The organism is Mangrovibacterium sp., from assembly GCF_059905295.1.
The window spans coordinates 1-46939 of record NZ_JBZQJF010000139.1 but is presented as its reverse complement, the minus strand read 5'-3'; the positions used below and the strand labels follow the sequence as shown (position 1 = coordinate 46939).

Below are 46939 nucleotides of genomic sequence, written 5' to 3'. Positions count from 1 at the left end.
TGACAATCCGCATAGTGGTGCCGACGAAAACGGACTTGTTCAGTTGATGTCGGCAGTGGGCGACGGATACGACTACGGAACGGTTGCGTCCAACCTGAAAGCAACCTTGTATGCTCACGGTAACAGTTTGTTTTCAGTAACTATCGAAGTGCTTGATGGAAGTACAACTGCAATATCGCCTGTAGTCTGGGTCGTTCATACCGACGGGAAAATGCCAATTTTTACTGAAGGAATGGCCGATTACAGCGATGGCCTTGAAGCCCTGGCCGAAACCGGTAATGCCGGCCCTTTGAGTGAATACCTGGCAATGAACAGTGGTTATGTTTCTCCGGTAGCACCGGTACTTTGGGTGCTGCACGATAAAAAAGACTACCCGATTTTTAAGGAAGATACCCCGGACTATGGTGAAGGACTGGAGACTTTGGCCGAAACAGGTAATCCGGAGCCGCTTTATAATTCACTGATGGCTGCCGGCTATGAAACAGGCTTCCAGCTAATGCGTACCGATGGCACCAGTGGACCTTTATTCCCGGGGCAGAAGTACCAATTTACCATCGACGGACATGTTGGACAAAGCCTGAGCATTGCTTCCATGTTGGGAGCTTCCAACGATATTTTCTTTTCAACCGGCGACGAAGGGATTAAGCTCGATTACGGTGATGCAGAGAAAGATTTAACGCATTTTATTGAGCTTTATGATGCCGGCACCGAGGTGAATGAATATCCCGGGGCACAAACATCGGCCAACACAGAGGAAAACGGAACGGTAAGTATACTCAACGACGATTTGCCATGGCCAACAGCAGACCAGGTTATTAAGGTAACTATTCACAAAAACTAGCTTGCATGCCAAGTGCTTGAACTCCCTGTCGCTTGCGGGTAGCAGGGAGTTTTTCTTCACCTTTGCCGGCTTTGTATTCGTTAAAAAGGATTATTTTGTTGATAATAATTTTTTCGCTGTTGCGTTAATCTGTTTTAACTTTGGATTGTTATAAAAAGCAAATACTAAAAAAACAAAAACAATTATGAAAACAACGAGACTAAAACTATCAACTGTCCTGTTATTATGCGCTGCGTTAATATTTTCCTCTTGCTCATCGTCGCAATGGGCAGCACAAAACAATAAAACCAAAGGCGGAATCTTAGGTGGTACCGGAGGTGCTGCTGTTGGTGCAGGACTTGGAGCTATTTTAGCTAAGAAATCAGGTAAAGGTGCGGTCATTGGCGCTGCTATTGGTGGTGCTGTAGGTACCGGAGCCGGTATTTTGGTTGGTAAAAAGATGGATAAACAGCAAGCCGAACTGGAAAAGATTGAAGGAGCACAGGTTGAAGGCGTGACCGACTCAAACAACCTGCAGGCGATTAAAGTAACTTTCGATAGTGGTATCCTTTTTTCAACCGGTAAAGCCGATTTGAGTGCCGCCTCGAAAGAGTCGTTGCTGAAGTTCGCTACTTCGCTGAGATCGAACCCCGATACCGATGTGAAGATATACGGCCATACGGATAACACGGGTTCGCGCGAAGTGAATCAGAAATTGTCTGAACAAAGGGCCGAGTCGGTTGACAAATATTTAATAGACAATGGTGTGGCTGCAAGCCGTATGACTACCGAAGGAAAAGCTTACGATGAGCCTGTTGCCAGTAACGAAACTGCCGAGGGACGTGCTCAAAACCGTCGTGTTGAAATTTACATCACAGCAAACGAAACGATGATTCAGCAAGCCGAAGCCGGTACGCTGAAATAAAAAGATAATAGAATCTAACTGAAAGAGCTGCTTCAACTCATGTTGAGGTGGCTTTTTTTAGTTTTAAGTTTCAGATTTCAAGAGGTGTTTACCTTGGTAAGGTGGAACACGAATGGGGTTGAAGGCTTATTGTTGACTTGGCCTTGGTTAGGGATCCTATTTTTCCAAAAGATCGGATCCCTAAAGGCATGCTTACCTTCGCTCACTGCCCCTCGCTTGTGGCTTGCTTCTTTTTTCGTTTTCCCTGGCGGCGTTTCACATTGCGGTTATTTTCGGCAATAGCTACCGCAACAACTCGGGCAAAATTACCATATAAGGGCTCGTCGACCAGGTACATGGCTCTCAGGAAAACAAGCAAGTGGCTATTTAGGTATTGAATCAGGCGGTTACGAAGCAGCGATGCGCTGGGCGTTTTTTTCTCTTCAATACGGGTCATGGTGAAAGTGGCCTGTGCCTTTATAAAAGCCTGTTCCTGTTCATCCAAGAGGACAATCAGCTCGCTGCAACCCGACAACCGGTTGATGGCTGCTTGCAGGTCGGGTTTGTGCAAATCCTGCAGGAGTGAGCTAACCAGTGAACTCTCAATATCGTAGCTTTCGCGCGTAATGGCCGGTCCGTAGTTCCTCAAAATTTTATTCACTTGCCGTGCTGCTTGCTTTATCTCATCGGCATAATGGTACTGTTGCCCGTTTGTAAAATGAAAAAGCGCTTTCAGGGCCTTATCGCGGGAGGCATCGGCTTGCTTTAAGTCCGATTTGGTTTTGATGCGCTTAATGGCTCGCACCAATTCTTGTTGCATTTGGCTTAGCTCGCCGATTAGGGCCGGGAGATAGGGAACTTCAGCTAAGCCGGCATTGTGGTAATGGTCAACGATTTCCGTGGCAAGGCTGCTCACTTCAGAGCTTGAGCTATTAATGTGGACTTTTTTGAGTGGCTGCATAACTGTTTAATTGTGTTGTTCCGGATTGGTCTGGCTTGCTTTAACGCTGTGTTTTCCCCGGAAATAAGACAAGTTAAGCCCTTTTGTAGCGTTGATCTCCTTCCATGAAGCTGTTTTTCAACATTTAAGATGAAATAATAAACTAGTTCTAGTTGTTTTAATATTTTATTAATTCATAAAAGAATGGATATAGCTGTTTTTATGCTTTATGAAATAATAAATATCTGAATCAGTCTAATTTGATAAATATGAATTCATAAAATAGTGAACAGGATTAAATTGATTATTTAAGAATAAATAAATTGGTGAAAATGATTTTGGTTGGCCGGTTAATACGGATTAAAACCAAAAAATCCGCTTCTCAAGTTGAAAAGCGGATTTCGAATAGTTTATAAATTTGGCTTATTTGCTTAACTCAACAAAATACTGGTAGAATTTCGGAATGGTTTTAATGCCGTTGAAGAATTGCTCCAGCGGATAGTTCTCGTTGGGCGAGTGAATAGCATCCGACCCCAAACCGAAGCCCATGAGTACCGATTTAATTCCCAGTACTTGTTCAAAGGTCGAAATGATGGGGATACTTCCTCCGCTGCGAACAGGAACCGGACGTTTGCCATAAGTATCCATGTACGCTTTTTCGGCAGCCTGGTAGGCCGGAATGTCGATCGGGCACACGTAAGCTTGTCCGCCGTGCAACGATGTCACTTCAACTTTAACCGTTTTAGGAGCAATGGCCTCGAAGTGCTCTTTAAACAGGATCGCGATTTTCTCGTGGTCCTGGTTGGGCACCAAACGACTGCTAATCTTAGCGTATGCTTTCGAGGGGATCACCGTTTTAGCGCCTTCGCCCATATAGCCACCCCAGATTCCACACACATCAAACGACGGGCGAATACCGGTGCGTTCGTTGGTGGTAAAGCCGGTTTCACCTTCAATTTCTTCCAGTTCCAAGGCCTTTTTATAATCTTCCAGGTCAAAGGGTGCACGGCCTAACAGTTCGCGCTCTTCAGCCGACACTTCTTCTACATCGTCGTAAAAACCAGGGATGGTTACCCGCCCATTTTCGTCGGTCATTTGTGTAATCAGCTTGGTCAGCACATTAATGGGGTTGGCAACAGCACCACCGTACATACCCGAGTGCAGGTCGCGATTTGGGCCGGTTACTTCAACTTGCCAGTAGGCCAGACCGCGTAGTCCGGTGGTAATCGATGGAATGTCGGGGGCAATCATGCCGGTATCCGATACTAAAATCACATCGGCTTTCAGCATCTCTTTGTTGGCCTCGCACCAGGCACCCAGGTTGGGCGACCCGATTTCTTCTTCACCTTCAATCATGAATTTTACGTTGCACGGAAGGCAATCGTTGGCCACCATATATTCAAAGGCTTTGGCTTGCATAAAGGTCTGGCCTTTATCGTCATCGGCACCACGGGCGTAGATTTTACCATCGCGGATTTCCGGTTCGAAGGGAGGAGTCTTCCATAACTCCAACGGCTCAACAGGCATCACATCCATATGACCGTAAACCAGTACCGTTGGTTTGGTCGGGTCCATTATCTTTTCGCCGTAAGTTACCGGGTTGCCGGCAGTCTCGTACACATCAGCACGGTCAGCCCCGGCTTTCAGTAAAGTTTCTTTCCAGTATTCAGCAGCTTTATACATGTCGGGTTTATGCACCGAAATTGAACTGATTGATGGAATTCGAATCAGTCCGAACAGTTCATCTAAGAATCTTTCTTTGTTCTCTTCGATGTATTGTTCAATGTTCTTCATTCAAGAAATTTTTGGGTTATTAAAACTGATTAAAAATAAGCTTTTCAGCGCGAACGAGCCACGACATTTGAAAGCTTTTCCACCTTGAATTACTTGATATATGTCAGTGTTTAAGCCTGTTTTGCGAATTCGAAGGGCTGAGCGCGGTCAACCAGTTTCAAACTTAGTTCGGCAATATTGGTTAATACCCGCAATTGTTGAATGGGAATGGATGAGCCACCATTGTTTTGTTTTTCGCGAAGGTCGTTTACCAAAGCCTGAAGTTCTTGTTTCTTTTCGGTCAGTTCAGCAGGCATGGGCACCCTGGCTTCTTGTAAAATTGAGAGAATAAACCTGGCTGGTTCCAGCAATTCACTGGTATTTTTCTCGCCTAATTCGCGATGCGATCCCAAGGCTGAAAGATACGACAGCAAGGCATGGTTCAGGTAAGTGAGGGTGAACGACTGCTCCCGCAAGTGCTGATGTTTACGTGGTTCGAGCTGCATATCCTGCCAGGCCAGCACCAGGGCATTGTCGGCGCGATGTGCCTGACGACGGGCCACACGATAATCGAAATCGTCGCCTGTACTGTTCTCCGTATATTCGTTGATGATGGCCTCGAAGTATAAGGCATTTTTCTCGAAAGCTGTGTTCAGCAAATTCGGCAGACGCTTGTGCTGCCAGTCGGGCCACAAGAGGCGAACTGAAATAATCGCCAGCACCGAACCAATGATGGTGTCGATTAGTCGGGGGACCATGGCTGCCACTCCCTGGTGCGAGGCCAGGTTGAACACGCACAATACGAAGGTGGTGATGAAGATGACTGCTGTGGAATACCGACGACGAAGCCAGCTGAAGAAAAAGAAGGATGAAGCCAGCAAAAATAACAGCTGTCCGGCAGCGGTTGGTAGTATTTGAATCAGCAGTACCCCGAATACTACTCCGGTAATGGTTCCCAAAACCCGTTGGAATAATCGGCGGCGTGTTTCACTGTAGCTGGGCTGACAAACAAACAAGCTGGTTAGTACAATCCATTCGCCTTTCTGCATGTGTAAGCTTTCCGAAATAGCAAAGCCAATCATAAAACAGATGCTTAACCGAATGGCATGGCGCATTCGCGGATGATGAAAGCTCAGTTGTTCTTTCAGGCGTTGCCACATCGTACGGGTGTCCTTGGCCAGTTTTGGGGTAATTGTGCGTTGCTTTTCGTCGGCCAGTCGTTGCAGTGAAATGTTGGAACGGGTCAGGTTGTGAATCAACAGGCTCAGTGGATGGTTTGCATCCTGTTTGTATAAGATTTGCTTGTCGTGCAAGGCTTTTATACTCCAGTTTAAGGCAATCGGGTGGCGGTAGGGTACACCGGTTAGCAGGGCATAAGAAAACTGGCGAATAGCATCCGACATCTGGTGCAGGATCTGGCCGATACCTTCCATCATCTCCTGGTTGTGCGGATCCTGGCTGAGCAGGTCGTAACGCTCGTGGCTCGATGCCGCACGTTCGTGCAAACTTTGAAGCAGCATAAAATATTGCAGGTACACGCGTAGAGGGGTGTCATCTTTCAGGGCATCGGCATAACTGCGCATCACCTCGCGACAACGGTCGAGTGAGCCAACCAGTTTCACGTTGAGCAAGGCTAATTTATTGCGAACTTCGCTTTGCACTTTTTCGTCGCTGGGGAAAAGATTGGCCTTTTCATCGAAGTAATCGGCCAGGGCATTAAAGCCCCGGGCCAGCTGTTCTTCCAGCAGTCGATAGGGGCGATAGTACATCAGTGCCAGCGAGAGAAGACCATAGAACAAAGAGCCGGCAGTCATTAATATGGCGGGCCAGTACCAGGCGGGGCTGATTTCGATGCTCAACATCGCATAAATACCGACCAAAATAGCTCCGAAAGTTACGCCTCGGTAACGTTCTCCCAAACCGCCAATCAGCAGGAATCCAATTGTTGATATGCCAAGACCTAAGCCCAGGAGAATAGGATAGGGGCGCAAAAGCCCCACAGCAAGACTCGAGATTCCGAAGCTGCCGACTTTCAGGATGAGTGATTTGATACGCCCTTTGGGGTGGTCATCTGTTTCGGACAGTGCACCGGCTAAAGCTCCCAGACCAAGGGTGATGCCGAAGAAGGGTTTGCCCATTGCGACAAAAGGAATAGCCAGTATGGCAATGGCCAGGGTTGCTTTGGCTGCCATCAGCCGGTCGGGGCGGCTCCAAAACTCGCGACGAAGTGGTTCGTACCAGCGGCGTTTTTCCAACCAGAGGTTTATTTGCTGTGTTAATGTCAAGATTGGTGATTTTCGGAGTTAATTTCTTACAAAAGTAGTAATTCCGTTTAACGGCGGTTATCACCGGCGCCAATGAGCTTGATTCGTTAACTTTTTCAAAATAAAAAAAGCACTTCCACCTCGGAAGTGCTTTTAACCCTAAATAAGATCAGTTGTTACACTGAATATTTTAACCATGAACTATTTTCCTGGTAATTATCAACGACCACCAATTGTGGTTTGTGATGGAATGTTCCCATCAATTGTTGAATTTCCTGCTGGAGCATGTCCAGTCCACCATCAATCAGATCTTTGCGGAACCCTTCGTCAGCCAGTTTGTGAACCATGTCCATTGAAATGACTCGGCCCATAATTTGTCCAAGTTCAACCAATTTGCGCTGTGGAAGTTGCATGTCGAGCTTAAAGTTGAACAAATCTTTTAACTGATCGGCTGATCGGCTGGTCAACGGATTTTCTTTCATGAACTGGAAGAGGTTCGACTCCTTCAGTTTCTTCATTTGTTTCACGATTCCCTCTGAAATCTGTGCATATAAAATATCATTCGAGCCCTCGAAAATCTGGAACGGACGGCTATCGGTAATACCACGTCCGGCAATGTGGCTGTTTCGGTATGCTTTCGCACCAACTAATTGTGTAACAGATTGTGCGGCCTGTTGCATCAGGTCGGTAACGACTGATTTAACGGCATTGGCTTCAATACCAATTCCGGTGAGGTCTTTATCAAGTCCTGCATTCTTGGCGCTGTTGGCACACATGGCCGAACAAACGGTGAAGGATGCTTGCAGTTTCGATAAACGCTCCTGAACCTGGTCGTAGCTAAACAGGCTTTTGCCACCAACCAGACGTTGTTTACAGTGGTTAATACCCTCGTCGAGCATACGATGAATGAACCCCATTCCCATTCCGGGGAACTGCATGCGGCTGCGATGAAGCAGGTCCAGCATCATTTTTACACCGGTTGTATGCGGGTTTAGTTTCTGTACTTTGGGGATGCTAACGTCGATATGGTTACGGCCGTAAGGAATTTGATAAAGCCCCAGGTTGTCGTAAAATTCTTCAACTTTAATTGATTGTCCGGGCTGGGTCACATCGCAAATGAAAAAGTCGAGGTCGCGTTTCAGGTCACCTTTTTCAGTTTTGCCACGTGCTGTCAGCAGCCAGAAATCGGCCCAGCCGGTTAGTCCGGCCCAATGTTTTTTGCCCGACAGGTTAAAATGGTCATCACTTTCGGTAAACGATGTTTGCATATTCAAGGCATCGCTACCATAATCCGGTTCAGTAATCATTAAGCCCCCCATTGTTCTGTTTTCGATGAAACGTTTGAATACAGGAGCTTTTGCTTCGTGCGAAGCATATTTGGCAACCGGTTGAAGGAACAGTGCCGAGTTAATCCCAAAAGTTAATGAAAGGGCCAACGATTCGTACGATGCTGTTTCCAACAGTGCCAGGTTTTCGCGCATAACTGCACCGCGGCCACCATATTCAGTTGGAATACCGATTGACAACGGATTTACATCCATGATTTCGCGCATAACAAAAGGAGGCATCCCTCTTTGTTGTGCATATTGGTTGACATCGCCACGCAGGTGAAATACCTGGTGCATTTTCTCTTTCAATCTTTTTAAGAGGTCCTGGATTGGTTCAAGTGTAGGCGTAGAAATATCCTTTTTAAGTGGAGATTTCGAAATTAATTCATTCATGCTTTCTTAATTCAAAATAAAAGATGGAAATATCTTTAACGGTAATGAAACACAAGCAAGGCAAGAATGTTTTGAGTTATTCGGTATTTAGAATGGCAGTAATTATGTGTTATAGTGCATTTTCCATCCTTGATGCAGGACTACGGATGTGCTGAAAGGAACCGGTTGCGGTAAGCTATTGGGTTGTGCATGGTAATCCGCTTAAAACAGCGATTGAAGTTTGAAAGGTTATTGAAGCCACTTTCAAAACCAATTTCCGAAACGGTCATTTTGTTTTCCTGGAGTAGTTTGCAGGCATAACCAACTCGCATTTCGTTGATGAAGCTGATGAATGACTTTCCTGTTTTTTCTTTGAAGTAGCGGCAAAATGCGGTCTTGTTCATGCCTATTTCCGAAGCGATTGTCTCCACTTTTAATTGTTGCCGGTAGTTCGAGTTTATCAGGTGCATGATACGGTCCATGCGATTACCGGTCCAGTTTTGTCGTTCGGGCTGGTAGCTTTTACTGGCTAATATGCGGTAATCTTTAGACCGGGCCAGCCCGTTTAGAATCGAAAGCAGGTTTAGTGTTCGGTCAAAGCCATCTTGCTTAAGTAACCGTCGGAGTAATTTGTCGAGCTGCTTCGACGTAGTAATCGGAAAGTGAACACCTCGTTTTGCCTGTTCCAGTAATTTGTTGATTGAGGCAAATTCGGGGTACTGCTCGAGCTGATGTTGGAAAAAGTCTGCCGGAAAGTGAATAACAATCGCATTGACTTTATAATTCGGATCATCTTTGAAAAAGACATCATCATTCTTCCAGAAATGGGGAAGGTTTGGTCCCAATAACACCAAATCACCGTCGGTGAAATCATCCGCATGGTCGGCAACAAAACGTTTTCCAAAACTTTTAATCACGTAAACAAGCTCATACTCCGTGTGAAAGTGCCATGGAAAGGTAAAATGAGGAAATTCATCCCATTTTACGTTGAAGGAATTAGTTCCTCTGAAACATACTTGTTCGTGCATGATTTTCATAGAATGTCAGCTTGTATTTTGCAAAAATAGTACATTTTTGCGCAAATATAATACGTCTCTAAAATCTCTATTTTTCGTACTTTTGATTGGAATAAAATGACTTAAGCTTTATGAATAATTTTAGTATTGAAGGACAAGTAGCTGTAATCACCGGAGGTACCGGTGTGTTGGGTGGTAGCATTGCCCAAAGTATGCTGGAGGCAGGTGCTCGCGTGGTTGTTTTAGGGCGCCAGGAAGAAAAGTTGAAAAAGATACTCGAAGCCAATAAAAATGAAAATTTGATTGGCTATCCTTGTGATGTACTGGATGAAGACCGTATTCGAGAGGTTCGCGATTTGGTGCTGGATAAATGGGGAGCCATCAATATCCTGATTAATGTCGCCGGTGGAAACCTGCCGGGTGCAACTTTGCGTGAAGATCAGAATATCTTCGATTTGAAAATTGACGATTATAAGAAGGTTACTGAATTGAACCTGGACGGAACGATTGTGCCAAGTCTGATTTTTGGCGAAGTTATTGCCAAAAGTGGAAAAGGAAGCATTATTAATATTTCGTCGATGGCCACTTACTCGGCTATTACCCGTGTGATGGGCTACTCGGTTGCTAAGACAGGTGTCAATATTTTCACACAATGGATGGCGATGGAAATGGCGATGAAATTTGGTGATAAAGTTCGCGTCAATGCTGTTGCTCCGGGATTTTTTATCGGTGATCAGAACCGTGCTGTGTTGATTAACCCGGATGGTTCGTATACTGAGCGCAGCAAAAAAGTATTGGCCAAAACACCCATGGGACGATTTGGCGATATCAGCGAGCTGAACGGGTTGGTGCAATTTCTTTGCTCGGATGCTGCCAGCTTCATTACAGGTACAATCATCCCTGTTGACGGAGGTTTTAGCTCGTTCTCCGGAGTATAGTTGACTGGTTTAATTACTGAACTGTTACCGGACTTTGGACTCATGAATGTTACATTTATGTACTTAGCTTCGCTAAATGTCCGAATTGCCGGAACTTGGAATTTGAAATATGAACCTTGGAATTTAAAATAAAGATGGGGCTTGAAAAGACATGGCGTTGGTTTGGCGCAAAAGATTCGGTGAGTTTAGCTGATCTGCGCCAGATGGGAATTGAAGGTGTGGTGACAGCATTGCATCATATCCCGAATGGAGAAGTGTGGCCGGTTGAGGAAATTCTGAAAGTTAAGAATGAAATTGAAAGTTACGGCATGCGTTGGAGTGTTGTTGAAAGTCTGCCGGTTTCGGAAGGCATTAAAACGCACAACGGAGATTACGATCGTTTGATTCGCAATTACCAGGAGTCAATTCGCAACCTGGGGAAATGCGGGATCGATCGCATATGTTACAACTTTATGCCGGTGCTGGATTGGGTGAGAACCGATCTTCATTTTAAGTTAGCAGATGGTGGCGAGGTGATGTTTTTTGATTTTCCCACATTTGTGGCTTTCGATGCTTTTATTTTGAAACGTCCCGGTGCGGAAAAAGACTACCCTGCCGATATTGTAGCGAAGGCTCGTGTGCTGGCCGAAAAGTTAACCGATGAAGAAAAGGAATTGCTGGCATACAATATTATAGTTGTTACGCAAGGTTTTATCGATGGGGTTATTGATGGTTCTGCACCGGATTATAAAAAGCTCTTCCTCGAATTTATCGATACTTATAAGGAGATTGATGCCGATCGGTTGCGCGAGCATTTACGTTTGTTTTTGGAAGATGTGATTCCCGTAGCCGAAGAGTATGGAGTGAAGCTTTGCATTCACCCGGATGATCCGCCCTTCCCGGTGTTGGGCTTACCTAGGATTGTGAGTACACAAGCCGATCTGGAATGGATTTGCCGGCAGGTTGATTCGATCGCAAACGGAATCACTTTTTGCACCGGCTCGCTTTCAGTGAATCGCTCAAACGACCTACCTGCTATTGTCAAGTCGGTTGGAGACCGGATTCATTTCACGCACCTGCGGAACAATGTGTTTTTGCCCGATGGTTGTTTTCACGAGTCGGGTCATATTTACGGCGATGTGGATTTATTTCCAATCATGAAAGCTTTACTGGAAGAGCAGAACCGGCGAGTTGCGGAAGGACGGGAAGATGTGACGATTCCGGTTCGTCCGGATCATGGTATCAAGATGCTCGACGATTACGGGAAGTCAGCTAATCCGGGCTATCCGTTGATCGGACGATTGAAAGGGCTGGCAGAACTTTGCGGTTTGGAAATGGGGATCGAGCGAATGCTAGAATAGCTAAGTCGCGACTTTTTTAATCAACAGTTTCACAAGGTGGCTGCAGCTTTCGTGTGCCTTATTCCACTGGCTGGCTCTGGGGCCGGCAACGTTGAGGGTGCGAACCCGGTAAGCTTCCAGAAAATCGCATAAGTTTTCAAATGTATTGTCAATGAAAAAGGGCGAAAGCTCAAAAATAAAAACCGGTTTCCCGATTTGTTTGGCATAGTTGGCGGTAAGTAATGTGCCGCCACTTAATTTTCCCTGGCTAATGATTAAGGTGGCATCCGATTCAACGATATTGCGTCGTGTACGGTCATCGTAATAAGGAGATTGTAATTCAATCAGCGGATACGACAGCGGAATTGGACCATCCTCGGCCGCGCGGCCAGCCGGGCACCAACCTCCGCAGGGGAAGTTTAGCTCCAGGCATGCATCCAGTGCACCTCGGTCTACGCCTGTTTGTCCTCCACTGATGATTTTCTCCAAGGTCATTTCAGGTTTCTTTGTTCCAAAAACTGTTTTGCTTGTTCTAAATCTTCCGGTGTGTCAATACCGATGCTTTCAAACTCGGTTACTGCTATTTTGATCTTGTACCCATTTTCGAGCCAACGCAGCTGTTCGAGTGATTCAGCAACTTCGAGTGAGGAAGGTTTTAGCTGAGTGAGTTGTGGCAAAATAGTCGCCCTGTATGCATACATTCCTAAGTGAGAGTAGAATGTGTGTGATTTAAGCCATTCGTTCTCCGCTTTTCCCCGGATGTGGGGGATGGTTGAACGGCTGAAGAGCAAGGCGTAATTGTCGTTATTGAAGACAACCTTCGGACGGTTGGGGTTGAAAAGAACTTCTTCATTTTCTATCAATTTTACCAAAGTTGCAATTTCCGTAATGGGATCGTTGAAGCATTGTTTCAAGGCTTCCAACTGCGCTTCGCAAACAAATGGCTCATCACCCTGGATATTAATAATGACATCGAAATCGGTTTGGCCTGCGATTAACGCGGCAGCTTCAGCGCAGCGATCTGTTCCGCTCGGATGATTGGGATCAGTCATGACATATTGTCCGCCAAATGATTTAACGGTTTCTGCAATTCGTTCGTCATCGGTAGCTACCCAAACGTGTTCAACGCTCTTTTTGGCGTTTTCATACACATGCTGGATAATTGGTTTATCACCTAATTTAGCCAGCGGTTTTCCCGGGAAACGGGTTGATTGGTAACGGGCCGGAATAATTGCAATGAATTTCATGTCTTTCAATTTCAATAAGATCAGTACTTTATTTTCGTCCGTTCAAGTTCGAAGGTTGAAAATGAATGATGCAAATGTACGAATTAAACTTCTTTCAATTTCAGCCATGGCTTTAAAAGCTGGAGACAGGAGGATTGACATTCGCTTAAATGTTGTTAATTTACATCAGAAACTGACAAAATTTCGGGGCACAGTTTTTGGCGGTGCTTCGCGGTTCTGCTTAAAATTATAACTTTGTTGAAATTAATCGGAAACTGAAAAATGGACGTTCAGGAAATTAAACAACGATTCGGAATTATTGGAAACTCTCCCGGCTTAAACCGGGCTATTGAAGTAGCTGTTCAGGTTGCTCCAACTGATTTGTCGGTATTAATTACCGGGGAGAGCGGTACGGGGAAGGAGAACTTTCCACAAATTATACATCAATTTTCAGCACGCAAACATGGTAAATATATTGCTGTGAACTGTGGTGCTATTCCTGAAGGTACTATTGATTCAGAGCTTTTCGGACACGAGAAAGGGGCTTTTACCGGTGCTTTGGCTGATCGGAAAGGGTATTTTGAAGAAGCAGACGGGGGAACCATCTTCATGGATGAGATCGGAGAGTTGCCTTTATCGACCCAAGTGCGTTTACTGCGTGTGCTCGAAGCCGGTGAATTCATGAAAGTCGGTTCGTCGAAAGTGTTGAAGACAAACGTTCGTGTTGTTGCTGCAACTAATGTCGATATCCCCGCTGCAATTGAGGGAGGAAAGTTTCGTGAAGACTTATATTATCGGTTAAATACAGTGCCAATTCGGGTATTGCCCTTGCGTGATCGTCGTGAGGATATTTTCTTGTTATTTCGCAAATTTGCACTTGATTTTGCTGAGCGCTATCGCATGCCGCCTGTTCGTTTGGACGAGGAGGCCCGTCATGTGCTGGAATCTTTTCACTGGCCGGGAAACGTTCGGCAATTAAAGAACATTACCGAGCAAATCTCGATTATCGAGCAGGAGCGCAATATTACCGGTGCTGCTATGCGTACCTATCTGCCCTTGGGAGGTGCGCCTCAATTGCCTGCTATTTATCAGCGGGAAGGAGGCAGCGAAAAGACCTTCAATTCGGAACGCGAGATTTTATACCAGGTTTTATTCGATATGAAAAAGGATATGAATGACCTGAAGAAGCTTGTTTTCGATTTAATGCACGATAAAGGATCGTCCTCGGAAGTACGGGCAGAACATGCACAAATTATTCAGAATTTGTATCAGAACGAAGCACCGACGTATGTTCCGGAGCCTACTGTGAATAAAACGGTGCATTACGATTCGCATGACGAACATGATGATATTCAGGATACAGAGGAGTTTGTTGAGGAATCGCTGTCGCTGGAAGACAAAGAGATTGAGTTGATTAAAAAAGCACTCGAAAAACATAAAGGAAAACGTAAATATGCCGCCCAGGAACTGGGTATTTCAGAACGGACATTGTACCGTAAAATCAAAGAGTATGATATTGAATAAAACAAAGTTCTTTAGCCTTCTATTTTTACTGGTACTGGCAGTCCCGGTTTTTCAGGGGTGTAAAGTTTCCTATTCTTTCACCGGAGCATCTATCGATCCGTCGGTGAAGACATTCACCGTTTATTACATGCCTAACCGGGCTCGTTTGGTGAATCCCAACTTAAGCCAGCAGTTAACAGAAGCTTTGCAGGATAAATTGACTCGTCAAACATCGTTGAACTTGCTGGATCAGGATGGAGATTTGGAGTTCCAGGGAACAATTACCGGTTACGATGTAAAACCGATGAACATTAAGCAAGGGGATACCGCAGCGCAAAACCGACTGACGGTGACTGTGAAGATGAAGTTTACGAATAACAAAAACCACGATGACGACTGGGAGAAGACTTTCTCTGCTTATTACGACTTTGATGCGACCAACCTGTTGAGCGATGTTGAAGACTCGATAATGGAGGAGATTCTGGATCAGTTAACCGACGATATTTTTAATGCATCAATTGCAAACTGGTAATGCAAACTTCCGAATTCCATCAATTTCTGAAAAATCCCCGGCTTTTGAACGAGGCTACCATACCTTTGTTTAAAGAGTTAGTGCAGGAATATCCGGCTTTTCAGTTAGCCTGGATTTTGCTGTTGAAAAATCTGAAGCAGACGAATTCACAAGAGTTTGATTTTTACCTGGCAAAAGGAGCCTTTTATATAACCGACAGGCGTAAGCTCTATCATTTTCTGATGACGGAGGATGCATTGGAGGAGAAGGAGATGGACGCTTTGGCAAGCGAATATGCATCGGTTGGTAGCTATCAACTGGAAGCCGAACCGGAATCTTCCGAATCTTTGTCGGACTTGGTAAAAACCTTAAGAAGAAAGGCCCCGGCCAAAGTCGAAACAGCGGATGAAAATAGCGAAAATCCAAAGGAACGAAGCGTGTCGCCGGAGTTTGTGACCGAGACACTTGCTAAAATTTATCTGCGGCAGGGAATGTATAAACAAGCCATATTAGCCTACGAAAAATTAAGTTTGAAATATCCGGAAAAAAATACTTACTTTGCCGGTCAAATTGAAGAAGTAAAAAAATTAATTCATTAATAATTAATAAGCCAAAATGTATACGCTGATCACTGTTTTATTATTTATCGCCTGTGTGCTTTTGATTTTAATCGTTTTAGTACAAAATTCACAAGGTGGCGGTTTGGCAAGTAATTTCCAATCAAGCAACCAAATTATGGGTGTGCGCAAAACAAACGATTTTTTAGAAAAAGCAACTTGGGTATTGGCCGGTGCTTTGTTGTTGTTATCCGTTTTTGGTAGTGCTTTCATTCCTCGCGGAACTGCACAAACAAACGAGTCAGCCATTAAAGACCAGGTAGAACAAGCTGTTGATCCGAATGCTGTACCAAACTTTCCTACAGCGACTCCGGCAGATGCAACAACTGCACAACCTGCTGATTCAGCTAAATAAGAAATAATCCGAATTCAGATATGAAGGCTTACTCTACGGAGTGAGCCTTTTTTCGTGCGCTTAAGTTTCAACTTTCAGATTCCAACTTCGGGAATTACAGCCGCTATGTCAGGATAAAGGTCTCGAGCCATTTTACAGCTTTGTCAGTTTGGCTGAAATAATGTCATACCTGACCACGTTGTGTTTCAGCTGTTTTGTCCGCATACAGGCTCCGGATATTCAGAATAACTGACGAAACTGTCACATTTTACTTCCGTAAAGGCTTTTGACGCTTTTGGCATAGCTTTGGATAAGTAAGGGTGTCAATTTAAAAAACATGTATAACTAAAATAATTTGAGAAATGGCAGAATTAAAAGGTAAAATCCTTGCAGGTAAAATTCTTGTTCAACCGCAGGAAGCAGAAACAAAAACAGCAAGCGGAATTATCATCCCGGATTCAGCTAAAGAAAAACCACAAGCTGGAAAAGTCGTGTTGGTAGGTGCTGCTAAAAAAGACGAAGCCATGGAAGTGGCTGTTGGCGACACTGTTTTCTATGGTAAGTACTCAGGTACTGAGTTGAACATCGATGGAATAAGCTACCTGTTGATGTCACAAACCGATGTGTTGTATATCGCGTAATTATTTAGTAACAAACTATTTAAAAGCAAAGAGAAATGGCTAAAGAAATTAAATTCAATATTGACGCAAGAGATCAGCTGAAAAAAGGTGTTGACAAATTGGCTGATGCAGTAAAAGTAACTTTAGGCCCTAAAGGTCGCAACGTTGTAATCGAAAAGAAATTCGGTGCTCCGGCAATCACCAAAGATGGTGTTTCGGTAGCAAAAGAAATCGAACTTTCTGACCCATACGAAAACATCGGTGCACAAATGGTGAAAGAAGTGGCCAGCAAAACCGGTGACGATGCTGGTGATGGTACTACAACTGCTACTGTATTGGCTCAATCAATCATCAATGTTGGATTGAAAAACGTAACTGCCGGTGCTAACCCAATGGATTTGAAACGTGGTATCGATAAAGCAGTTGCTAAAGTTGTAGAAGGAATTAAAGCGCACGCTCAGAATATTGGCGACGACTTCAATAAAATTAAGTCTGTTGCTAAAGTATCAGCAAACGGTGACGAAACAATCGGTTCGTTGATTGCTGAAGCCATGGAAAAAGTGAAAAAAGAAGGTGTTATCACTGTTGAAGAAGCCAAAGGTACAGATACATATGTTGATGTAGTTGAAGGTATGCAATTCGACCGTGGTTACATTTCTCCCTATTTCGTAACCAATACTGAAAAAATGGCTGCTGAGTTGGATAGCCCGTTCATCCTGATTCACGACAAGAAAATCAGCACCATGAAAGACTTGCTTCCTGTATTGGAACAAACAGCTCAAACTGGTCGTCCGTTGATGATTGTTGCTGAAGATGTTGATGGTGAAGCATTGGCTACTTTGGTGGTTAACCGCCTGCGTGGTTCACTGAAAGTTTGTGCTGTAAAAGCACCTGGATTTGGTGATCGTCGTAAAGAAATGCTGGAAGACCTGGCTGTATTGACTGGCGGTACAGTGATTACTGAAGAAAAAGGTATGAAACTGGAAGAAGCCTCATTGGATCTGTTGGGTACAGCTGAAAAAATTACAGTTGACAAAGAAAATACAACAGTTGTTGCCGGTGCCGGCGATCAGGCAGCGATCGATGCTCGTGTAGGCATGATCAAAAAGCAAATCGAAACAACGACTTCAGACTACGACAAAGAAAAACTGCAAGAGCGTTTGGCTAAATTGGCCGGTGGTGTTGCAGTATTGTATGTTGGTGCTGCTTCGGAAGTAGAAATGAAGGAAAAGAAAGACCGCGTTGATGATGCATTGAGTGCAACTCGTGCAGCAGTTGAGGAAGGTATCGTTCCTGGTGGTGGTGTGATGTACATCCGTGCCATTGCTTCTTTGGAAGGATTGACTGGTGACAACGAAGACGAAACAACCGGTATTGAAATCGTAAAACGTGCTATCGAAGAGCCATTGCGTCAAATTGTAGCTAACTCGGGTAAAGAAGGTGCTGTTGTAGTACAAAAAGTAAAAGAAGGCGAAGGCGACTTTGGTTACAACGCTCGTGTTGACGAATACCAAAACTTACTGGAAAGCGGTGTCATCGACCCGGCTAAAGTAACTCGTGTAGCTTTGGAAAATGCAGCCTCTATCGCTGGTATGTTCCTGACTACAGAGTGTGTATTGGTTGATGAAAAAGAAGATAATCCTGCTCCTGCTATGCCTCCAATGGGTGGCGGTATGGGCGGCATGATGTAATCTAAAATCGAATACATTGTATCCCTACATACAGAGGCGCAGCCAATATTGGTTGCGCTTTCTTTTTGTCCTTATTTCTGATTCAGTTTAATCAGGAACCGGCAACTATGTATTCACGAATTTAATGATACTTGAATTAGAGCCGGAGTTTAGATTGTCTAAAGACTGATTATTTTCATCCAGGTGGAAGCCTTAAGCTACTTTATACCAAATTAACGGGTTTATTTAGCAGGTTCTTTTCGGAACTTAAACGGGATGGTGTAATAAATTGAATAGCTAAAATCGAGTGCGACTGTACCTTCCGACTTCCCGAATCCCGGAGTAAAATAAACTTCGGGCAACGTCTGCTTTGTTTGAGCCAACATAAATTTTGTACGAATACTCCAGCCCATGTAAAAGTTCTTCAAGACTTCTCCCTTTATACCGACGATAAATTCAGCCCAGTGCGAGTTAAAGTTCTGCTTGGGGAACGAACCGGAACTACTGCCCCAATATCCTTCAGTAGTGTACGAATTGACTTGTTGGCTGGCAATGTCGAAGGCGTAGCGAACCCCAAAATAAAACATACTTTTGGTGTCACTTTCTTCAGGGCTAAGCACATTGTAATCAACTCCCAATCTCAGGTAGGAACCCGAGCTTTGATAGTCGACCAGCGGCTGTTGTAATTTCAGTTTTTCCCAGCCGGCCTCAGTAGCCATGTACAAGTTCGGCTTTAGCTCAAAGTCGGCACTCACCTCTGTTCCATAACGATTACCCTTGGTCCAAAGTTGCTGGAATGGTCGTGAGATATCGAGTCCTAAACGCAAGCCGGGCATATGAATATAATTGTCGGTCCGTTTAGGTCTGACTTTTTTCTCTTGTTCTTTAGCAGAGCTAGTTAGCGACAGTAAAAGCAGTGCTATCGTTAAGATATAGTTGAATATTTTCATGCCAGTTTTCGTTTACCAAGGTATCCGTCAGAGAAATTTTATCGATTTTATTTGCTGTGCTCATCACCGATTGAATCCAGTAGGTGTAGTAAAAACCCGATTCCATGCTTTCGTAGGCAATGTGCGGACTATACTGTATTTGAAGCGTATCGGCAACAGAGTCGATTAAAACCACAAAGGTTGATACACCCGAGTCAGACAGGGGAAGAAGAAAAGAGTCCGTGCTTTCAGCGTCGTACCAAATACTGTCTTGTCCCAGACCATAAGTGGTCAGCAGCGGAGTGTCGCTGTTATCTACATTGGTGTAATACAGCCCAAGCTGAACCCGCGACTCCGGTGGGGTGTCGTAAACCTCTTTACAAGCAACGGCTGCAGCGATCAAAATAAAAAGAAGAAAGAACTGCTTCATGGTTTATTTATTCTTGGCTGGCTAATTTAAGCATAATATCAAGTAAAGTACTTTATCGCTTTAAAACTTTAGCCTTTTATCTGTTTGTTCAATGGTTCGGGGTGGATGGTCGCAACCATTTTGAATTTGGCTAAGATGATCTTCTCGATTTGTGTGCAGATATTATGGACGTCTTCCAATGGCATTTGTGCCGGCAACTTTATATGACAGCTTAACTCGCTGTGATCGCCGTAACGATGTTGGTGAAAGTGATGAATGTAAACCTCCCGTTTAAGCACCAGGTATACCTCCTGCTTAATTCGCTCAATTTCCTCCGGGTCGACATCTTCCCCCAAGAGTGCTTTAATTTCTTTGGAAAGAATTTCGTAGCTGGCATAACCAATCATAATGGCAACAACAAAAGCCAGCAAGCCGTCAATCCACCAGAAATATCGACCCACAAAGATACCAATCAGGATGATGATTGATGACAGGGAGTCGGTGCGGTGGTGCCAGGCATCGGCTTTCAGGATTGAAGCTTTGCTCTTGCGATAAGCCCAAAAGGCATATTGAGCCATCGCTTCTTTGACTACAATCGATATAATTGTAACCACGATGGCGACAGTCCCAAAGTTTCCAGCCTTTCGCGACATGAGTTTATCATAGGCACTGATCATGAAGTCGAAAGCCACAATTGCCAGCAATACACCAATAATAACTGCTGCAATATGCTCGGCCCGGCCGTGTCCAAAAGGGTGTTCATCGTCGGCAGGCTTGCGCGAAAGTTTGCCGCCAATTAAAACAATGACCGACGAAACAGAGTCGGTCAACGTGTGCCAGGCATCGGCAATCAGGGCAATTGATCCGGATACAACGCCGGCCCAGTATTTCAGGAAGAACAGCAGGGTGTTGGCGATGATAGAGATCCAGCCTTCCCAAATAACATATTTGTGTTTGGATGAATTCATTGAGACAAAAATAAGCAAAACGGATTGTATAAAGCAAAACAGATTGTCACAACTGAGGTGAAAAAGGTGTTTAATCAGGGCGTTTGCAATGGTCCTTGCTTCAAATTTTCAATGACCTCCTTATAACTCCGTCCAACCGGAACCTTGTACCTGCCAATTTCAATGAGGCCGGGAAGAAGGGCGGTTATCTTGGCAAGTGAGACGATAAACCCTCTGTGAACCCTCCGGAATAACTCTTTTGGAAGCTGTTCTTCCAGTTGGCTGATTCGTTCTTTTACCGTTAGGCGGTTGTTTTCGCAGTGTACAATCAGGTAATCGCCAAAGCTTTCGATGTAAAGGATGTCGCTCAGTAAGACTTTGTGAAATTTTTTGTCGGCCTTTAGGAAAATATAGTCTGGATTTTTCTCCCCCGATGGCATTTGCAGAGTCGTTGTTTCGTGCATTCGCTGGTAGAAACGATTGATTGCCATTGAAAAGCGAACCAGCGAGATTGGTTTTAAAAGGTAATCTACCACGTCGAGTTCAAATGCGTCGATGGCGTAATCGCGGTAAGCGGTTGTAAAAATAACTTTCGGCGCCTGGTTCAAACTCTTCAGAAATTCTACACCCGTAATCTGAGGCATTTGTATATCGAGGAAAATTAAGTCCACTTTAAATTGAGAAAGAAGTTCAATGGCTTCGATTGCATTACTGCATTCGCCTACCAGCGTCAGGTTCTTAAACTCAGACAGGTGGTTTTTTATAACCCGGATAGCAATGGGTTCATCGTCGACAATCAGACAGTTGTATGTGATTTCGTTCATAGGCCTGTTGGTTTTACAGGTGGTTCGTCACTTAGGTCCAGACTTAAATCGATCTCAAAGGTATCGTCTCCGTTTTCGATATGCAAGCCATGTTTGGGGTAGATTAGTTCTAACCGTTTTTGCACGTTCTTTAAGCCGATACCATGGGTGTAATCTTCTTCTTTGGCACTGGTTGAGTGGCTGCTGTTTCGAATATTCAGATGAAGTTTTGGGCCATCGATCGACAGTTGAATGTCCACAAATGGTTTTGCCAGCGACTTGCTGGTTCCGTGTTTAAAGGCGTTTTCAAAAAAAGCCAGTAGCAGCATCGGGGCTATTTCCTGCTTTTCTGTCTGTCCTTTAATCTCAAATTTAACAGCGAGTTTTTCTCCATACCTGATACGTTCAATCTCGATGTAGTTTTTCAAATGTTCCAATTCATCCTGAAGATTAACTTTGGGCCTGTTGCATTTGTAGAGCATATAATCCATCAAATCCGACAGTTTAAGCACCAATTCCGGCGCCAGATCGGATTTTTCAAGTGTTAGTCCATACAGATTATTCAACGTATTGAAGAGGAAGTGCGGATGAATTTGTGCTCGTAGTAATTTAAGTTCCGACTCCCGAAGTTTTAGTTCTGTTTTGTATTGTCGGTTCATTAGCCAGGTGTTCTCTTTTTTCATAGCGAAAGCTCTCTTTACCTGTTCGATGGCGATAAATGCGAGGATCACAAAATAAAGTCCGACGAGCAAAAACACCACGTCGAAGGTTGACGGGTCGAGCTTGTAAAACTTCAGATCGGTGATGAACATGAATACAAATAAGCTGATCAGCGTTTCGAGCCACAAGGTGATGATAAAGGTGTAAATGAGAAACAGTATAAATCGAAAGTGCTTTCCGCTGAAAAGGAATCGGGGAATGAGATAATAGTTTAAAAAGTAGCTGGTAGCAATTGCCCAAGGGAAAAGCATGGATGCGAAAGCAACGGTTGTGGGGTAATCGCGGTTGGCACGCCCGAAGAAAAGAACAAAGAACAGGTACGAGATCAACCAAAACAGGAGATGCTGGCCTGTTTTAAGTGCCGATCGTTGATTAAACAGATCTTTGTACGTCAACTGCTTTAGCATGCTGGATTTCTTTTTTCGAAATGAATTTACCCGATTTTTTAACGGCAGCAAAACAATTGTCGACGAACGGATCGATTTCAGCAGGATACAGCACCGATGGCGATTAAATGGATGAATCGGAAGTTCTTTTGCTATATCCTATCGGAATAATGTCGTTGATCGATAATCTTTTGTCATCGCTTACGAATTGCTTAAGCTTGAGAATAAATTGTAAATTTAAATGTCATGAAATTGATTGATCTTTTTTACATGGGTGGTCCTTTGTTTATGGGAATCGTAACTGTTTGGACAATTGTGATGCTGGTATTTACGGTGCAGAAAATTATCCGGATTTTTATACAGCACAACTATACCCAAGCAGGGCTTGATCTGATTTTACTATTCGGAAGCCTGGCCTTCGTGACCGGAATTCTGGGGCAAGCTATTGGTTTATTTATGGCGTTCAATGCGATTGAGGCTGCGGGAGATATTTCACCTGCCTTGATTGCCGGAGGATTTAGAGTTAGCATGATCGCACCGCTTTATGGGTTGTTCTCGTTTATCTTCAGCCTGCTTTGCTGGGGTATTTTGAGAGAGTTTACAATCCGGAAAAGTTTATCTTGAAAAATTATTCATTAAAAATGCCTAAAAACGGAGCCGGTTGAAATCTTTGCAGATCAGCCGGTTTGTTTTTATGCATGGCGCTGGGTATCCGTGGTGTACTTGTTTAGGGCAATAATGTTTGTTTTTCCGGGTTTTGGTATTTGGTCTCGCATGCAACCAAAAGGTCGAAAATTGCGAAGACAGGATAAAATACTATTATGGGAAAATGGGCGTTAGTGACCGGAGCCGCAGGAGGAATCGGTTTGGAGTTTGCTAAAATACTGAAAGCAGAAGGTTTTAATTTATTTTTGATCGATATCGATGAAAAGAGCCTTGACCTTTGCAAACAAGATTTGACTAAAGATTCCAGTATCGAAATCAATACAATGGCTATTGACTTAAGTGATAGCGATTCCGCTTTGACTATTTACAAGGCTGTAAATGAGTCAGGCATTGAAATTGATACTTTGATCAATAATGCTGGATTTGGGATGTTTGGACGATTCCACGAAACGGATTGGCAACGGGAACAAAAGATGATTATGCTGCATATTAATACGCCTACCCAGTTGGTTAAGCTTTTTTTGCCACATATGTTGACTCGTAAATCCGGTAAAATTTTAAATGTAGCGTCACTTGCTGCTTTCCACCCGGGCCCCCTAATGTGTATGTACTATTCTACTAAAGCCTATTTGCTTTCATTTACAACATCGGTTGCTACCGAATTGGAAGGAACCGGGGTGAACATGACTGTTCTTTGTCCTGGAATAACAAGAACAGGCTTTCAGAAGGCTGTTGGGTCCGACGATCCTAAGATAAAAGTGAATATGGCATGTGCCTTTGATGTGGCTATTTATGGTTATCGTGCATTAAAGGCGGGTCGGGTGCTCGCTGTTCCCGGGCGGCTGAATAAATTGACTTTATTTTTGCGTCGTTTCATGACTTATACTTTTCAGGCAAGATGTATCAAATACATTCAAGAGAAAAACAGGCAAAAACAAGTTAGAAACTGATTCTTTTTCTCAATTCCTCCAAAAGATAGAGATGTTTGTTGAAGAACCGATTTCGTTCTTTCTCACCGCTTTGCGAGATTAAGTTGGAACGTGAGATTAGATTGTTTAAGAATTCCGAGACGTTATCGCCGTAATTTTGGTTTGTGGTCCGCAAAAGGTTTAATGAATTGACCGCAATATAAGTTACTTTCTTATCGGCTACCGTTGCGATAATAAGATTGTCATTGTGAATTAGCTCCGTTTCATATAGCGTATAACTATTTTCAATTCCTTCCTCAGGTTCGTCAAGCATGAACTTATAGCCCAGTTGCGCTTGATTACGAAGGTGCATAATCCATTTTTCAACTTTGTCTAACAAGTTCAGTACATCATCTTTGCTTTTAAACAAGCCAGCTATCCAGTAGTATTCAATTTGTCTCATTGTTAAAAGAAGGGTGTTCTCATTCCAAATTTCCGTTGTCGGAATTTTGGTTGCCACTTTACTAATGAGCCTTCCTTTTTCAAGTGTTTCGGGGTGAATAGAATCGAATGTGAATTGTTTGTCAATGTAGTCCGGAAACTGAAAAACAGATTTTTCCCAGATGAATTCTTTAAAAGCAACAATTTCCGGAATGACAAAATAATGGTAGATCGGCGGATCTTTTGCAGAGTAAAGTATATGCTTGGTTGGAGCTTCTTTTATTCGAATTAAATCGTTGAGAATAGTTGCCACCCAATCCTTGAACCGGAAATTTGTGGGATCCATTGCATGGTGATCAAAGGTGATGAATTGATTGTCGGGCATGCATAGGTTGTCAATTGATAACCCAAAGCTTGATGCTAGTTTTACAAATTCGTCGATGCCCAGGAATTTTTCACCCCGTATTCGTCGATATGTACTGTCGTAACTGAGGCCGAGAATTTCGGAAACAGCATGGACCATTGAAACATTAGGTGGTAATAGTAGTTTGACCCTTTCGAATAGCTCTTTTTGTATTTGTTTGCAGTCGTTCATAGGCAATATATGTGGTTTTGGCTCATAAGGAACATATTGTTTTTACTGTGTCTGATGTGCCAAAGTTTCATATCTCATTTACGGAAATGATAATGTGTGAATATCTTTTGCAGTTAATGCCCAAAACACGAGTGCTTTGATAGAAATATTTGCAGAAATTAATAAATCAGAAAAAGATAGATAAGTCTCATTTCGTGTTTTTCGCAAATAGGATTGATAAATAGGACAGGATGTTGCAAAAAATGCAAATTCCTTGGTTTGGCATTTTGAGAATCCGTATCCGTAAGCCTTGTACAGGTAGTAATTTTGATCTAGAAACTTGTTGGCTTAGCTGACAAATGGTCAATGAGATTATTCACTCTAAATTACTTGTTATGAAAAGTTCAGTTAACAGAAAAAGGTGGCTAGAGGTATGGAAGGAACGCTTTATAACATTTCAAAAAAAGATTTTAAAGCTTCAGGATACTCCGGAGCGGATAGCCAAAGGTTTTGCATTAGGTACCTTTATCGGGATGACCCCTTTTATCGGGTTCCAGTTTGTTATCGCGATTTTCTTAGCTCGCATCTTGTATTGGAACAAGTTTGCAGCCGGTATTGCTGTTTTTCAAACAAACTTGTTAACAGGAGCCTTTGTGTTTGGATTCAATTTCTTTATCGGTGCTGAAATATTGGGCGTTGAACAAACATTGATCTTCGCTGATAATTCGGAATTATTCTCGTTAAGCACCATTTTCGGATCAGGTGTATCGGTCTTAGCTGCATTCTTGTTGGGAGGTTTTATTACTGGACTTCCGGCTGCAGTGTTGGCTTATTTCCTCGTTCGTAAGTTAGTTGTTTCGCGACAGGAATATTTAAAATCGCAAAAGCAAAACCTTGTGAAAACACAGGAACAGCAGTATGCTGTGGTTACCGGGGCTAGTAAAGGACTAGGTTTGTCAATAGCGCGAGAATTAGCTTTGCGCAAAGTCAACTTGTTGTTGATTTCACTTCCGAATGAAGGTTTAGAGCAAGTTAGTTCGGAAATCAGGAAAGAGTTTGGGATTGCCGTAGACGGATTTGAAATTGATATGACAAGGGCGGATGCGTTTGATCAAATTCATAGCTGGATTGGTAAACGGTCAGTCTCGATACTTATTAATAATGCAGGAATTGGAGGCTCTAAGTCGTTTGACTCGGTTGATAGTACGTATCTGAACCGGATGATTCAGATCAATATTCAGTCTGTTTCTCTTTTAAGTTGGTATTTGCTTCCCAAACTTAAAGAGCATGACGAAGCTTTTATTTTAAATGTATCAAGTATGGCTTCATTTAGCCCAATAGCCTACAAAACACTCTATCCGGCATCGAAGGCGTTTGTTTCGAATTTTTCAAGTTGTTTAAATGAAGAGTTGAAAGATACAGGCGTTTTTGTCAGTGCATTGTGTCCGGGGCCTATGCCGACTAATTCGGATGTATGTGCGAGAGTAAACCAGCAGTCGCGAGTTGCTCGTTTTGGAGTGAAGAGTGCCGAGGAGGTTGCAAAGATTGCTGTTCGTGATATGCTGGCTCACCGCAAGGTCATTATACCGGGATTTTCAAATCGTCTCTACCGATTTTTAATGGGAGTAGTACCAGGCACAATTAGGATCCCACTAATCTCTTCATTTGTGAAACGGGAACTCCATGTTAGCAATGCTCGTGAAATTGATATGATTCTAAGTGTAAAATAAATAACAGTGAGGAGATGAATACAAATTTTATCATAGCAATTGCAGTCCTTGCATTTTTGCTTTACCTGGGCGGGGCAGCATTGGTTGGGCCTAAAGGTTTGTTTTTTCAGGATAAGGCTCAAAATGAAATGACCGTTTATCTAAGGCGAATTTGGGGGTTCATTTGTTTGCTCGGAATACCGCTGTTATTTGCATCGGACTATGTATTGCAACATCCGGATAAGCTTGGTCTATCGGTTGAAGATTTAGCGTTCAGCCTGCAAGCTTGGTTTGGACTTAGCCTGTTGGTCGTGATCATTTGTTTCCGAAGGGCAAAAACAGCAGACAACTTGGCTCAATATCCACAGATTCGGTTTCGTCGGTGGAATGTACGGATTATGATCCTAAGTAGCTTGAGTTGGGTTTTGTACTTGTTGGCCTATGAATTTTTGTTTCGTGGATGGTTGCTCTTCGGTTGTGCCTCTCAGTTTGGAAACACCGAGGCAGTCGTTGTTAATGTAATTCTATACTCTTTGGCACATATTCACAAGGGACGCGTTGAAACAATTGGTTCAATTCCCATTGGTGTTATGCTTTGTTTGCTGACACTATGGACTGGATCCATATGGACTGCATTCCTGATTCATTGTTCAATCGCTATTTCAACAGATTGGTTCTCAGCGCACAATGCCGGTTTGTTGCCATTCAGCCCGAATTTTAACAGTTCAATCTCAAAGTCATGAAAATAGCAGTAACAGGTTCCGCAGGTTTTATTGGTGCTCAACTGGTTGATCGACTGGTTGCGGAAGGACATGAAGTACATGCTCTTGTTCGTAGCATGAAACCAGAATATCGCGGAAGGGAAAATGTCAGGTATCATTTAGGTGATTTGCTTGACGATGCATCGCTCGATAGCTTGGTAGCCGGATGCGAGCTTGTTTTTCATTTGGCTGCCTGTGCTAAGATGCGCAGTGCTGATGTGCAGGATTTCTACTTGGTGAATGTTGAAGGAACTTCGCATTTGGTAAGGGCGGCGAAAAAAGCAGGAGTGAGGAAATTTATACTCACCTCTACAGCAGGAAGATTTGGTCCATCAGAAGATGGACCGATAACGGAGGAGACCAAGCGGCACATTGGCTACATGAATCTTTATGAAGAAACGAAAGAACTGGCAGAGAAACTAGCGTTCTCCCAAAGGTCCCCGAATTTCGAGGTGGTTGTGCTTAGCCCGACAAGAGTGTATGGACCAGGTCGTTTGAGCGAAGCAAACGGAGTAACCCGGATGACCAGGCTCTATTTGCAAGGCAAGTTCAGGCTGCTTCCCGGAGATGGTAATTGCCGGGGAAATTACGTCTACGTTGATGATGTTGTTGAAGGCCACTTGTTGGCAATGCAATATGGCCGATCCGGAGAAGTTTATTTGCTGGGTGGCGAAAACTATTCTTTAAATGAACTATTCAACCAACTTGCTGCAACTTCAAATAAGCGGTATTGGATGATTCACCTGCCTGGATGGGCGGCCTTGAGCATTGCCAGACTTATGGAGCTTCGGCTTAAAATTACAGGTAAGCCGCCTTTGGTAACATCGAGTTGGTTGAAAAGATATATGAAAAACTGGGAAGTATCGAGTGCAAAAGCAATACGGGAATTCGGTTACCGGATAACTTCTCTTGATGTGGGTCTGAAAAAGACGGTTGCCTGGCTAAATGAGTCCGGACAAATTTAACAGCCAAATTTATTGATCTATGTATTCGAAAATAGTGCTTTGGATTACGGCTTTCGTTTGTTTTACAACGATTGCAAGAGGGGGAGAAAATGATACCCCCAAAGATTGGTCATGTATAATGACTTCCAACGGGATTAATCATTTTGAGCGTTGGGTGCAGGTGAATCCGGATTTATCCGTTAGGGAACGGAAGGTTGAAATGGAAATTCAGTGCAATTTCGAAAAAGCAATTGAGTTTCTATCTAAGTCTGAAAACAGTAAACAATGGATGAAAGGTGTGGCAAAAGTAACCAGTAAGGAAATTGAGGGGATTGGTATGGTTTCTAGAACCATATTGAATTTACCATGGCCACTAAAAGACCAGGATTTGATTACCAATTACGAGCTGCAGAATCCAGGTGACGGATCTTGTTTGATCAATATCTCAAGTTGTCCGGATGCGTTTCCCAAAGCGTCCAAGTGTACCCGGATTCGCGATTATCAGGCTCGTTGGGAACTCACGAAATTAGATGAAGGCCATGTTCGGATTGTTTTTTTTGCGATGAGCCGCGATGGTCTTCGTTTTCCTCGGATAATTCAAGATCCTTTGGTTAAAAGAGTCTTCCGGGACAATTTCAACGATTTAAAAAGTATTTTGTCTTCTCTGTAAAAAAAGCGTGCAGTTTTTATCGAATCAGGAGGAGTATTACTTTTCCTGATTCTTTGTATACCAGTCAACAAAGTTTCCGATTCCCTTCTCAAACGAAAATTGCGGATTATAACCAAATAAGGCTTTGGCCTTTTCAATATTGGCATATGTAATATCGACATCGCCCGGCTGCATGGGCAGTTGTTTAATGTTGGCTTTGCAGTCAGTTGCTTTTTCAATTGATGCAATCATATCGCGAAGTTTCACCGGTTGATTATTGCCCAAGTTTACAATTTCATAAACCTTTTCGTTATCGAAAAGATAGTTTACAATCCGGTAAATGCCGTCAACCGTATCGGCTACGTAGGTATAGTCGCGCGATGTGCTGCCATCGCCAAACATCGGGATTTCGCTGCCGTTTAATATCAATTTAGTAAACTTGTGAATGGCCAAATCGGGTCGTTGACGAGGGCCAAAAACAGTAAAGAAGCGCATATTCACAATGTCGAGCTTATGAAGGGAATGATAGGTGTAATTCAGCAATTCGCAGGCTTTTTTAGTAAAAGCATAGGGCGAAATCGGATTGCTTACATCTTGCTGTTCGTGAAATGGCGTTTCCTTGGTGTTACCGTAAACCGAGGACGAGGAGGCAAAAGCCAGTTTCCGGATTTGGCGTTCCTTCATCAAATCCAGAATATTTTGGGTGGCAACAATATTGGCCCGAATATAGCCTTGCGGATCCTCAATCGATGGACGAACACCGGCTTTTCCGGCCAGATGAACGATGGCATCAATTTGTACTTCGGCTAAACTTTTAAAAAGCCTATCGGTGTCAGCCAGATCAACTTCAAAAAAGCGAAAGTTCTCATTACTAAGGAAGCCTTGCATGTTTTGTTCCTTAACGGAACGATCGTAAAACGGGTCGAAATTATCAATTCCAACTACTTGATAGCCGTTGTTTAAAAATTTTTCGGTCAGATGAGATCCTATAAATCCGGCGCAGCCTGTAATGAGAATTGTTGCCATAGTGCTATTTAATTTTGTTCGAAACTCGGGCAATCAGGTCGTTTAAAAAAGGAATATTTAAACGGCTGAAAAGACTCTTCTTATTTTGCAGAATTAAAATATTTCGGAGATAGATGAATAAACCAAGTCCGTGAGAGGCAATGAGCACCAGGTCGAATCGGAAAATACCGTAAATGAAGTTCATTGCTGCTCCAGCGATACTTATAACCCAGAATCCAACAGGTAGAACGGATTCTTTTTTATTTTCTGAATAAATCCACTGGTAGAAAAAACGTGAAATAAAAGTAAGCTGGGCCAGGATCCCCCAAATCATCAACAGGAACGGGTTATCGGCGTTCTTGAAGAAAGTTGCCAGCGAATAAGTGGTGCCGAAAAACAAATAACCCAAGATGATAATGGGAGTAACCCAAATCGTGATACGGCTGAGTGTTGACATGGATTTCCAGGCATCTTTCAGCTGAATATTGCGGATATAAATAAAATAAACCAGGATTTGCCCGATTAAGATCGCTGCATCTTTCCGCAGAATTCCGTATAGGAGCATCAGGATAGAGGCGAGCAAACTAACTTTCCAAAATAAAATGGGAGAAAGTACTTTTCCTTCGTGTTCCGACTTGAACCATTGGATGATGATACGGGCAAAAAACAGTGCCTGTGCGATGAATCCGACTGTTAATATCAGGATATGATCCATTTCTTTGTTTTCAATTTGCGGTGCAAAGATAGCCGAATATTGCTGCCGGCGGATTATTTTGATGAATTTAACGTATCATCTTTGTATTTGGGCAATTACTTAAAGTTTGGTAACGCTTAGGGGGGACTATATTTCTTCCCAAAATTTGAATATCTTTGCGCAAATTAGATTGGGAGAAATTGGCTAATAGAATTTTACAAATTAACCAGATGAAGAACATTCGCAACTTTTGCATTATTGCCCATATTGATCACGGAAAAAGTACGTTGGCCGACCGTTTGCTGGAGCTTACCAAGACGGTTAGCGAACGCGATATGCAGGCTCAGGTATTGGATAGTATGGATCTCGAGAAGGAGAGAGGAATTACCATTAAGAGTCATGCTATTCAAATGGACTATGAACAGGATGGCGAAAAATATACATTAAACCTTATTGATACTCCGGGACACGTGGACTTCTCGTACGAAGTTTCGCGTTCAATTGCTGCCTGTGAAGGTGCTTTGTTGATTATCGACTCAACGCAAGGCATTCAGGCTCAAACCATATCGAACCTGTATTTGGCGATTGAGCATGATCTCGAAATTATTCCGGTATTGAATAAGATGGATCTTCCGAATGCAATGCCGGAAGTTGTCGAAGATCAGATTATTGATCTGATCGGTTGTAAACGGGAAGATATAATTCGTGCCAGTGGAAAAACGGGCGAGGGTGTAGAAGAAATTCTTCGCCGCATTGTACAAGATGTCCCGGCTCCGGTCGGAGATCCGGAAGCACCGCTTCAGGCTTTGATTTTTGATTCGGTTTTCAACCCTTTCCGTGGAGTAATTGCCTACTTCAAGGTTGTAAACGGAACGATCAATAAAGGCGACCTGGTGAAGTTTGTCAACACCAAGAAGGAATATGATGTTGATGAAGTTGGCGTGTTGCGTTTAGGATTGGAACCGCGAAAGGCACTGGGAACCGGTGATGTAGGTTATATTATTTCGGGCATTAAAACAGCCAAGGAAGTAAAAGTTGGTGATACCATAACACACAAAGCTCATCCATGTGAAAAAGCGATTTCCGGATTCGAGGAAGTGAAGCCCATGGTATTTGCCGGTGTATATCCGATCGAATCTGACGATTATGAGGATCTTCGTGCTGCTATGGAAAAGTTGCAGTTGAATGATGCCTCTTTGACTTACGAACCTGAGTCGTCGGCAGCGCTGGGATTTGGTTTTCGTTGTGGTTTCCTGGGGATGTTGCACATGGAAATTATACAGGAACGTTTGGATCGGGAGTTCGATATGAATGTGATCACAACAGTACCCAACGTGTCGTACCTGGTACATACAACTGATGGTGAGACAATGCATGTTTATAACCCCAGTGGGTTGCCTTCGGCTAATAAGATAAATGAGATTGAGGAACCGTATATTCGTGCCCAGATTATTACCAAGTCTGATTTTATTGGTCCGGTAATGACCCTTTGTCTGGATAAACGCGGGATTATGATCAAACAGGATTACCTGACCGCAGAACGTACTGAAATGACTTTCGATATGCCGCTTGGTGAAATCGTGTTTGACTTCTACGATAAATTGAAGTCAATCTCGAAGGGATATGCTTCTTTCGATTATCACATGCTTGGGTTTAAACCCGCTAAGTTGGTGCGTTTGGATATCTTACTGAATGGTGAGATGGTTGACGCCTTGTCGTCGTTAATCCACTTCGATAATGCCTACACTCTGGGACGCCGTATGTGTGAAAAATTGCGGGAGTTGATTCCGCGTCAGCAATTCGATATTGCGATTCAGGCAGCTATTGGTGCTAAGATTATTGCACGTGAAACTATTAAGGCGGTGCGTAAGGATGTTACAGCGAAATGTTATGGAGGCGATATCACCCGAAAACGTAAACTGTTGGAGAAACAGAAAAAAGGTAAGAAACGAATGAAGCAGGTGGGAAATGTTGAAGTTCCACAGAAGGCTTTCCTTGCCGTACTGAAATTAGATTAATTATTATCCCAAATACCTCATTGCGAATTAACCCGCTTTGAGGTTTTTTCTTTCTTGGTCAGCTTTATCTTGTGGATTTTCAGACTTCAGTTTCTCTTCATAAGATGAAGCCTGATCGTAGAAATACTTAAACCGAATCATCCGGGCAATATTTTTGATCTCCTGTAAAAGTTGAAGTGCTTCGGTATTCCTGTTCTCATACTTCAAAAACTCGACCTGTACCAGGTAGTACCGTAATTTCACATAGTAATTGTAGTTTACCGAAACCGATTTTATTTCCACTTCTTTAAAGATCATCAGTGCTAAATCTGCTTCCCCGGTATTCAACAACGCCCTGGCGTAAAATGTCACCATCAGTTGGTACATCCAATTTGATTTATGGGCATACAGAACATACCTTTCTTGTAGTAAGTTGATAAATTCCCGAATTTCTTTGAAGCAGTTGGCATAGTTCAGCGCATTAATTATTAAATGCTCAAATATTGGGAAGTTATAAGGAAGTTGTGCTTTTGTATTTAGATAATGTTCTGAGAGATTGAGGATGTTTTTCCAATCATTTTTGTTCACTTTCAACTGTGCTGTTATCATTGCTCCATAGTAAAAGCCAGCGGTTAAAGGAGCAAGTTTTTCCGGATGTTTAACTTTTTTTAGCCAGTTGTATTCTTCCAGAAGATGCTCATTATTCCGGATGAAAAAATACTGCGTAAACTTCAAAAAATGACCATAAATTTGAGCGTCTTTTCCCGGATTGTTATTGAGATAGTAAGCGACATTATCACCTGAGTGGAGGGCGATTGAATCCATATCGAAGAACGTCTCGAAATAGAATAACTGGCCTGATCGTGTTTTGGCGTAATGAGGAATCAGGTAATCCCGCATTTCCTGATGTTTTCTTAATTCGGTATTAATGATATTGAATAGTTCCGGGTCGGCTTCAGATTCATAAACCATTAGTTGATTTGAGTTTTCTCTTGAAAACAGGGAGTAAATGTCCTTTAAAAATTCAATCTTCCGTTCCCTAAACGCGATCTTGACCAGGTATTTAATCAGGTTACATCGTAATAATTTATTTTCACTGTAATAGTCAATCACTTTCCGAATTAAATCCAGATCGAATTTATTTTCCCGAAGCCATTTATTCGCCAACATAAACTCCATTAAAACACTATTCGAAAAGCGGACCACTGTCGAATAGGAGAAATAACAGCCAGGAACAGTTAGCTCATTCAAAATATTTCGAGCAATCAGGTCTTTATAGGCTGCTGAGAATTCATCCGTGGCAGGAAGATCTTCTTTGTTAATTGGCGTCATTTTTCGACCGTATTCCGAGTGTTGGAGCAATGCATCGATAATCTTAAGCTTCTTCTCAGGGAAAGGTTCTGCTAATAAATTATCTGAAATAAACTCGTTTAATAGGTCAATCACCGTACAGTTTCCCTCACGTTTTTTTTGCAAGAATAAATTCAGAAAATAGGGTTGGGCAATCATTTCAGCAGTTTCCGGCGAGTGGAAACGGAGCTGTTGGTAAAGCTGTTTAGAATGTTTTTGTGCCAGAATTTCCTTTATCTCTTTTTTGCTTAATAAAGGGACATTGATCGTTTCGTTTGGTATGGCATTAAAGCTAACATCAAACCAAAGTTTTTTCACTGAAGGTTTCTTTTGCGCAATGCTTGTCAGAATTTTCCAGTTTTCAGGTTGGCATGCAATAATTAATTTGAACCAGGGAACACCTTCATACGAGGAAATGATATCAAGTAAGTTTTCAAGAAAACCAGTCAGCTTCTCCGTATGGTAAAATATTTCATTCAGGGCATCTATTATTAGCACGAATCGCCCGTTTACTTCTTCTGGTTTATCTCGAAAATAGTTGCTGAAACTATTTTGAGGTTTGAAATCTATCAGGTTGTGCAACCAATTAACTTCGTCAAACCGATTGATCAGGCTAATGAGACTACCTCCATCTAAAAGCAGAACGATTTCATTCGGGAATTTCGCTGCCTTTCCTTCAAAAAAATGTTCTGTTAGCTTATAGAGGAGTGTGGATTTCCCATAACCGCCTGGAGCAATAAAGGCTGTTGCAACCTTGGGGGAATGCAGGAAGGCATTTATTTTTCGCTCGGCAAACTCTCTGATCGGTAGATTGATTGTCTCAGCTTCGATCTTTGCTCCTATTGATTCCATCGAGCTTGCGGTAACGTATTGAATACGTTTTTTTAGCTGTTCCCACGAATTGAGATCAGAATAGCTGTGTTTCGAGTCTTCAAAGCTATTCGCATAATCTTCCCAATTTTTGAAACTCAAATAAATTGCAAGTGTGTCAAGTGTATATTTTGACGGATTAAAAGGTGTTATAATGATTCCAAAAAAACGTTTGAGCGTTGAAACGCTTAATTGACGGCCGGTAGTTTTCAATATCGAATCGGAGAGAATTTGGCAATCTTTGGCATACCGGATCTTATGACCGTATTTCTTTCGAATCTCCTCTTTTATGATCTCCTTTATTGAATTTACCTGCGTTCTCATGTCTCCCTATGACTAAAATGGTAAAAATACAATCCAGCAATGCTTTAATTTACGAATAAAAGCTGACCTCTCCAAGCGGAAAACCCTTATTGTTTAGGCTGATAAGTTGTCTGTCTTTTTTGATTGAATATGATTAATAACAAGATGTTGTTCGCATTACAATTTGTTCATGCGGTGCTCATTATTAATCAGACTTAGTGTTATTGATATGCAATAATAGAACATATGTAGGTTATTTGGAAGCGAATTATGTTTTTTTTATCGCAATTGTATGTCTAAATGACATTTTTATGGGAAATACTAATTTGTTCGTTCCGTGAATAAAATGAACGGGAAATGAATAGAAAAATATGACATATGTCAGGAATTAACATCTACCTTGCTTTGGTTTTCTTACTAACTAAAAACCAAGTGATATGATCAGAGGATTTAAAACTAACCCAAAGGATTTCAATTCAACACAAACTACGCATTCTGGTGACAAAAACACAACCGGAAGCTTATCTTATTCTGTTAAATCATTCGAAAAAGAAAAAAGTCGACAGGACTTTGTTGTGGACTGGCAAATGAAGAGTGCAACCAATCATGCCAATATCGATCCAAATTATTTTCATTAATTTTTTTGTTCAGGGCTAATTCTTGTGATCTCGAATTTCGATGGTGTGATTTCCTGACTGGAATTGCATTTAGGATTGATCAGGACTATTGGAAGAATACTTCATTATCAATTGGCCTTGTAAAGGTTCATCGTGAATGTTTAAAAATTGATTTATGATTGTACGGAAAGAATACCAAAAGAAGGATCGGGTATGTCGGGTTGTCTTTCAAATGATAAATGGAAATGGACTTTATGCCCGGAATATTCGTATTGTAGGCGAGTTTAACAATTGGAATAAGAAGGCTAAGCCTATGAATAAACCTAAAGAAGGTGTGTTTATTCAGGAATTGGAATTGGAGCCTAACCGTGAATATCAGTTCCGGTATTTGGTTGATGACTTTTTCTGGGAGAATGAACCACAAGCCGATGGTTTGATTCCAAGCGGAATCGACAAAGAAGATTATAATTCTGTTATTGTTGTTTAGTAATGCCAAATAATCAGCTGTGTCCGGTGGTTTTAGAGGACTGTCGGATTACAGCTGTTTTTTTATTTATCCCTTCCTTCACCACACCTTTTGAATGAGCAATGCTACCATCCGGCTCGTGGCGTAAATCTAACATCAAATTTGTAAAAAGAATCGGTTGCTAAATCAACGAGGATACCGATTGGTTTTCAAAATATTCTTATTTTGAAAGTAGTTATGGTATTATAAGAATGTACTATCCAGATTACAAAACCTCGTATTAGCCTATGGAACTCGGTTTATTAATTGATATTGTAATCATTTTTGCCTTGTCGACTACGGTAAATTATTTGTTTACCAAGATAAAGGTGCCTACTATTATTGGTTATTTACTAACCGGAGTTGTTACAGGGCCTTATGCCCTTGGATTAATTCAAGAGGATCATTCGATTGAACTGCTGGCAGAGATTGGCGTCGTTTTGTTGATGTTTACTATCGGTCTCGAATTTTCGATCAATCACCTATTTAAAATTCGCAAAGTCGTATTTGTCGGCGGCTTTATGCAGTTGTTACTAACAGCAGGCATTACGATGTTAATTGCGCGGATCTATGAGATTGGTTGGGAAGGTGCTTTGTTTGTGGGCTTTTTGACTGCTTTGAGTAGTACCGCAGTTGTTTTGAAGTTAATGCAGGAACGTTCGGAAATCACGTCGAATTATGGACGTACAGTTGTTGGTATTCTAATTTTTCAGGATATTATATTGATTCCCTTACTCCTTTTTACGCCCATGCTGGGAGGTGAGAGTACAAACCAATCGAATGAATTACTGTTGCTATTGGGAAAGACGATCGTTTTGGTTGGCTTGGTTTATATTGGCAATCGTTGGCTTATGCCGCGTGTGTTACAATTAGTGGCTCACACCAAAAACCAGGAATTGTTTATGATGAGCATTTTTGTGATTTGTTTGTCGGTTGCTTTATTGACTGCACAAATGGGGATCTCATTGGCTTTCGGTGCATTCCTGGCGGGATTGATGATTTCAGATTCGGAATACAGCCATAATGCCTTTGGGCACCTCATTCCCTTTAAGGATACTTTTACGAGTTTCTTTTTTGTGAGTATTGGAATGTTGTTGAATATTGGTTTTGTTGTTGAAAATCCGTTTCTGGTGTTTGGTACTGTTTTGTTGGTTTTGGTTATAAAAACCATTATTGCCGGTGGAACCGCCTTTGTGTTGGGGCATACCTTTAGAGGTACGGTTATGGTGGGGCTTGCACTTTCTCAAGTGGGTGAATTTTCGTTTATCCTGGCACAAACAGGTATGCGATATCAAATTATTGCCGACGATTATTACCAGCTCTTTCTGGCAGTAGCCATTATCAGTATGTCGGTAACTCCCTTGTTAATGATGGGCTCTAAAAAGTTAGCCGATCTTTTGCTCCGTTTACCTCTTCCGCAAACGTTGGTTGAAGGCCTGTTCCCGTTGCCTCAGATTGAAGTGCCAGCCTATACCAAGCATGCTGTGTTTATTGGGAAAGACTCCAGGGCACTGAACCTTTCATTCATGGCTAAATATATCGACTTGCCTTATATCTCGATTATTTTTGACCCAGGAACGGTGAAAAAGCTCCAGGAAAAAGGAGAAACAGTGATTTACGGAGATGCAGAGAATGAGCCTGTGTTAGAGAAAGCTCATGTCGATACTGCTGATGTTGTTGTCATTTCAGTCGGTAACCTGGTTATTGCGATGTCGATTATTGAAAAAATAAGGTTACTTAACCCGCATGTGCACATCATCGTTCGAACCAAGCATGTTTTTGATGTGGAAGAATTGTATAAAAACGGAGCCGACGAGGTAATTCCGGAAGAGTTTGAAACGGCTATCGATTTATTTGAAAAAGTATTGAAAAAACGTTTGGTTCCGCGTCGCGAAATTAATCGTCTGGTGGCGAAGATTAGGGATGATCATTATGGAATTTTTCGGGATGACAGTGATGACTCCAATCAAATATTTAAGGAGCTTCCGAACCTTGAAATTGTAGCAATGAAAGTGCGCGAAGGATCAGAAGTAATCGGTAAAACAATTAAAGAGATTCAGTTTCGGAAGGTTTACGATGTAACTTTAATTGCAGTGCTCCGGGAAGAAAAACTGATTGAGCACCCCGATGCAAAACAATGCCTGAAACAGAACGATATTGTTTATATCATGGGACGGGCAGAACAAATTTCGGCCGTGTTTGATGTTTTTGGGAAAGACGATCAATCGTAACCGAATAAAAAATCCCGGCTGCAAAAACCGGGATTTCCATTGATGTATGTGTTTGATTTAAACTATCAGCTTGTAACCTTTTCCATGAACGTTGATAATCTCAACTGAAGTTTCCTCTTTCAAATGCTTCCGAAGCTTCGTGATGTAAACATCCATGCTGCGGGCATTGAAATAGTTGTCGTCAATCCAGATTGTTTTCAGTGCAAAGTTACGTTCCAGAACTTTGTTTGCATTATTGCAAAGCAAACGTAAAAGCTCTGATTCTTTGGTGGTAAGCTTTACCTGTTCTTCTTTTTCCTCGTTGGTTAATATTTGCTTGCGCGGATCAAAAGTGAAACGCCCGAGTTTAAAGATCGTCTGTTCACTTCCTGAACTGTTTGAATCCTGCGTTGTCCGCCGGAGAATTGCTTCAATCCTGAAGATTAACTCTTCCATGCTGAATGGCTTGGTTATATAATCGTCGGCCCCGGTACGAAAGCCTTCCAATACATCCTCTTTCAGGTTTTTTGCCGAAAGAAAAATGATTGGAATATTTTGGTTGATCAGGCGAATGTCTCGTGCAAGCGAAATACCATCTTTTTTGGGCATCATAATGTCCAGCACACAAATGTTGTATTCGGCCTTTTTAAAGCCGGTATAGGCCAACTCTCCGTCGCCGAACAGGTCGGTTTCAAAGCCTTTGGCAATCAAATATTCTTTTAATAATAAGCCGAGGTTTTCATCGTCTTCGGCTAATAAAAGTTTTGCTTTTGTTTCCATCTTCTTTCAAATTAAGCGGGAAATAAAGAATAAATTTAGTTCCCTTATTTACAACACTTTCTACTTTGATTTTTCCCTGATGTGCATCAATAATTTTTTTGACGTAGCTGAGTCCTAGTCCAAAGCCTTTTACATCATGAACATTCCCGGTTGGAACACGGAAAAATCGTTCAAAAATTTGATCAATATGTTCTTTTGGAATTCCTATTCCATTATCTTTTACAGTAACCAACAGGTAGTTTCCTTTGTTTTCAGTTTTAAGTGAAATTTCAGGTTGCTCCTTGCTGTATTTAACAGCATTGTCTAATAAATTAAAAATTACATTGGTTACGTGTACCTCATCACCTTTAATCAGGTCTTGAGCTGCTATTAATTCAGCACTCAATTTCCCTCCTTTATTTTTTACACGCAACTCAAAGTTAAGAATTACGTTGCTAATTAGGTCATTAAAGTGAAATTCTTTAAACTTTAACTTCAATCGCCCTTCATTAAAGATGGCCATTTGAAGCACTTTTTCAACCTGGAAACTTAAACGTTTGCTTTCCTGTAAAATAACACTCGATATATGTTCAATTGTTTTCGGTGTGTTTGATACACTATTATCATGCAACATTTGGCTGGCCAGCGAGATTGTTGAGATCGGCGTTTTTAGCTCGTGGGTCATATTGTTGATGAAGTCGTTTTTGATGATTGACAATTTTTTTTGCTTCAGTATGATAAGGATCGTGTAGGCAAAGATAGCAATTAGCAAAAACGTCAGAATAGCTGTAGGTATAACCATAAAACCTGTTGCTTTCAGCAAGAACGTATCTCGTTTCGGGAAGTAAATCTTCAGATAGTTTGCTTTAGGATTTTCATCGTGCGGGAAGAGCACATCCCGATATTCTTTACGTTTATCCGGATTGTATCCGTTACTTCCAAAAACAAACTGTTCCTCTCCGAAAGGAAATGATTTGACTGCATATTTAAAGTCCAGGTCAATTCCGCTGGCTTTGAGTTCGCTATGGAGCAAATGTTCCAATTGCTGTTGGTCAATCCGTTCTTTTAAGGGCAGACTGGAGAAAAACTGCTGATTCATGATGTTCCGCCAAATGGCCACCCGTTCGTATTGGCGGCGTTCCCATTCCTGCATAATGTAGTTGTCGTAATCGTGAATCATATCGAATGCCGAAGGAAAATCGCCGGGTTGGCCTCTTTCATTCGATCCCACAGCAGTTGAATCCGAAAAGTTAACCGATAATTCCTCTCTGATGGAGCTTAATCCGTTACTTTTCGAGAATTCGCGGGCAAAACTGATAGCTTTCCGATTATTTTGACTTCCCAAATTTCCGCCGGTAATCGAATTCGGGAACAACGAGTTTCCCGAAGGATAATAGCCTGGCGCCAGGTTTGACATTTCCTTGCGTTCGAGGTTGTTAACAACTTGTTTTAGAACCCGGGAAACGGCTTGGTCGAATTGTTCCTCGCGGATATCAAAAGCTTTTTTTATGGAGTTGGATTGAACCAGAATCAGACTGGTCATAACCAAGGCCATTAATACAATTAGGCTTATGATGATCTTTTTGCTCATGGTAGCAAAGATAACTTTTTAAGATTGGTAGAAATCGCTACTTAACACAATTTAACACGGACTGAAAATCTGGCTGTTACCTCGTTTAAATGGTGCTTGAAATCGTTAACAGGCTTTAACATTTCTTTACAAGTCGGTACGTTGTGAATGGCTATCTTTGAAATGTGAAAAGCAATAAACAATTGTCTTTTTACGATTTGGGGTTTAACTGAGTTTTAACAAGGTGAATTTAGGTTTTGGTTTAGCGGGGTCAGAGGGCCCCGCTAATTTTTTATCAGTACCTAGTTAAAAGAGGCCTGATCTGTTTTTTTCAGATGCGTGATGGCTTGACGAGAGGCATTTTGTTGAGACTCTTTTTTCGAATTTCCTTCGCCTTTCCCAATTGATACTCCATCAGATGTAATGACAGTAATGAAGCTTGGGTTTTTGTTGTCTCCGGCCAAATGCTCTGTTGTTTCGAAATTAATTTCCTTTTTATTTTTTTGGCTCCACTCAATCAGCTGGCTTTTAAAGTTGGTATTGGTGTGTTGTACCTGATTTAAATCGACGTAAGTGGGAAGTATTTTCTTAATGATAAACTCCTTGGTGGCCTTATAGCCTTTGTCGAGATAAAGAGCCCCAATGATAGCTTCAAATGCATCGCCGTATATGTGGCTGTTTTCTGCCGTATTATTGGTATTCGACTTGATGTAGGTATTTAAACCGATCTGGTAGGTCAACTCGGTTAAGAAGCTTCGGTTAACCAACTTTGAACGCATTTGCGTTAAAAAACCTTCATCCTGGTTTGGAAAGCGGTTGTATAAAAATTCGGCAATAATAGAGCCTAAAATAGCATCCCCGAGGTATTCGAGCCGTTCATTATTGACATAGTTGCCCTGTGAATCAACCTTGGATGCCGATTTGTGAGTGAGAGCTGTCTCGTATAAGCTTATATTGCTGGGTGACAGTTCGAAAAGCGATTTTAAAAACAAATAAAACTCTTTTCGTTGAGATGAAAAGAGTTTTATTTTTTGTACGAATGATCGTATCACGTTATCAGTATTTCTTTAAAATTACTGAGGCATTGTGACCTCCGAAACCAAATGTGTTACTAAGAGCGTATTTTACTTCGCGTTCTTTTGCAACGTTGAAAGTGAAATCGAGTTTTGGATCGATCTCAGGATCATCGGTGAAATGGTTGATTGTTGGAGGGATAATTCCATTTTGCATAGCCAAAATTGAAGCAATGGCTTCAATTGCACCGGCAGCACCTAACAGGTGACCAGTCATCGACTTTGTGGAACTAATGCTTAAATTATAGGCGTGATCGCCAAAGCATGCTTGAATTGCTTTGGGTTCAGCAATATCTCCAAGAGGAGTTGAGGTACCGTGTACATTGATGTAGTCAATGTCTTCCGGCTTAATACCAGCATCTTCCAAGGCCCATTTCATAACCAAAGAAGCACCTTTACCTTCTGGATCAGGGGCAGTCATGTGGTAGGCGTCTGCTGACATCCCCCCGCCTACAAATTCAGCGTAAATTTTTGCTCCGCGGGCTTTGGCATGTTCGTACTCTTCAAAAATAAGAGCACCTGATCCTTCACCCATTACAAATCCATCGCGATCCTTATCGAAAGGACGTGATGCAGTTGCCGGATCATCATTACGTGTTGAAAGTGCACGCATCGAATTGAAACCTGCTAAACCAGCTTCGTTGATTGCTGCTTCCGAACCTCCTGTAATAAATACATCTGCTTTACCCATACGAATGTAATTGAAAGCTTCAATCATTGCGTGCGAGGCAGATGCACAAGCAGTTACAGTTGTGAAGTTCGGACCGCGGAAACCATAGCGGATAGACATTAATCCACCAGCTATGTTCGCAATCATTTTCGGAATAAAGTAAGGATTAAATTTAGGCCGAGACAGGTCGTATGCTTTTACTTCTTCGTAGAAAGTTTGCAAACCACCAATTCCTGCACCCCAAATTACACCTGCACGGTCTTTATTGAGCGTATCCAGATCAAGGCCTGAATCTTCAATAGCTTGTTGTGAGGCTGCAAATGCATAGAGTGTGTAAGGATCGTTTTTGCGAACCTCCTTTTTCTCAACGTAATCCGTTGGATCAAAGTTTTTCAACTCACATGCAAATTGAGTTTTGTGAAGTTCCACATCCATTCTGGTGATGCGACCACATCCACTAACTCCATTTTTAAGCCCTTCCCAATATTCCTGTACAGAATTACCAAGCGGGTTTACGGTTCCAAGTCCGGTAATAACTACCCGTTTAAATTCCATAAATTCTTGTTCTGATTTATTACTTTTTGTTTGCTTCGATGTGAGCGATAGCTTCACCTACAGTCGAGATCTTTTCAGCTTGGTCGTCTGGGATAGCCAAATCAAATTCTTTTTCGAATTCCATGATCAATTCTACAGTATCCAAAGAATCGGCACCTAGATCATTTGTGAATGAAGCTTCAGTGGTAACTTCGCTTTCGTCAACGCCCAATTTGTCGACAATAATTGCTTTTACTTTAGATGCAATGTCAGACATAGTTCTAATTTTAAGTTAATATTCAATTTTGTTTTTTAAAAAATCGGTGCAAAGTAATAAATTTACCCAAAATATTTCAAAATAAAATTGAAATAAATCGCTGGTTTTGCCCGCTAATAGCTTCTAGAGTAAGCTATAATTGAACAAGTTAGTCTAAAGTTCTAAAAATTAAAATTAAGACCTAAAAGTATGAAGAGAATTGCCATTTTTGCTTCAGGATCAGGCACTAATGCACAAAATATTATCGAGTATTTTAAAAATAGCCGGGATGTTGTAGTTGATTCGTTATGGTCTAATAATGAGGATGCTTATGCCCTTATTCGGGCTGAAAAGCTCGGTGTTGAAACATTCACCTTCGATCGGGATGAATTTTACCATAGCATCGATATACTCGAAGAGCTGAGCGACCGTAAAATTGATATGATTGTCCTGTCCGGTTTTCTTTGGCTGGTACCCTCGAGCCTTACAGCGGAGTTCACAACTGTTAATATTCATCCAGCCCTTTTGCCAAAGTATGGAGGTAAAGGCATGTATGGTAAGTATGTGCACGAGGCTGTTATTAATAATAAGGAGAAGGAAAGCGGTATTACCATTCATTACGTGAATGAGAAATACGACTCGGGAAGTATTATTTTTCAAGCTTCATGCGAAGTAAAGTCGGATGATAGTCCGGATTCGCTGGCTGCGCGTATTCATAAACTGGAGTATGAGCATTATCCGAAAGTGATTGAAGAATTGCTGCTAAAAGAGGAGGATAGTGAATAGATATTAGCTGTTTTTGTATCTTCAAACGAAACCTTTTAAAACAAAACCGATGGAAGATTTGGCTATTGGAACACGGGTGAAGCATTCCGTTTACGGCGAAGGGATTGTGAGTCGTTCTCACCTGACTATTTTCGAGATATTTTTTGAAAGAGGCGGAAAAATGGAACTGACCAAATATAACGCCGATCTTGAAATTATTAGTTCGCCGGAGCAGGAGCCACGTACTGGGTTAACGCTTAGCGAAGTTGAAAAAGCCTTGACTTATGTATTAGATAAGTACCAAGGAATAACATATGTCACAGAGCTTGCTGAGAAATGGAAGGGGGGAGTGCTTGAAATGAAACCGGCAAATTCGGATCTGCAAGCCAAGGAGCTGCCAATCGAGACTTTCTTTCATAAAATTGTGATGTTGCGGGATCGCCTGCGGGTGTTAGAGCAAAATATAAACAGTCATCCCAAGTTGGATGATCAGGATAAGGTGCAAATACAGCAATATATTACCAGGGCTTATGGAAGCCTGACAACCTTTAATGTTCTGTTTGCCAATAAAGATGACTATTTTAAAGGTCAATCGAAGTAAAATAAAGATATTGGAATAATACAGGAAAGCAGGCCATACGACCGGCTTTTTTGTGCTTTGTCAGCAGGTCGATGCTCGAATTCGCTTGATAAACTGACTTTTGTCTTCATTTTGAATGAAAAAGAATGCAGAACTTTGCAGCAAATATTCATCTATGGTAAAAACAGTATCATCGGATTTTATAAAGGGCCTGCCAAAGGCCGAATTACATGTTCATATTGAGGGAACATTAGAACCCGAGTTATTATTTGAATTGGCTAAGCGGAACCAAATTCAATTAAAATACCCAACGGTTGAAGCATTGAAGGAGGCTTATTCGTTCACGAAGCTTCAGGATTTCCTGGATATTTATTATGCCGGAGCAAATGTGCTTCAAACCGAGCAGGATTTTTATGACCTGACTTGGGCTTATTTGGAAAAAGCAAAGGCAGATGGTATTGCTCATGCTGAGATCTTTTTTGATCCGCAAACGCATACTGCTCGTGGCATTCAGTTTGAAACAGTATTTAATGGTATTAGCCGGGCATTGAAAGCAGGGGAAGAACAATTGGGAATTTCCACTAAACTGATCATGTGCTTCCTTCGACACTTGGTTGAATTGTCGGCATTTCATACACTGGAGCAGGCTTTGCCATATAAAGATCAGATTGTTGCTATCGGTTTGGATTCATCGGAACGAGGTAATCCTCCATCAAAATTTGCCGATGTGTTTGCAAAAGCCCGTAAGGAAGGATTTAACCTGGTGGCACACGCCGGCGAAGAAGGTACTGAAGATTATGTGCGTGAAGCGATTGATTTGCTAAAGGTCGATCGGATTGATCATGGTAATGCTTCGATTAATGATGATCATTTATTAAATGAATTGAATGAACGGCAAATTCCCCTTACACTTTGTCCGTTATCGAACAAAGCCTTGCAGGTTATTAGCCATATGGAAGAGCATCCCTTAAAGAAGATGTTGCATAAAGGCTTGGTGGTGACTGTTAATTCAGACGATCCGGCTTATTTTGGTGGTTATATCAATGAAAACTTGATGGCTGTTGCCGATTCTTTATTGCTCAATAAAGATGAGTTAGCCCAGTTGGCAAAAAATTCGTTTGCCGGAAGTTTTCTGAGTGTTGAGGAGAAACAAAAACATATTGAAATGATTGACCAGTATTGCGCTCAAAACGCATAACGGTTGAAAACTTACAATAAAAGGAGGTTCATGTGAGCCTCCCTTTTTCTTTTGTATCATGTCTTTATCGAAAATTGTCCTCTTTCTGTGCTATTGTTCGGGAACTTTAGTGAATGCAGTTGATTTCTGTGCAACGCCATTTACATAGGTGCTTAAAACATATTTTCCCGGCATTAAACGACTTAAATCCAATTTTATGTCGTCATTTTCAATACCGTTGAATTCATGTACTTCTACGTATTTCCCATCTTTGGTAATTAATAAACGGAGCTTAAATGTTTTGTGCGAGCTAATGTAAACTGTCGCAAAATTACTGATTGTCTTCGGGAAAAGGTCAATCTCAATTGGTTGGTTGATCGTATCTGGCTTAGCCGTATTATCCGCCTTAAAGGCATAGAAAATGCCATTACCACAATCGCCGTTGAAAAGATGAATTTGATTACCCTCTTTGTCTTTTAGGCGAAGTCGGCCGTATCCGGCAGTTTCTTTTGCCCAAAAAGATAGTCCGTCACCAGCTGTATCTACGAGCTGCAGTAAATAATTGCCTTCCGGTAATTTTAATGTGTCAATGTAGGTTGTTGTAGCCTCCAGCTCATCCGGTGTTTTCGAATAAATGGTGTCGTATGAACTATTAATAATGTAAAGCCAGTTGTCTTTAGGGCTGTTGTTTGTCAAAAAATCAACAACAAATGTCGAAGGGATAGAGGGGACGCTTTCAAAAAAGGTGTCCATATTGTTGTCGTTATCCCATTCGTCGTCAACACCATTGGGGCTATTGAGGGTTACGGCAAATGTATTTGTTCCCTTTTGAGCATCGATTTCTCCGGGAAGGGTAATGATTGCACTTTCATCGAAGCCCAGTTCCCCTGTCCAGTTAAATATTTTTTCTTTAAAGCCAACCGTTTTGTAAACGATCTCCAAGCTGGTTAAATCTTGACTTCCGAGGTTTTTGATTTTGATGATCGGGCTAAAACCTCTTGGG

General features: G+C 42.1%; 44 protein-coding genes and 1 pseudogene. 23 read left to right on the top strand and 22 right to left on the bottom strand.

The window, feature by feature from the left end:
* Both AC37HE_RS07420 and AC37HE_RS07415 read left to right on the top strand, forming a co-directional pair.
* A partial coding sequence (locus tag AC37HE_RS07420; RefSeq protein WP_500782172.1) for a spondin domain-containing protein occupies positions 1-841 on the top strand: 841 nt, incomplete at its 5' end.
* A gap of 184 nt (positions 842-1025) precedes the next feature.
* Entirely contained in the window at positions 1026-1745 is a 720-nt protein-coding gene (locus tag AC37HE_RS07415; protein ID WP_500782171.1) for a YiaD family glycine zipper/OmpA-like lipoprotein, read from the top strand.
* A 202-nt stretch (positions 1746-1947) separates the two neighbouring features.
* Here AC37HE_RS07415 and AC37HE_RS07410 read toward each other — a convergent pair whose 3' ends face one another.
* From AC37HE_RS07410 to AC37HE_RS07390, 5 genes are all read right to left on the bottom strand, one after another.
* Positions 1948-2685, bottom strand: a complete 738-nt coding sequence (locus AC37HE_RS07410) for a DUF6261 family protein (RefSeq protein ID WP_500782170.1) — start codon at positions 2683-2685, stop codon at positions 1948-1950.
* 402 nt (positions 2686-3087) lie between these two features.
* On the bottom strand, positions 3088-4458 hold the full coding sequence (locus tag AC37HE_RS07405) for a dipeptidase (RefSeq protein ID WP_500782168.1): 1371 nt from the start codon (positions 4456-4458) through the stop codon (positions 3088-3090).
* Positions 4459-4568: 110 nt separating this feature from the next.
* Positions 4569-6722, bottom strand: a complete 2154-nt coding sequence (yccS, locus tag AC37HE_RS07400) for a YccS family putative transporter (RefSeq protein WP_500782167.1) — start codon at positions 6720-6722, stop codon at positions 4569-4571.
* Between the two features lie 155 nt (positions 6723-6877).
* Positions 6878-8422 carry an acyl-CoA dehydrogenase family protein gene (locus tag AC37HE_RS07395; protein WP_500782166.1) on the bottom strand — a complete coding sequence of 515 codons (1545 nt, stop codon included), beginning with the start codon at positions 8420-8422 and terminating at the stop codon, positions 6878-6880.
* 140 nt (positions 8423-8562) lie between these two features.
* Positions 8563-9429, bottom strand: a complete 867-nt coding sequence (locus AC37HE_RS07390) for an AraC family transcriptional regulator (RefSeq protein ID WP_500782165.1) — start codon at positions 9427-9429, stop codon at positions 8563-8565.
* 119 nt (positions 9430-9548) lie between these two features.
* Here AC37HE_RS07390 and AC37HE_RS07385 point away from each other — a divergent pair, with 119 nt between their 5' ends.
* Complete coding sequence (locus AC37HE_RS07385; protein WP_500782164.1) at positions 9549-10355, top strand: SDR family oxidoreductase; 807 nt, start codon at positions 9549-9551, stop codon at positions 10353-10355.
* A gap of 116 nt (positions 10356-10471) precedes the next feature.
* The gene (gene uxuA / locus AC37HE_RS07380) at positions 10472-11695 is read left to right on the top strand and encodes a mannonate dehydratase (protein ID WP_500782163.1); all 1224 of its coding nucleotides are present in this window, start codon (positions 10472-10474) and stop codon (positions 11693-11695) included.
* Here uxuA and AC37HE_RS07375 read toward each other — a convergent pair whose 3' ends face one another.
* Together AC37HE_RS07375 and kdsB are read right to left on the bottom strand one after the other, a co-directional pair.
* Positions 11696-12169 carry a putative molybdenum carrier protein gene (locus AC37HE_RS07375; RefSeq protein WP_500782162.1) on the bottom strand — a complete coding sequence of 158 codons (474 nt, stop codon included), beginning with the start codon at positions 12167-12169 and terminating at the stop codon, positions 11696-11698.
* Entirely contained in the window at positions 12166-12921 is a 756-nt protein-coding gene (gene kdsB, locus AC37HE_RS07370) for a 3-deoxy-manno-octulosonate cytidylyltransferase (RefSeq protein ID WP_500782161.1), read from the bottom strand. The genes AC37HE_RS07375 and kdsB overlap by 4 nt, the downstream gene beginning before the upstream one ends.
* A 261-nt stretch (positions 12922-13182) precedes the next feature.
* On the opposite strand from kdsB, the gene AC37HE_RS07365 reads away from it, so the two are divergent.
* From AC37HE_RS07365 to groL, 6 genes are all read left to right on the top strand, one after another.
* On the top strand, positions 13183-14424 hold the full coding sequence (locus AC37HE_RS07365; protein ID WP_500782160.1) for a sigma-54 interaction domain-containing protein: 1242 nt from the start codon (positions 13183-13185) through the stop codon (positions 14422-14424).
* Positions 14411-14935 carry an LptE family protein gene (locus tag AC37HE_RS07360; RefSeq protein ID WP_500782159.1) on the top strand — a complete coding sequence of 175 codons (525 nt, stop codon included), beginning with the start codon at positions 14411-14413 and terminating at the stop codon, positions 14933-14935. Before AC37HE_RS07365 ends, AC37HE_RS07360 begins: the two co-directional genes overlap by 14 nt.
* Positions 14935-15513, top strand: coding sequence for a DUF8458 domain-containing protein (locus tag AC37HE_RS07355; protein ID WP_500782158.1), 579 nt, complete (start codon positions 14935-14937; stop codon positions 15511-15513). The genes AC37HE_RS07360 and AC37HE_RS07355 overlap by 1 nt, the downstream gene beginning before the upstream one ends.
* A 16-nt stretch (positions 15514-15529) precedes the next feature.
* Positions 15530-15886, top strand: coding sequence for a preprotein translocase subunit SecG (gene secG / locus AC37HE_RS07350; protein ID WP_500782157.1), 357 nt, complete (start codon positions 15530-15532; stop codon positions 15884-15886).
* A 341-nt stretch (positions 15887-16227) separates the two neighbouring features.
* Positions 16228-16506, top strand: coding sequence for a co-chaperone GroES (locus AC37HE_RS07345; RefSeq protein ID WP_500782156.1), 279 nt, complete (start codon positions 16228-16230; stop codon positions 16504-16506).
* Positions 16507-16541: 35 nt separating this feature from the next.
* On the top strand, positions 16542-18176 hold the full coding sequence (gene groL, locus AC37HE_RS07340) for a chaperonin GroEL (RefSeq protein WP_500782155.1): 1635 nt from the start codon (positions 16542-16544) through the stop codon (positions 18174-18176).
* A 221-nt stretch (positions 18177-18397) separates the two neighbouring features.
* Here the strand turns inward: groL and AC37HE_RS07335 are convergent, their stop codons facing one another.
* From AC37HE_RS07335 to AC37HE_RS07315, 5 genes are all read right to left on the bottom strand, one after another.
* Positions 18398-19105, bottom strand: a complete 708-nt coding sequence (locus AC37HE_RS07335; RefSeq protein WP_500782154.1) for a DUF6048 family protein — start codon at positions 19103-19105, stop codon at positions 18398-18400.
* On the bottom strand, positions 19050-19514 hold the full coding sequence (locus tag AC37HE_RS07330) for a DUF6452 family protein (protein ID WP_500782153.1): 465 nt from the start codon (positions 19512-19514) through the stop codon (positions 19050-19052). The genes AC37HE_RS07335 and AC37HE_RS07330 overlap by 56 nt, the downstream gene beginning before the upstream one ends.
* A 68-nt stretch (positions 19515-19582) precedes the next feature.
* A complete protein-coding gene (locus tag AC37HE_RS07325) occupies positions 19583-20461 on the bottom strand; it encodes a cation diffusion facilitator family transporter (protein ID WP_500782152.1) in 879 nt (292 codons plus the stop codon).
* 74 nt (positions 20462-20535) lie between these two features.
* Entirely contained in the window at positions 20536-21264 is a 729-nt protein-coding gene (locus AC37HE_RS07320; protein ID WP_500782151.1) for a LytR/AlgR family response regulator transcription factor, read from the bottom strand.
* Positions 21261-22370, bottom strand: a complete 1110-nt coding sequence (locus tag AC37HE_RS07315; RefSeq protein ID WP_500782150.1) for a sensor histidine kinase — start codon at positions 22368-22370, stop codon at positions 21261-21263. The genes AC37HE_RS07320 and AC37HE_RS07315 overlap by 4 nt, the downstream gene beginning before the upstream one ends.
* Before the next feature lie 225 nt (positions 22371-22595).
* Here AC37HE_RS07315 and AC37HE_RS07310 point away from each other — a divergent pair, with 225 nt between their 5' ends.
* Together AC37HE_RS07310 and AC37HE_RS07305 are read left to right on the top strand one after the other, a co-directional pair.
* Positions 22596-22973, top strand: coding sequence for a MotA/TolQ/ExbB proton channel family protein (locus tag AC37HE_RS07310; RefSeq protein ID WP_500782149.1), 378 nt, complete (start codon positions 22596-22598; stop codon positions 22971-22973).
* A gap of 197 nt (positions 22974-23170) precedes the next feature.
* Positions 23171-23965, top strand: coding sequence for an SDR family NAD(P)-dependent oxidoreductase (locus AC37HE_RS07305; RefSeq protein ID WP_500782148.1), 795 nt, complete (start codon positions 23171-23173; stop codon positions 23963-23965).
* Here AC37HE_RS07305 and AC37HE_RS07300 read toward each other — a convergent pair.
* Positions 23955-24959, bottom strand: coding sequence for a hypothetical protein (locus AC37HE_RS07300; protein ID WP_500782147.1), 1005 nt, complete (start codon positions 24957-24959; stop codon positions 23955-23957). The genes AC37HE_RS07305 and AC37HE_RS07300 overlap by 11 nt on opposite strands.
* A 374-nt stretch (positions 24960-25333) precedes the next feature.
* Between AC37HE_RS07300 and AC37HE_RS07295 the strand changes: the two genes are divergently transcribed.
* The 4 genes from AC37HE_RS07295 to AC37HE_RS07280 are packed head-to-tail and all read left to right on the top strand — an operon-like array spanning position 25334 to position 29022.
* Positions 25334-26668 carry an SDR family NAD(P)-dependent oxidoreductase gene (locus AC37HE_RS07295; RefSeq protein ID WP_500782146.1) on the top strand — a complete coding sequence of 445 codons (1335 nt, stop codon included), beginning with the start codon at positions 25334-25336 and terminating at the stop codon, positions 26666-26668.
* 14 nt (positions 26669-26682) lie between these two features.
* On the top strand, positions 26683-27390 hold the full coding sequence (locus tag AC37HE_RS07290; RefSeq protein ID WP_500782145.1) for a CPBP family intramembrane glutamic endopeptidase: 708 nt from the start codon (positions 26683-26685) through the stop codon (positions 27388-27390).
* The gene (locus AC37HE_RS07285; protein WP_500782144.1) at positions 27387-28373 is read left to right on the top strand and encodes an NAD-dependent epimerase/dehydratase family protein; all 987 of its coding nucleotides are present in this window, start codon (positions 27387-27389) and stop codon (positions 28371-28373) included. Before AC37HE_RS07290 ends, AC37HE_RS07285 begins: the two co-directional genes overlap by 4 nt.
* Positions 28374-28392: 19 nt before the next feature.
* On the top strand, positions 28393-29022 hold the full coding sequence (locus AC37HE_RS07280) for an SRPBCC family protein (protein ID WP_500782143.1): 630 nt from the start codon (positions 28393-28395) through the stop codon (positions 29020-29022).
* A 36-nt stretch (positions 29023-29058) separates the two neighbouring features.
* Here the strand turns inward: AC37HE_RS07280 and AC37HE_RS07275 are convergent, their stop codons facing one another.
* Both AC37HE_RS07275 and AC37HE_RS07270 read right to left on the bottom strand, forming a co-directional pair.
* Complete coding sequence (locus AC37HE_RS07275; RefSeq protein WP_500782142.1) at positions 29059-30027, bottom strand: GDP-mannose 4,6-dehydratase; 969 nt, start codon at positions 30025-30027, stop codon at positions 29059-29061.
* A 4-nt stretch (positions 30028-30031) separates the two neighbouring features.
* Positions 30032-30721, bottom strand: coding sequence for a lipid-A-disaccharide synthase N-terminal domain-containing protein (locus AC37HE_RS07270; RefSeq protein ID WP_500782141.1), 690 nt, complete (start codon positions 30719-30721; stop codon positions 30032-30034).
* Positions 30722-30930: 209 nt separating this feature from the next.
* On the opposite strand from AC37HE_RS07270, the gene lepA reads away from it, so the two are divergent.
* The gene (lepA, locus tag AC37HE_RS07265) at positions 30931-32718 is read left to right on the top strand and encodes a translation elongation factor 4 (protein WP_500782140.1); all 1788 of its coding nucleotides are present in this window, start codon (positions 30931-30933) and stop codon (positions 32716-32718) included.
* Between the two features lie 27 nt (positions 32719-32745).
* Here lepA and AC37HE_RS07260 read toward each other — a convergent pair whose 3' ends face one another.
* The gene (locus AC37HE_RS07260; protein WP_500782139.1) at positions 32746-35241 is read right to left on the bottom strand and encodes an NACHT domain-containing protein; all 2496 of its coding nucleotides are present in this window, start codon (positions 35239-35241) and stop codon (positions 32746-32748) included.
* A gap of 416 nt (positions 35242-35657) precedes the next feature.
* On the opposite strand from AC37HE_RS07260, the gene AC37HE_RS07255 reads away from it, so the two are divergent.
* The 3 genes from AC37HE_RS07255 (at position 35658) to AC37HE_RS07245 (ending at position 38573) form a co-directional block, all read left to right on the top strand.
* Entirely contained in the window at positions 35658-35858 is a 201-nt protein-coding gene (locus tag AC37HE_RS07255) for a hypothetical protein (RefSeq protein ID WP_500782138.1), read from the top strand.
* Between the two features lie 154 nt (positions 35859-36012).
* The gene (locus AC37HE_RS07250; RefSeq protein WP_500782137.1) at positions 36013-36324 is read left to right on the top strand and encodes an isoamylase early set domain-containing protein; all 312 of its coding nucleotides are present in this window, start codon (positions 36013-36015) and stop codon (positions 36322-36324) included.
* A 266-nt stretch (positions 36325-36590) separates the two neighbouring features.
* Positions 36591-38573, top strand: a complete 1983-nt coding sequence (locus tag AC37HE_RS07245; RefSeq protein ID WP_500782136.1) for a monovalent cation:proton antiporter family protein — start codon at positions 36591-36593, stop codon at positions 38571-38573.
* 57 nt (positions 38574-38630) lie between these two features.
* On the opposite strand, the gene rprY is transcribed toward AC37HE_RS07245, so the two are convergent.
* The 5 genes from rprY to AC37HE_RS07220 all read right to left on the bottom strand — a co-directional run bounded on the left by rprY (position 38631) and on the right by AC37HE_RS07220 (position 43435).
* Entirely contained in the window at positions 38631-39332 is a 702-nt protein-coding gene (gene rprY, locus AC37HE_RS07240; RefSeq protein WP_500782135.1) for a response regulator transcription factor RprY, read from the bottom strand.
* Positions 39292-40902, bottom strand: coding sequence for a sensor histidine kinase (locus AC37HE_RS07235; protein WP_500782134.1), 1611 nt, complete (start codon positions 40900-40902; stop codon positions 39292-39294). The genes rprY and AC37HE_RS07235 overlap by 41 nt, the downstream gene beginning before the upstream one ends.
* Positions 40903-41183: 281 nt before the next feature.
* Positions 41184-41873, bottom strand: a complete 690-nt coding sequence (gene rnc / locus AC37HE_RS07230; protein ID WP_500782133.1) for a ribonuclease III — start codon at positions 41871-41873, stop codon at positions 41184-41186.
* 64 nt (positions 41874-41937) lie between these two features.
* Positions 41938-43179, bottom strand: a complete 1242-nt coding sequence (gene fabF, locus AC37HE_RS07225; RefSeq protein ID WP_500782132.1) for a beta-ketoacyl-ACP synthase II — start codon at positions 43177-43179, stop codon at positions 41938-41940.
* A gap of 19 nt (positions 43180-43198) precedes the next feature.
* Positions 43199-43435 carry an acyl carrier protein gene (locus AC37HE_RS07220; protein ID WP_107822175.1) on the bottom strand — a complete coding sequence of 79 codons (237 nt, stop codon included), beginning with the start codon at positions 43433-43435 and terminating at the stop codon, positions 43199-43201.
* A gap of 189 nt (positions 43436-43624) precedes the next feature.
* On the opposite strand from AC37HE_RS07220, the gene purN reads away from it, so the two are divergent.
* The 3 genes from purN (at position 43625) to AC37HE_RS07205 (ending at position 45957) form a co-directional block, all read left to right on the top strand.
* Positions 43625-44200 (top strand): phosphoribosylglycinamide formyltransferase, encoded by a 576-nt coding sequence (purN, locus tag AC37HE_RS07215; RefSeq protein ID WP_500782131.1) that lies wholly within the window; start codon positions 43625-43627, stop codon positions 44198-44200.
* Positions 44201-44249: 49 nt separating this feature from the next.
* Positions 44250-44780, top strand: a complete 531-nt coding sequence (locus AC37HE_RS07210) for a DUF8685 domain-containing protein (protein WP_500782130.1) — start codon at positions 44250-44252, stop codon at positions 44778-44780.
* Positions 44781-44934: 154 nt separating this feature from the next.
* Positions 44935-45957: an adenosine deaminase gene (locus AC37HE_RS07205; protein ID WP_500782129.1), complete on the top strand. Its 1023-nt coding sequence runs from the start codon at positions 44935-44937 to the stop codon at positions 45955-45957.
* Between the two features lie 90 nt (positions 45958-46047).
* On the opposite strand, the pseudogene AC37HE_RS07200 reads toward AC37HE_RS07205, so the two are convergent.
* Positions 46048-46939: pseudogene (locus tag AC37HE_RS07200) on the bottom strand (peptide-N-glycosidase F-related protein); the annotation flags it as partial.

Excerpts from the sequence above, each read along its gene's own strand:
- AC37HE_RS07415 (WP_500782171.1), top strand. The coding sequence starts at position 1,026 with ATGAAAACAACGAGACTAAAACTATCAACTGTCCTGTTATTATGCGCT.
- AC37HE_RS07410 (WP_500782170.1), bottom strand. The coding sequence starts at position 2,685 with ATGCAGCCACTCAAAAAAGTCCACATTAATAGCTCAAGCTCTGAAGTG.
- AC37HE_RS07405 (WP_500782168.1), bottom strand. The coding sequence starts at position 4,458 with ATGAAGAACATTGAACAATACATCGAAGAGAACAAAGAAAGATTCTTA.
- AC37HE_RS07395 (WP_500782166.1), bottom strand. The coding sequence starts at position 8,422 with ATGAATGAATTAATTTCGAAATCTCCACTTAAAAAGGATATTTCTACG.
- AC37HE_RS07390 (WP_500782165.1), bottom strand. The coding sequence starts at position 9,429 with ATGCACGAACAAGTATGTTTCAGAGGAACTAATTCCTTCAACGTAAAA.
- AC37HE_RS07385 (WP_500782164.1), top strand. The coding sequence starts at position 9,549 with ATGAATAATTTTAGTATTGAAGGACAAGTAGCTGTAATCACCGGAGGT.
- AC37HE_RS07375 (WP_500782162.1), bottom strand. The coding sequence starts at position 12,169 with ATGACCTTGGAGAAAATCATCAGTGGAGGACAAACAGGCGTAGACCGA.
- kdsB (WP_500782161.1), bottom strand. The coding sequence starts at position 12,921 with ATGAAATTCATTGCAATTATTCCGGCCCGTTACCAATCAACCCGTTTC.
- AC37HE_RS07365 (WP_500782160.1), top strand. The coding sequence starts at position 13,183 with ATGGACGTTCAGGAAATTAAACAACGATTCGGAATTATTGGAAACTCT.
- AC37HE_RS07360 (WP_500782159.1), top strand. The coding sequence starts at position 14,411 with ATGATATTGAATAAAACAAAGTTCTTTAGCCTTCTATTTTTACTGGTA.
- AC37HE_RS07355 (WP_500782158.1), top strand. The coding sequence starts at position 14,935 with ATGCAAACTTCCGAATTCCATCAATTTCTGAAAAATCCCCGGCTTTTG.
- secG (WP_500782157.1), top strand. The coding sequence starts at position 15,530 with ATGTATACGCTGATCACTGTTTTATTATTTATCGCCTGTGTGCTTTTG.
- AC37HE_RS07345 (WP_500782156.1), top strand. The coding sequence starts at position 16,228 with ATGGCAGAATTAAAAGGTAAAATCCTTGCAGGTAAAATTCTTGTTCAA.
- groL (WP_500782155.1), top strand. The coding sequence starts at position 16,542 with ATGGCTAAAGAAATTAAATTCAATATTGACGCAAGAGATCAGCTGAAA.
- AC37HE_RS07335 (WP_500782154.1), bottom strand. The coding sequence starts at position 19,105 with ATGAAAATATTCAACTATATCTTAACGATAGCACTGCTTTTACTGTCG.
- AC37HE_RS07330 (WP_500782153.1), bottom strand. The coding sequence starts at position 19,514 with ATGAAGCAGTTCTTTCTTCTTTTTATTTTGATCGCTGCAGCCGTTGCT.
- AC37HE_RS07325 (WP_500782152.1), bottom strand. The coding sequence starts at position 20,461 with ATGAATTCATCCAAACACAAATATGTTATTTGGGAAGGCTGGATCTCT.
- AC37HE_RS07320 (WP_500782151.1), bottom strand. The coding sequence starts at position 21,264 with ATGAACGAAATCACATACAACTGTCTGATTGTCGACGATGAACCCATT.
- AC37HE_RS07315 (WP_500782150.1), bottom strand. The coding sequence starts at position 22,370 with ATGCTAAAGCAGTTGACGTACAAAGATCTGTTTAATCAACGATCGGCA.
- AC37HE_RS07310 (WP_500782149.1), top strand. The coding sequence starts at position 22,596 with ATGAAATTGATTGATCTTTTTTACATGGGTGGTCCTTTGTTTATGGGA.
- AC37HE_RS07305 (WP_500782148.1), top strand. The coding sequence starts at position 23,171 with ATGGGAAAATGGGCGTTAGTGACCGGAGCCGCAGGAGGAATCGGTTTG.
- AC37HE_RS07300 (WP_500782147.1), bottom strand. The coding sequence starts at position 24,959 with ATGAACGACTGCAAACAAATACAAAAAGAGCTATTCGAAAGGGTCAAA.
- AC37HE_RS07295 (WP_500782146.1), top strand. The coding sequence starts at position 25,334 with ATGAAAAGTTCAGTTAACAGAAAAAGGTGGCTAGAGGTATGGAAGGAA.
- AC37HE_RS07290 (WP_500782145.1), top strand. The coding sequence starts at position 26,683 with ATGAATACAAATTTTATCATAGCAATTGCAGTCCTTGCATTTTTGCTT.
- AC37HE_RS07285 (WP_500782144.1), top strand. The coding sequence starts at position 27,387 with ATGAAAATAGCAGTAACAGGTTCCGCAGGTTTTATTGGTGCTCAACTG.
- AC37HE_RS07280 (WP_500782143.1), top strand. The coding sequence starts at position 28,393 with ATGTATTCGAAAATAGTGCTTTGGATTACGGCTTTCGTTTGTTTTACA.
- AC37HE_RS07275 (WP_500782142.1), bottom strand. The coding sequence starts at position 30,027 with ATGGCAACAATTCTCATTACAGGCTGCGCCGGATTTATAGGATCTCAT.
- AC37HE_RS07270 (WP_500782141.1), bottom strand. The coding sequence starts at position 30,721 with ATGGATCATATCCTGATATTAACAGTCGGATTCATCGCACAGGCACTG.
- lepA (WP_500782140.1), top strand. The coding sequence starts at position 30,931 with ATGAAGAACATTCGCAACTTTTGCATTATTGCCCATATTGATCACGGA.
- AC37HE_RS07260 (WP_500782139.1), bottom strand. The coding sequence starts at position 35,241 with ATGAGAACGCAGGTAAATTCAATAAAGGAGATCATAAAAGAGGAGATT.
- AC37HE_RS07255 (WP_500782138.1), top strand. The coding sequence starts at position 35,658 with ATGATCAGAGGATTTAAAACTAACCCAAAGGATTTCAATTCAACACAA.
- AC37HE_RS07250 (WP_500782137.1), top strand. The coding sequence starts at position 36,013 with ATGATTGTACGGAAAGAATACCAAAAGAAGGATCGGGTATGTCGGGTT.
- AC37HE_RS07245 (WP_500782136.1), top strand. The coding sequence starts at position 36,591 with ATGGAACTCGGTTTATTAATTGATATTGTAATCATTTTTGCCTTGTCG.
- rprY (WP_500782135.1), bottom strand. The coding sequence starts at position 39,332 with ATGGAAACAAAAGCAAAACTTTTATTAGCCGAAGACGATGAAAACCTC.
- AC37HE_RS07235 (WP_500782134.1), bottom strand. The coding sequence starts at position 40,902 with ATGAGCAAAAAGATCATCATAAGCCTAATTGTATTAATGGCCTTGGTT.
- fabF (WP_500782132.1), bottom strand. The coding sequence starts at position 43,179 with ATGGAATTTAAACGGGTAGTTATTACCGGACTTGGAACCGTAAACCCG.
- AC37HE_RS07220 (WP_107822175.1), bottom strand. The coding sequence starts at position 43,435 with ATGTCTGACATTGCATCTAAAGTAAAAGCAATTATTGTCGACAAATTG.
- purN (WP_500782131.1), top strand. The coding sequence starts at position 43,625 with ATGAAGAGAATTGCCATTTTTGCTTCAGGATCAGGCACTAATGCACAA.
- AC37HE_RS07210 (WP_500782130.1), top strand. The coding sequence starts at position 44,250 with ATGGAAGATTTGGCTATTGGAACACGGGTGAAGCATTCCGTTTACGGC.
- AC37HE_RS07205 (WP_500782129.1), top strand. The coding sequence starts at position 44,935 with ATGGTAAAAACAGTATCATCGGATTTTATAAAGGGCCTGCCAAAGGCC.